Below are 57,671 nucleotides of genomic sequence, written 5' to 3' on the forward strand. Positions count from 1 at the left end.
TATTCTTTCACACGCTTGATAGTCGCCTGACTAAACCCCTTTGTTTCTCCTTGCCCCGACAAGATCCAAGAAACTGTAGCTTTAGAAAGATTCAAAGCCAATGCGATATCTTTTATAGATGCTTTCATGAATATACGATTTATTTAACCGGTTCAAATATATATTATTTCCTAATAGATAAGAAAAGAGTGTCCTCTTTTATAACTCTAATTAACAAAAGAACGATCTGACAGCAGGTCATAATACTCATTTATTAAATACAGCAAATTCAGACAAACCGCTATTCGTTGAATTACCGACACCGAGCACGACAAACTCAATCCATTCCACCTCTTTAGGTTCAAATGTAATTTCCAACCCCTCACCTTCGACATTCGACAAAGCTCCCAATTCGATTATCGTACCGTCGCTCATTTTCAGACCGCAAGACAATATCTGCTCGTATTGGTAAGGCCTGTCAAACAACCATATTTTCCCTACTGTTACTTTTTTATCCCACGTTAAACGTACCCAGGAATTTACAGTTTGGTTAGAAGCCCATTCGTTTTCCGGATGTCCGGGGAATCCGTCTACAATCCCGTCGTTCACACCTTTTTCACTATAACCTTCCGCTAAAGAAGAAACCGATACCTTAGCCTGAAGTGCTAAATTTTCTTTCGAAGTCAATGGGTTTCGTTTATCCCATTCTGCTTTTTCAATGTCCAGTTTCTTTTTATTCTCTGCAAAAGGATAAGCAGCCAACTGTTTCTTATCCAGGAAACGCATCTCTTGCAAAACCATCGCATAGCGACCGCCGGGAGGATTTATCTTTAATTCCTGAAATGCTGCAAAATTACCTGAATAACAAAGCCAGAAAGAGTTTTTGTCCTTGTCGATAAATTTGGACGGGATATTGACAAAATAAGCCTGTTCACCAAAATTCTTCATATAAGTAACCATCTTCCAGGGTCCCTCAACATGGTCTGACTCCAAAAAATAAGTATTCATATACTTTATGGTAGGCCAGCCGTCTGTTATGCACATGATATATTTTTTCAAATGAGGGAAATAAGTCATTGTAACGCATCCGCAATGATTATTCCATTCAAAAACAGGTTTAATCTTTTTAAAGTCCTTGCTCCAGACAGCTTTACCATTACGGTTATACCCCGCAAAATACTCATATTTAGACCGATCATTTATATTCTCGATTGTAGGAGTTACCCGAAGCAGATAAATCTGATCACCGCTAATCCAACTATTATTTGCAGGACGAGGCTGCGGATCTTCGGCAACCGACCCGTGTGCCACCAAATAAGCTTTACCATCCGGCGAATGTTCCATATTCTTTCCAAAATCGACAAAATGAGGAGCGCCTATTTTCACACAACCACTGTCTTTAGCCGTTTCACCGAATAAAGGAGATAGAGGGGTATGAGGAGTATCTTCCCATGTCAGTCCGTAATCTTTAGAGATCCGGAAACCGACAAACGGGCCTAAAGTACCCCAGTTATATCCGCTAGGGTATCCATCCAGGCAATAAGTTCCATAATACCAAACGCCATTGTGTACCAAACTGCCACACGGATAGCGTCCGCCATAAGGAGCCGCCGAACCGGTCGTGGCTCCCAATGGGATCACTTTCAAATTTAACGGGTCATTCCCTACGATTTTAGCCTGACCGGTCATAGCCTTCGGCCCTGTCGCAGAAAAGACCAGCTTCCATATTCCCCACGTACCATCTGTAAAAGGCGAATACAACGTATCGTTCGAAGCCCATGAAGGATACCAGGTATCCGCTGCCGTATAACTTACGGACCGCCCCATAAATTCTGCTGCCGCCAAATCAGAGGATTGACTGACAGGAGGAGTCTCTGGCGTTTCATGAGGCCACAGATAAGGGCCCCACGGACGTGGCTCCGGTTTAATGACTCTTTGCTGATAGGGTATCTGTGCCACTAACAAAGTATGACAAAGTAAACTTCCTAAAAAAAAGACTAGCCTTCTCATGATAATTCATATAAGATTTATTATTCCTCTATTAAAAACCAGGAGGTACCCTGTGCCTTAATAGAAACCGGAAGAATTAACTCTCCATTTTGATCCAATGAAAAACGTTGTTTATTACCATCGGACGTTATGACCGTAGCTTTTCCTTTCAATCCGGTATAATACAACGGAAGACGCATTTCTTTCGTTATATCGCGGTCGGTCGGATTAAAGACGATAACCATCCCTTTGTGTTTGATAAACGGATTTACATGCATCATGCAATCCAAGTCGCGTCCGGTCGGTCGGCTGACATGGATAATATCCGACGTAAGAATATCACGGTACTCTTTGAACCAGTTAATCCATTTAGATACCAACTGTTTTGTCTCCGGGGTATCGTATAAACGATTTCCACGGATAGTCAGATGGCAACCACTTCCCAGAAACTGAATCAATTGTTGCTCATAACGGTCCAGATTTTCGCATAACGGTTCCAGACCGACGCGCGGATCATTCGTATAGAAACCGACTAACTGCAAGGTCATCCACCCCATAGGCGGTATCTTATGCCAGGTTCCGTCATAGATATACTGACGTCCTAATAATAACTGCTGTTGCGGAGTCAGGTTAGCACTCGCTTCACGATATCCCATTCCTGTCGAACATTGTCCGTTCAGGAAATACCAGTCGGGAATAGGTATATACATGCCTCTGCGCTGTAATTCATGGATCACTTCCACCTGCGTTTTCCACTGTTGCCACTGTGAATCCTCCAGGCCGGTATGATGCGGGTGGACGGTTGAAGCACAAGGATCGCCATGATACGGGCCATCCATATTGTAAGTCATAAAACCCGTCTTATCGAAGAACTCCCACATCTTCGGATAATAGGTATCTTTCCACTGGCTGGCAATACAAACACTTTGTCCGAAAAGACTACCCGGTTTTCCCGTCTCCGGATGGATGCAATCCACCTCTTTTCCTCGTCCGCGGGAAGCGACCTGCAACTCATAACCACCCATGACAATACCCCGTTCTTTGGCATAAGAAGCGACTCTACGCCATAATTGCACATAAGCAGAATCCAGATTATCATGGCTGACACCCGGCCACGCCTGAATATCCAGCTGTTCAAGTCCCAATTCCGACATCTGGTCGATGAAAGACTTCAGTTTCTCCTCATCGTGAGAGGTAATACCTCCCGCAATCAACGATTCGGTTGTCTGGGGAGCCAGTTTCTTATACATCCGGCGATGTCCCAACGATTGCCTTTCACGATCGTCGCTATCCTGCAACAACTCGAAAGTGATATAAGATTTGAACGGGCTATCCTTGCCTATCCGGGTATTGGGGCCCATCGGCAGTGTACTTATCAACAGATTATGATGAGGAAATCCTAAAAACTTATCCTCTGCCTGATTGTGGCTGGCCCAGGTATTATACTCCTTATCCACCGTCCATCTGGTCGTAGAACTGCCGACATGGTAGATTTTGGGAGTTCCGGCATAATGCATCAGTGCACTGCCTTCTATATCGGCATTCACCAGTGCAAAAGAGAAATCGCTTTCGACATGGATGCGTTTTACCTGGTCCTGATTAACAGCCAATACCTCGCATTCCATATCATTCAGCACTATATTCGTATCATTTTCATTGAAAACTTCAATCCATTTTGCCATAACCGGCAAACCCTGATAAATCTCATAAATGACTTTCACTTTTACATCCTTTACGGCGGGCATGTTCCCTGTCGGGACAAATGTCATTTCCATACGCAACCCTTTGGCGGGCCAATCGGTAGAAACAGCATTAAACTTCCGGATCCATGGGTAACGTTCCAGCGGCATTCCTGTTTCCACCTTTTCCAATGTAAATGCCAGGTCGGATGCTTCCAGTTGCGGATACCAGCTATCCAGTAAATAGGATAACTCCGGCTGTTCTTTCAGCCCTCCGACTTCATACCATACACTGTCGATACATACACGGGCTTCGGGTTTTACGGCCCGAAGATACTCCGCTTCGTTGGAATGATTTTTATACCCCACACAAGCCAGATTCTCGCTGACATAAAAAGTACGGGAAATCAGTCCGTTGTTCAGTTGAAACATCGAAGTCACTCCATCGTCCGACTTCTGCACGTACATACGGCATTGGCTTTCTACGGGTTCAATCAACCAATCTTTTTGTTGGCGGAGATTCGGCAATTCCGATACGATTTCCTTACCCGCCCCCTCTTGTTCCAGTTGGCGAACCAGGGATTGTCGCTCAGCCAGACGCTGTTTGCTTTGTTCCTTTATCTTCTTGTAATCCAATAAAAAATCAGAATCAGGATCAAACTTCCCTGCGGTAAACGTACTATATCTGACCTCATATATTTCACCATAGAATGCCTCCTTTCCTTCTTCAGATACAGCAATCGAGAAGTTGGAAGCAATCGCCTTGGTAGGATTAAAGATACCGGTCTTCTTTCCGTTCAGCCATACGGAACCTTTCTCGCCGTCCACTACCATTGCCAGATGGGTCCATACATCTTCGGCAACCTCGCCGATAGTCACAATACCGGAACTTCCGGAGATTAATTGCCATTTATCTCCTTTTCGGACAATTACATATCCTTCTTTTCCGTTACCATTAGCTACTACAACCTGAGACGAATGCATCTTCTGCTCTCTTTGCCTATTATGACGCGGCTTCACCCACACTTCCAGCATTTGATTCTCCGCCGGTGTTCCAAATGGATTCGCCAATCTGTAACCATCCCCGTCACCATTGAATAAAAGACCTCCTTCTCCCTTCATTTTTTTGTTACCGGGAGCATCGGCATAGAAAACAGGACGGCCCATAGCCGCTAGTTCTCCCGTTCCGGCTATGGGTTTTAATTTATCGGGAGCCACCGCATAGGTCACATTTCCCGATTTACCGAAATTATAATGTACGACAGGTTTGACCTTCGCTTCTGCGAAAAAACATAGGACGGCTAATGCTACTGTTAATGTTGTTCTCTTTATTTTCATTGGTATATACTTTATGTACAGATTTAACAACGCAAATATAAAAGTTGCTATCTCTATTAAAAAATAGCAAATAACTGCTAAATCAGTGGATTATTATTGCTTACTGATGTCACACTTGAAAATATCCCATTTCTCCCGATACGGTAGTTTAATTAATAGATCAAATAACTGGCAGGTTCAAACTTGCCCAATTCTATTTTAAATACACCATTTTGTATCTTGACTGGATTTCCATTGGGAACGCCTCTCAAATTCACAGGTTGTGCCACTCCATCTCTCTTTACCGGCAAAGAGATTTCACAGAGACCACTTTCACCGCTTTGTTCCCATACACGCAATAATTTGCCGCCACCGTCAGGATTATTGCCATAAGCCGTTAACAGTACTCCTTTACGGGATATTTTCACGCCTTCGTTCATTACCGGCAATTTACCGGCAGGACAGGTGGCGATTCCGACCTGCAAAGGCAGACGGGTTTCCCATGCGGGAGTTATTAAACCGGACTCATCATCTGCATTCTTCGGGTTCACCCATAAACGGACTTCCGAAGTCAGGTTGCCATTCCAAAAAGAAGCAAAGTTTGTATTCCAACGATTATTAAACAAGTTGAAGTACACATGCGACCGGGGATTTTCATAAGTATCGGCATAATGCATAAAATCCAAATCGCCCAAAACAAATGCAGGTGCATCTATCGGGCAAACACCAACGGAATACTCCTTATCTTTTATCATTATTCCCGAATTGGACCAGATATAATTAAACTGGCTGCCTTCTATCAAATCTTTGGCCGGATCGATAACCGAACCGATACGTCCAACCCGATATTCCGGAGATTTTGTTTTAAACGGCAATGCAATCCATCCAGCTTCAGGTTCTTCCGTTGCCGGCTTATTGATTACGGAAAGTTTCACATCTATACAAGGCATATTCTCGTAAAGCGTCACGGTCAGGCCAGCCGTATGTTTTTCTTCTCCGACTGATGCAGAAGGAGTTAACACACCACGGATGGATGACTTATGGTTCTCCACATGAAATTCCATATTCCAGGGAGATTCATGTATGCCTTTTGTCCGTTCATCCAAATAGGTACTTTTACCTGTTATCTGATAATGAGAATTTTTGTATTTGTCATATATATATTCTTTCAGATAGCGGTATGATTGCTCTTTGTCGTATCTTTCATACACATAAGAGCCAAAACCATTTTCAGACTGGTCATCCACTAATTCCCGCTTGTTTGTTTTATCCCAGATACTCCTGATGCATCCTTTCTTTTTGTCAAATGAGACTTTGTACCATTTGTTCTCTATATAATTAGCCTGTTCTTCACCTTTTAATGAGTTTTCGACTTGGGCAGGTGACTCATCTGTCAGGATATATGTCTTATAGCCATTTGCCGGTATACCTTCGGCGAAGAAAGTACCCAGGCGTTTTGAATCGGCACCATACACTTTCAGGTCATAGATACGACCGGTCCCCACTTCTTTCACATAAGCCTCTTTGATAGAACCTTGTGACGGTAATACAAAATTCACCATCCCTCCACGTTCCCATGGAAGCGGATTGTATACAACGAAACGGAAACCTTCCCTGGCAACATTTTCAGCCAACGTAGCAAGTTCATTCTCCAGTTCCGGCCGCAAAGCCTGCTCAGCATCTTCAATATACCCGATATGTTCTTTCCATGACTCTTTCATCCGGGCATACGCAGGGTCCAAACCGGTAACATACATCTTATACCAGTCTTTGCCGGTTAAGCCGGGAACAAAATGCTGGTTGGCAAGTCCCCAGGTATGTTCGCCGTACATCAGGCTTTTATCATATATATAAGCCAAGTCTTCATCAATTTCGTAAGGCATGATTCCCCATTCCTTTTCCTGTGTATGCAAAGTTTCCAGCAAAGGCATCAGGGGACGTACTCTTCTTGCAGTCCGGGTTGCCTGCGGATTAGACATTACGCCATGTACCCAACTATCGGACATATCTCCACGTACCACCGGCAACTCGGGATTCTCAGCAAAAACAGCCTCTGCAAAATCAGACATTTTACCGATGCGTATTTTAGCATTGGGATATTTCTCTTTTATATGGGTAATTACCTTTTCCACCTCTTCTGCCGTTGGAGGTCCGGCATTATCGCCGGCATGCACGAATGTAAGCCATGATTTCAGCTTCCATCCTTCAGGAGGGAACATTCCTCCGCCATATCCTTCCGAAAACATGGTCAACACCCTTGAACCGTCTGGACCTTCCCACCAAAACAAAGTCGGAACCTTCACCACACGGTTGGTCGGATTGGAACCGAAATGAAAGAACTTGATTCCGGCATGGTGTAAAATGGTCGGTAAAACCCAGGTATGCCCCGGAACATCCGTCATTTTCCCGTCGGTCGGAAGTGGTAAACCGTATGTACGAGCCAACGAAGAAGAATAGCCCAGACCACGCACAAGATCTTCGAGTTCAAGCGTTCCCGTATGTGTTGTATAAGGAAGTGCATGCGTCACCAGGTTTCCGTTTTTTAAAGCACGTTCTATCCGCAACCTACGCTCCGGAGTCTGCCGATCCCAAAGCATTTGTTCCAAAGGCCATCCGGGAACGGTCCACGCAAACTGCATATCTTTCATTTTATCCGCATTTTTATCCATCACATCCATGGCTTTATCGATCATGGAAGTACGGTATTCATGCACAACATCACGTGCCAATGCCGAATAACCGATATCAAAATGACTTTTGAATACCAGATAAAACGTCATCTCTCGATTCGAGATTTGAGAGACATCGTCGTTCTTATGTTTTTCGTAATTGTCGGCTTGTGCATACAGCTGACCGGAAGGTAGAAAAAGCAGGCTTAAGAAAGCCACAGACAATTTTAATATTTTCATTGTATTAGTCGTTAATATTTAAACTTTGAAAAAGCATCAGTATGAGGTAACCGTTTCCTGTCGATCGGACAAAAGTAAAGACAACAAAAACTTCATCCAATAGCCAAAAGATGCTTATTCAGTGGATTATTATTGCTTTTATGCTATAAGAATGTATAAAAAGGAACTGTGTCAAAATCCTGTTTTGTCATGGCAGACTTGATCCGCCACCTCATCCTAAACATTGATTATCAGCCCAGGATGCGATCCCGGATCAAGTCCGGGATGACAGGATAGTGAATTTTGACACAGCCTTAAGATAAAAAGGTCAATCCCAACAAATTATTTTAACGGATCAAAAGGTCCTCCCCATTCATTGTTCTGTTCAATGTTTACATTACGGTCAATTGTTTCCTTGGCAACCGAATGGAACCAATGGGATAAATCCATGTTGAACGCATATTGTTTATCCTGATCCACACATTCGACATATTCAAAGCGGAACATTTTACGAACTTCCGGATCAAACATATCTTTCGTCCAGTCAAAATCTGCAATTTGGTTCTTATCTTTGATGACAGCATATAAGCTTGAACGATATTTCATCTTATTCAAAATATCATAACGTTTCCAACGACGCAAATCTGCATCACGTTTACCTTCATAGGCAAATTCAATCAAACGTTCCGTGATATATGCTTCACGAATATCACTTTGTGAAGTAGCTGTAATACCATATTTGCCATCTTTATTCTCAATGCCGGCACGTTTACGAATGTCATACAATACCTGCAAAGCTTCACCACTTTTACCTAATTCGTTAGCACATTCACCATAATTCATCAAGACTTCAGCAAAACGGATTTCGATCCAGTCGACATCCGCATCATATACTGTTCCGGAAGTCAAATCTTTATCCAACCCCTTCCTCTGGAAATAACCAGAAGAATTACCACCAATAGTTACACCCATTTCATCTTCTGCAGTCGAAGCATATCTTTCACCGGTAGGAGAAGACGGATCTTCCACTTTTTTCCAAGTATTCCAATATTTCATCTCGCCAGGCAACTTGTCACTACAAGGATATTCTGTTCCCGGACAAAATATAGTGGCATGAAAACGCGGATCACGATTAGTATAAAAGTCTGTCATAAATTGCTCGTTATAAGCATCATCCGTAGCCAATCTATTCACATCCAGTTCTAACTTTGTACCATCAGCTTTCGGAAATGCCAACAAAAGTGACAGAATTGCTTGATTATCATTGGCACCATCTTTGGTCAGCGGCTGAGGACGAATGCCCTTTTGATCAAATTTATTATCCGGATAGATAAATTGGGTTACCATTACCACTTCACTATTATTCTTACCTTCATCATACCAGATATCTTCAAACTTACCTTGGTATAATCCCTTGCCTACACTCTGGAGAAAATCAACCGCATCCTTATTGGCTTTGTAAGCAGCTTCCCAGCGGGACTGGTCATTATCCGGGTTAAACAAAGGGCTGGCATATTGTAACAGAATACGTCCCTTAAGTGCCATAGCAGCACCTTTATCGATACGTCCGTAATCAGCACCTTCCCATTTATCAGGCAAAGATTCAATCGCTTCATCCAAGTCTTTTAGAATTTGTTCCACACACTCGGTTGTCGTATTACGTGATACAAACAAAGAAGGAAGATCCGTCACATTTTGGAATTTTAAAATCAAAGGAACACCGCCTGTAGCAAAGACTTTTCCCCAGTAATCACGCGCTCTCCAGAAGAGAGCCTGCCCTTTCATCTGCTTCCTTTCTGCTTCTGTCAAGACTGTTACAATCTCCATCTGATCCAGGAAAAAGTTGATACGGTCAATATTGCCATAATCCCATTTCGTTGCGTAATTATCAATGGTTATGATTCCCCTCGCAACCTCACCCATAGAAGCAGGGCCATTCATACCTTCATCCGTATTGTTGGCAGAAACCGGCCAACCAGGCATTGTTCTGCCATAAATATCCGACAAGAAAGAATTGATCATTGCTTTATCTTGCCAAACATTGTCTGGATTTATCACACCTGTATTTTCATAATCCAAGCTACAACTGCATAAAGCAGCAAGGAATAAACTGTAAATAATATTTCTAGTTTTCATGCTTTACATTGCTTAAATAGTTAAAATTTCACATCAACACCAAAGTTCCATGAACGCGAAACCGGAAAAGCATTACCATTTCCAATTTCCGGATCATAATAATTCTTATTAAAGTTGCTCAATACAAATAAATTTGTTCCTGTCACAAAGAAGCGCACGTTATCAAATACTTTATTATAGAATTGTCCCTTCGGCAGATCATAACTTACCGTTAAATATTTCAGACGCATAAAACTGGCATCTTTCAACCAAAACTCACAATCTGTTTCATACGTTTTCGAATTGTTAGCACTTACTCGTTTAGGCAAAGTCGCATTCGGCGTTTCCGGTGTCCAACTATCATAATACCATTGGTTCCACATACGGTTCCATTCTACACCTCCTGCCAAATCTTTCATCCACTTCTTTTCTCCCAGTTTACCGGAAAACATCATATCCAAACTCAAACCTTTCCAACTGCCGCCCAAATTCAGACCGTACACAACCGGGAAGTTTTTAGAACGGAGCATAACTCTGTCCCAATCATTGATAATACCGTCAGGCTCACCGTCCGGACCGTTCAGATCTTTAAAGACCATCATACCCAGAGCCGGAGACAAACCATTGTGTTTATAATTCGGATGTTCTCTATTAAATGCATCCAATTCTTCCTGAGTACGAATGATTTTGTCGAACTCCCATCCTTTTATATAACTGGAAGATTTGCCTTGGGCTACATCAATCCATTGCGCATTCTCTGCAAAGTCTTTTTTCGTGATCTCATTCCAACCATACGACATAGTCAAATTTCCGAAATAAGAAAAATCACCGCTTTGACCATTATAGCCTAATTGGAGATCAAAACCTTGTGCTTTCATTTCTCCGTAATTTTCAGCCGGCATACTCAAACTGAATGTATTAGGCAAAGATACCACACGAGTATCCAAAATATCATACGTGTTACGATACCAATAGTCTGCAGACAATCTCCAATGATTCAAAAAGTTCATATCTACACCTATATTGTAGTTCATTGATTTTTCCCAAGTGATATTCGGGTTCACTACACTACCGTAAGTAATACCTACGGAACGAGCAACCGTTTCTCCGAAATAGGCATTTTTACCATCCGCTTTATAAGATTCCTGCCATTGCCACCCACCGACAGAGTCATCACCGGTCAAACCGACAGAAGCACGCAGTTTCAAAAATTGAACAGCCGATTTGTTGAAGAAGTTTTCCTCAGAAATAACCCATCCTAATGAACCTGCCGGGAAGAGCCCCCATCGCTGGTTCGGAGCAAAGTTCATAGAACCATCTTCACGGAAAGAAAAACTTGCCAAGTATTTATCTGCATACGAATAACTAAACTGACCAATATAAGACATACGACCACTAACCCAGTCGGTTGCCCCATTACCCCACGTATCGGCACGGGCACTACTAGCTGCCCAGAACTGGTCTGTTAAGTAAACAGGAAAAGTTTCACGTCCACCGGTTACATCAGAACCTTTTCCTTCATACCACTCCGTCACAAATGTACCGGCAACACGATGAACATTATTGAACACATTCTCATAACTCAATTGAAAATTCAATTGTTTATCATCGCTCCAGCCAGATTTGCGTTCAATATAATCTTTGCCAACCCAGTTTACACGCCTTAAACTGATAATGTCTTCATCTTTTGTAGAAAAGATACGATTATTCGTACCACTCTTCTTCATCTGAGCAACATCATAGTTCGTATAAAATTTCTTATTAACTTCATTGTTCCAACTTCTGCTATAAGAAAGTTTTGCACTCAGCCCTTTCAGGAACGGAGCTTTATAAGTAGCACTGAATATAGCTTGCGGTTTCAACATTGTTGTTTTATTATAACCACCTTTACCATCTACAGCCGCCCCCATATTAGCAATCCAACCATAATCTATGTATTGTCCGCCATCCGTATAAACCGGCTGATCCGGCTGCCAGACTCTTAGTTTACCGAAATTGGCACCAGCATCTTCAAAAACGGCATTTCCTGTAAAGTTGTTATAAAGAGCGATACCGGCAAAAACTTCCAGATCTTTAGTTATGTCGGCCGTCACATTTATACGGATATTATACTTATCATAAGTCAACGGTTGCAAAAAACCTTCCTGTTTCACATAAGAAGCTGCACCAAAATAACGAACTTTATCACTACCACCGTTCACACTCAAATTATGTGTCTGTGTAGTTGGATTTCGCCATACGGTTTCCAATTGGTCATACCCCCAGCCTCCATTAATATTATTCCGGAAATAATCAAGTTCATCTTGTCCCCAAGCCCAACCGGCGGGGTCGGCAGAACCATTGATACGACTATATAATTCACCGGCTTCTACCGCACTTGTCAAATCAGAATTCTTTGTACGAGTATCCACACTGAATCCATACGAATAATTAAATGTAGGTTTTCCCCTGTTTCCCTTTTTGGTCGTAACAATTATAACACCACCTGCGGAACGGGAACCATAAATAGCTGCAGATGCAGCATCCTTTAATACTGAAATATCCTCAATTTCATTCGGACTCAAATTATTAAAATCCCCTGAACCACGAACAACTCCATCAATAACATAAGTTACAGGCTGTGGATTTTTATTCGAATCTCTGTACCAAGAAGAACCGGTACGGATACTGATACTTGGAGCTGCACCGGGAAGAGCACTTGGCGTACTCACATTCACTCCAGCCAATTTACCTACCAAAATATTACCAGCAGAAGTTGTAGGCAATGCTTTCACTGTTTCATCTACCTTCATACTTGATACGGCACCTGTCACCAAACCTTTCTTCTGTGTCATATAGCCGACTACCACCACTTCATCCAGCAATTCCGAATCATTTGCCAACCGGATATCGATTTTATCCTTTCCTTTCACTGCTATCTCCTGGTTTTTAAAACCGACAAAAGAGACAACTAAGGTTGCATTATCAGAAACATTCAAGGAGAATTTGCCATTTACATCAGTGATAGTACCATTAGATTTTTCTCCTTTTTCAAATACATTAGCTCCGACAACAGGTTCTCCGTCTAAATCCAAGACAACTCCTGTTACGAGACGTTTTTGAGAGACCATAGTATTTTGTCCCATATTTTCCGGCTGATAACCAGAGCTTTCATTATTCGTATCGGCAAAGATTAACGAAGGGAACATCAGGTTAAACAAAAAACATATACTAAAAACTTTAAATGTGGTAAAAAAACTTCTCAAACAGTAAATGAACATATCTACTGTTCTTCTTTTCTCTTTATTTTTCATACTTTTGTAAAGAATTTATTAGTTAATAACTAATTGATTTTAATTCAAATACGAATCGGAGAAAATTAGGCCTTTCTCCGGTTCTTTTTTTAGTAGGTCAATTCTCCATACGCATTCTGTTTTTATAAGGTTATACATAATTCTATTTCACACTATATTTATATTTCTAATGTATTCTTGCGATATATGGATTATGCATGCTTTTATAACCATAATCCACATTAAGCATTATCAAAAAACCTTAGTCCTGTAAGAACTATGGTAAAAACGCATAGAATACCAACTGTCTGACAAGACATTAGCAACACAAGCTTAGAATAAAATTTTTAGAGAAAAAACTGGAGAGTATAATTATTAATGCTTTGGTTTAATTAAAAATACTTAGTTCTTACAGAACTTAAAATAAAATCAACAAAACTCTATTTTCAAACACAAGTAAAACACTAATAGATTATTATAAAGACAATAAAATCCACAATATGTATCACTTGTGCTTTCAAATATTAATACATCAAAAGACTATTTATATAAAATCTACATAATATTAATACAAAGATATTGTATTAAGTACCATTTAAACTTGGCATATCTACCGAAATAGATGCACTATCTTACGATTTTCTAAAAAAGCTTCTAATTTTTCATCTATTCTCAAAAACAAACCATTCCAGATTCATCAAATCCAATCCCTTAGTAGCCGGATCAACAGCCTTAAACACAAATACCAATGCATGTTTTCCCGTAACTGATTTAATATTTGTTTCGTGAATAGCATAAGCAGTTTCACCTTCCATTGGGGTTATATCACACGTCCCGATCAATTCCCCTTCAGGGCTATCCAGCCGTATTTCTATCTGAGCAGCCTTGTTCCTATCCCATGTTTTACAAACAAAATGATTTACTTTTGTATCTGTAAAGTCATAATATTTCCAATAGGCATAATCACCATCGCGAATGTCCGCTAAGTATTCTACCGGAATATCATTATCCGGACGACGCACTGCAACCATAACATTTCCTGACATCAGACAAGCTCTTGCCGCATCCATCCGATAAAGAGGCGAAATAGGGCCACCGATTCCCTGCGTGGTCATTTCCACCTGCGGAATAGTACCGTCCGGATTAAATGTTATTGGTTCCAAACATGCTTTCCGCATGGTCGCACTCGCATGCGTCGGACGATGATAAGCGATATACCATTGTCCGTTAATTTCGACAAGACAACCATGATTATTCACCAAGTTCCTTCCGCTTCCCCAATTATCAATAATAACCCCTCTGTAAGTGTAGGGGCCCAGTGGAGATGTCGCAGTCGCATAATCTAATGTTGCGCAGTTAGATTCTCCATGTTGAGAATGGCTTCCATATACAAAATAATAGATGCCGTTCCTTTTCCGGACGGAACTGCCTTCATTGAAGAAATGCGTTTCATAGGTTAGTAAACTATCATGAACTGATCCTTCTATCGAGAGCATATCCTTACTTAGCTTTGCTCCCTTAGCATACCCCTGCCCCCAGAACAAATAAGCCTGCCCATCGTCATCAATAAATACAGACGGGTCAATGCCTTTTACCCCTTCTATAACCTTCCCATCCCTAAACGGACCATAAGGAGAAGAGGAAACTGCCACACCTTCATCGTCTCCACCTCCGGCAAGACAATAATAAAGGTAATATTTCCCGTTATGATGGATACAGTCCGGAGCATATAAAATCCTATCCGTGTAATCTACTTGTTTACCCGGACCATCAGTAGCAAAAGAAAATTGCTCCACACTCCAATTTACAAGATCGGACGAAGATAATACGTTATAAGAGCGAGAACACCAGGCATTACCAGGTTCGTCGCGCGATCCGTAGACATAAACACGTCCGTCAGGCATCTGCCTTACCTCAGGATCTGCAATATACAATCCCGGAGGAGCGATAGGATTTAGCATTCGATTCTTTGATACCGGGATAGCACGATCCTCCGGTGTTTGCATAGAAACATTCGCATTAAAATGGCAACCGGCAAGCAGCCCTGCCATAAGCAGCCCGCCCGCCAGAATGAGATGATTTGTATATGACATTGATGTTTTTTTATTTTAAGTTAGGCCATACTTTGATACGGTTGGTAGACGATACGTTCTCCAACGGCCCCACCAGCGGGGATGCAGAACGCCCATTGCCAAAATAATCTTTATCCACCTCATAAGGAGTACCGTCCTGGAGTTCGAACGGGAGTCCGGTCAATTGCGTGAACCCGAGGGTTTCGGTACCGATTTTCTTTCCTTTGAAAGAGGACAGCTCCTGCAAATTGATGTCGCTGACTAGATAAACCTCGCCCTCGGGAGTCTCTTCCACCTTCAGATTTGGGTTGACCGACTTCTCCACCCAACCTTGTTCACGGTCGGTCATCGGAAGCGCACCGTTCAGGAAGAGGTTATCGCCCGCATAAATAGGGCGTTTGGAGACATCAAACACGACCATGCCATATTTCAGCTTTTCGTTATAGCCTCCAATAAAGATATTGTTGAAGAAACGGTGGTCGCCTTCAGTAATAGTACGGATTCCTTTCACCTCGGTCGAGTGTCCCAAGTGGTACGGCGTGTAACGCCCATCGTCCAGTCGATTGATATGCCCGGAGATAATATTGTGCAGGTAAGCTCCTCCATCCGTATTCTCCTGTATGCTATGCGGGGAGAGCAAAATATTATTGTCAACCTTGTAAGGTCCGTGGGAAACTTCAAAGAACAAGTCTTGTGCCAAATTATCATATATCAAGTTCGACGACACATGTGCTCCTTGTGCCATCCAGTCCAACCAGATACCATAATTACCCGATTTGTGAATGCGGTTGTGATGGATATAGGTATCTATCGCACCATGCAACTTGATTCCCGCCATTTCAGCACCACCAAATTGTTGCTTCACTAAGATGTTATAAATATGATTGCCGTAAATCTCACTAAATGCAGCTCCCATGCTACCACAGATGCCGGTTTGCTCGCAATCAGAAATGATATTGTTGCGCACGATATGCGAACCGACATTATCCTTGCTCCATCCACGACGCAAGGTATTGAAGATTACTTCTATGTAATGAGCCGTACCGTCCAAGCGCGGATCGTTACACTCCAAGTTATGTCCACTAGCTCGTTCTTTACCCAACGTAATCCCGTTGGCACGAGAATTTTTAATGACATTATTTTCAATAATCCAACCTTTACACCAATGAGTAGCCACCATACCCACCTGTTCGGCTGTCGGAGCAGCCCACTGCGTGGCGGCTTGACTGATATGGAAGCCACGAATCGTGATATAATTCAATCCCTCGCGTGTCGGATAGAAACAAGTAGGACGAACTGATACCTCTACTGTTTCCTTATTCGGATCAACAGTACCGAAATTTGCATAAATCGTCGTATTATCCGCATCTACTTCTGCGAACCATACATTCGTACATCCTTGAGGATCACGTATTGTACGGAGTGTATCCGGTGCAAACACCTTATCCAGGCTAAATTCTTCATAAAACGAAACATCATTCAAATAAACATCACCTGTATGATGAATCCGCTCAGACCAAAGCCAGTCACCATATAGGCGGTCATTGAACGGATTGTAGTTTCCAAAGAATGAATTAGGCAGTACCACCTTCCATACCCCCTTTGCTTTCTTCTCCTTTTTCCAACCAGTCACCAACTCTGAACCTTTTATTTCAGCTTTTTCACCTTCGGCCACTCGATACAGGATACGTTTTCCTTCCCGTTCCCCACCACTCAACGGATTCACCCATTCACGATAAACACCGTTATGTACCGTAACCGTATCTCCCGGCAACGCTTTCTGAGCAGCCCAATTTATAGTTTTAAAAGGAGATGAAATATCTCCGTTATTAGCATCACTCCCATTTACCGACACATGATATTCTTTGGCTGATAACACATTCCCACACAAACAGAACATCGAAATCAAGCATAGTATTTTTTTCATGGTTTAAAAATTATAATATTACAATTAATTAGATAATGCAAATATAAAGGCAGCTATTCCTATTTAAAATAGCAAATAGCTGCCTATTTTGTGGATTATTATTGCTTCATTCCAAGCTAACCCTATTTCTTATAAATGGATTTTCATTTCATATCCTTTATAAGTCACAACCTTGTTGACTTTTTCGGAAAGCTTACAGTCAATGCCATGCCCCTCATCCACCAATACGATCCTAAACTTTCTTGCATTCAGCATGCCCGGATATTTACCGTCACGGTCACTGATAACAAGTGTCCGCTCTTTGTCGTTCCAAGAAAAAGAGATGGTGGAATAAGCACCTTTCTCATAATTATAATTATCATTCTCATCTTCATACAACAAGAACTCGCCGTCTGCCCCCGGATAAACACGTATCTCCAGATTGTTCCATTTCTTTTCCGTAGCATACTGTACGTCAGGTCCTATCGGAAGAATACTACCCGCCTTTACATACAACGGTATGATGTCAATAGGAGTCTCTTTGGTAACCGACTGTCCGCCCTGGTATCGCTTGCCGGTCCAAAAGTCAAACCAGCTGTTGCCGATAGGCAAATATACATTTGTCGAGTGTGTATCCTGTATGTTTACAAGCTTGTTCTCATCTACATACATCGGTTGTGTTACCGGAGCAACTAACAATGACCGACCAAACATATATTGATTGTCCATATCAAGAACTTTACTATCCAGAGGGTAATCCATAAACAAAGCACGCATAAACATATCGCTATTCTTACTCACCTGCCAAGCGGTTGAATACAAATAAGGTAACAAACTATATCTGAAACGTACATATTTTTCCAAAGCATCAAATTCCCACGAACCTTTTTCCCCGAATTGATAAATTTCCCGTGGAGTATTCGTCCCGTGCGACCGCATCATCGGAGTAAAAGTCGCAAATTGTGTCCATCTTACGTACAACTCTCTATATGCAGGATCTTTTACCCCTTCCCGATAAGAATTCCAGGTAACAAAACCACCAATATCCGTATTCCAATAAGGAATGCCGCAAACAGAGAAATTCAGTCCGGCAGAGATTTGTTTACGCAACACGTCCCAAGTCGCTTGTATATCACCCGACCAGGAGTTTGCCCCGTAACGCTGTTGTCCGGCAAAAGCCGAACGTGTAAGAATAAAGACACGTTTATCGGAAGATGTCATACGTTGATTGTCATAAACACTCCCCACAGAGACAATCGGGAAAGCGTTATACAATCCTCTATATTGCCCGGCATACGTAGGTTGATTTAATTTCTCGTCTTTATCTCCAAATTCAGGTTCAGTTGCATCCAACCACCAACCGTCCATACCCAACGAAAATATATTTTTATTCATATACTCCCAATAAATCTCACGCGCTTTCGGATTAAAAACATCATATACATTCGCCTGCTCAGGATAGGTTTTGAAATCAAGTAACATATTCTCCTGCTTCAATCGCTTATGTATAGCTGTATTCTTTCCGAAAGAAGGCCATACGGAAATGGCAATATGCGCATTCAAATCATGTACATCATCAATCATTTTCTGAGGATCCGGGAACTGAGGATTTCCAAATTCTACTGCATTCCAAGTTGCCGGATCTATTCCCCAATACTGCCAGTCCTGTACAATACCATCCAAAGGCACTTGCAACTCCCTGTACTTTTTAACCACTCCGACTAACTCTTCCTGGCTTTGATAGCGTTCGCGTGATTGCCAAAATCCATACGTCCACAACGCATTCATTTGCACTTGCCCGGTCAGTTCACGCATGCCTCTGACCACATTGTCTGCATTCCCTCCATAGATAAAATAATAATCCGCACATTGTCCCGACTGGGAGTCGAATGCAGTTTCCATGGAGTTGTCGGTAAATGTTGTTGGCGAATAGTTGTCCCAGAACACACCATATCCTTTTATGGACTGTATATAAGGTATGGCTATATCCGTATTAACCTGGCGCAAATGAACCATTTGATTTCGCTGATTCATCTTCCCTTTTTGATGCTGGCCCAGGCCATAAATCGCTTCGTCTTTATCCAATCGGAAAGCCTGCCGGACCAAATAGGTCTCATTGTCTCCATATTCTACGGGAGTAAATTGAATCCCCCAGCTTTTTTCAGCCAACAAACATCTCTCACGTACGTCATAATAAGATATCTGTCCTGTTTGAAGATCTAACTTAACCTTCAGACTATCACTTTTCAATAGAACAGCTCCTCTATCTTCTTCTACCGAAAATGGAATATTTTCAGGTGTCTTAATCACAGAAAAACTCTTTTTGTCCACCACCTCTCCTTGGGGATATTTGAGTATTCTTACTATTCCCTGCGAATAAAATTGAATCTCTACCTGAATGTCATCAATATCTGCCTTGAGCCCATTTCTCGTTTTTTGGTATTCCTTACCATAAGCTATTCCTGTCAGCATAAACACAAATAACCACAAAACTTGTCTTAAGTTTTTCAATTTCATCTTACAATTTTATATTACTTTTTAGCATATAAATCAAACGAACGTCCTTTTTGCCCGTTCTCCATCTGATACAAAGTCCAACCACTGTTATCCGCCTTTTTCTCCAATCGCCAACTCAATGCCGGGTTTTGTAACATCTTACGGATATGTGTCGGGAAAGCATCTGCCCTGCGAGCTTCTTCCCAGGTACGTACCACATTGAATATCTCATATTTTTGCGGACAACTTTCTACATCTTTCTGACCGATCCTGAACGCATACGTACAACCATAACCGATAGCTGTAGCTTCAATATGCTCATAATCTTCCACCGTCGACTCAGCCGTAATCGGGAAATTACCACCAAATGAAGACGGGAAAAAGTTGGCGTAAGTAACATCACGAAGGTCTTTACCCTGACTGGTCGTACTTCCCCATACACGCTTCTTCACATCATAAATATTCAAACCGCCTCCCACATTCCAAGTGCTTTGATAATGCCAGGATCCTTCCGACAAAGTCGCCCCCGTAAAACGAATATCAGGTAAACCATGCTTCTTCGCTTGCTCAAACATATTGCGGAAGAAACGTTTCACGCCATAACCGCCAAAACCAGTATGGAAATAAAACTCCTGTCCGTCATAATCGAACATGCCCAATCCGCTGTTCTTGCAAATATCGGCATAATGGCGTGCCAGTTCATCTTGTAATTCCAGGTTAGGAATCAATCCGGCATATGCTCCACCTACCGCAGGTTGAAGTTTATCCACAGCATCCCCCTTTATATGAGCAGCAGGTTGAGTACCCCAATAACCACGTGTCACTTTCATGAGTCGATATGGTTTTTCCTTTGTAACACCCAAATAGTGAATCAATTCCTTACCGATCTTAACCATATTCAATTCCGGACTATGTCCTTCCCAACAAGCTATTTCTTCCAAATGAGTAGGATCATCGATATAAATCATCGTATCCGTCTCGCTCAAATTTTCCATAAGGAAACGACGATGCAAAATACAGATACTGTCCGAAGGTACCGGGCTACAATCCTTCGTTCCGGGTGCCATTGAATTAGATATGGATGTTCGTCCCAAAATCAAATCCTCTTTAGCCAACAGGTCGGCATACTCGCGAGTAGACAAATCCTTATCTGTGAAATGATAGCGTTTCTTTTCATGTCGCGGACCGTCAATGAAACCGCCATTTCCCCTATCGGCATGCAAGAAAGGTTGGTCGTACGTATGAATCACTTTCAATCCCATCTGTTTAGCATACGATGCCACACTGTCCATAAGTCCTCCGTATGTACATAGATCCGGCATGAAAGTTGTAGGATCTTTTACCCACTTACCCTGGAAAGTAGGATAAGGCAAGCCCTCATTCAAAACGATATCCTGAATAACTTCCATCAAAGCCGTACTATCCGGGCTACCCCACAAAGCGATAGACGAACCGATGAAATCCACTCCCGGAACATCCTGACGCATCATGTGGTTAGGTTCATTATTTTGGAAGATAGGATTACCTTCCGGAGAATAGATCATCTTACCTTTCCGGCGATCACGCGAATGATAGCGTATATTAATTCGTCCGTTACAATCAACAAAAGCCGTATTGCCATATAGAATACGGAAATACGATTCTTTCCGATTATAAAAAGCCACATCGTTGATTCCGTCGCCTCCCATCGTAAACTGTTGCCCTTCATGCAATGTTAACGGTAATGGATGATTCACCGGATCAGGTGTATGGGCAATATAACCCGAAGGACCTGTTTCGGATGTAAAACGTGATTCTCCGCCAATCGTATTATCGTCCAACGCCAAAGCTCCGATAGCATAACCTACCGCAGCCGAAGTATCACGGGCCACCCCGATCATTTCCCCTAATAAATTGGTAATATTCGTATAATAATTACCCCACTGTATGCCATCGATTCCATTGCGAGGTTCCAAACTTTCCAACTTCAACTTGAAATATTTTATCTTCTCATCCAAAGCAACTGTTGCCACAGAGCCGTTCTCGTATTCCAACCGATACTTGCCTCCGCTGTAATGAGCCTTCTGCGGATAATAATACCGTTTCAGGTCTTCGTCATAAAGAGACAACAAGGGCGATGGCTGGTCTGCCGGGCTGAAATTGCGACTTTCGCGCGTAAGGTTCCACATACCGGTGATATATCCCCGGTTATCTATATCAATACCGAACCGATCTGTTTTAAACGATTGATGTGTACCCGACTCGCAACTACATAATAACAGAGTTACAGCTACAAAAGATAATGTTTTCTTCATGATATAATTTATATGTTTTATTTACTCTCTATATAAGAATACACTTCTTGTACCAAAAACATTTAGATAACAGCCTTATTTTTCTTATTTATTTTGAGATTCGTAACCATTTTGAGCTGCAAACCCATACACGTTGCCCCCAAAATCTACTACAAAAATACCATTACCCGATACAGCAACCGTTGCAAAGACCGGAGTACCCAGATGATGCCGCCATTGCAAGCGTCCGGTCTTGGCATGGATGGCATAGAGTGTTCCATCGGAAGCCCCTATATAGATCTGATCCCCGCAAATGACCGGGCTGGCTTCCACCGTTGCCGGATGGTTTCCTTGGTAAGGGGCGGAGAGAATCATAGCTTCGCGGGTCTTGAAACGCCATTTTTCTTCCAAAGTCTCTTTGTCCAATGCTACCATCCCATTGGTAGAGGTACCGAAGATGATCGCATCGTCCGTCACCAAAGGAGTAGAAGCCACTTCGACCCCTTCACCCAATTTCTTACGCATGAGGATACGCCCGGTCTTATTCTCTACCACCAACAACGAGTTGGCGGAGGTAACATACATGACATCTCCCCATACGGCTGGAGTAGCCGCACGGAAACGTAAATCAGGATCTATGTCTTCCCAAAGCTTCTCGCCGGTCTTTGCATCGTTGCCGAACAAACCTCCCCAATGCCTGCTCCCGATCACAACATCATTCCGGCTCAACGCCAACGTGGCCACGCAACCTTCACCCCGTATCCAGCCTTTGTTTTGCCAAATGATTTCACCCGTAGAAGCCTTAAAGGCTGTCAATTGAAGCCCCGTACCGGCATAAACAATGCCCTCTTTCGCAACCAGTCCATCGTTCAACCCCGGAGTCACGCCAATCTTCAAATCCTTTTGCCAGGCAATAGAGCCATCGGATGTTTTCACGGCATACACGATCCCTTGCACATCCTGGGCAAACACAAGCCCCGACTCAACCGCAATGCTATTGCGGACAGACGATTTCAACGGACATTTCCAGACACACTTGCCGGTAGCCGCGTCTATCTTGGTCAAAGAAGCCTTGCCGGTTTCGTTATCGTCGAGGGAAGCAACATAAATAAAGCCTTCGCTGACCACTGGGGAAGACATATAGATGTTAGAACCCACGTTTGTTGTCCAAGCCAAACGGGGAGCACGAAGCGTATCTTTCACAATGCCGACATGCTCCGGATTCCCCAATAGGTTTGCCCAATCCCCATCGGCTACAATCCGGGGCGTATTCTTTTTGTCATACAAGAATGAGGCCGTCTTTTTACCGATCTCCCCGTTTGCATAATGAGCCTCGGCAATAACGGTCACATAATGTCCTTCGGCTATTTGTGGCAAAGTCATCTCGGCTGTCCAGGCAAAATCGCTTTGTTGTTTCATCGGCTTACCTGCCACGATGGTCTTCCCGTCGAAAGTACAGGAATAGCGTACTTGTGTTACCGGGCTGGCGGTCGAATAGGCATTCACAACCAAGGGGATAGTCCCTTCCGGGGTAATGGCCGCCTGGTGGTTCTGAATGGAAGCGATGACCATGTGCTTGTCCATATAGGAATAATGGAAATCAGAAGTAAAGTCGCCTTTGCCATCAATGTTCATGACACGGAAAGCGGATGAAGCATGGTCAATGCCGCCATAAACCGGCGTGGAAGAACAGATCACGCCAATCCCATTATCCGGATGGGTATAAATATGGTTGACATGCCAATGCCCGTAAAGCCATGCCTTCAGGTTATGAGCCAACAAATCAACCGTTTCTTTATTCTTCAACGTATATTTAAAGTCAGGACACCCGCATTCGCCGGGGATGGTGTGGTTGAACACATAAACCGCTTTATCCTTGCCGACATGCTTCAAATCGTTCGCCATCCAAGTGAACACGTCATCCAACCGGTAACTTGGCGCATGGTCGCCTCCCGGCATCGGGGTGACAATGTAATGCACGTTACCTACCTCAAACGAATAAAATGTAGGTCCATAAATCTTTTCGAATAATTCCTCCCCGTATTTTCCAGCAACCAGGTCATGGTTACCTACCGAATAGAACACCTGCGTTTCGGGCATATTCGATGAATTCATCACCTTGATATGGTTATTTAAACCGCCTACATAACAAATATCGCCCGTGTGGATAATAAAAGCCACCTTTTCATTGGCGGCATATTCGCGCATTCCTTCCGTCCATTCGTCTTGCCCTTGTTCCTCGCCGATCTCGGTATCCGATATATGGATAAACTTATGGCTTCCATCACTTTTCACCGCATCATAGCGCAACAACCCGAAGTCATAGCTGGTCTGCCCTTCTTCAATACGGTGATAATACGCATTCTCGGTCTTATACCCCGAAGGAGTCGTGATAAAAATAAAACGCTCCTTCTCGTGCCCCGGCAAACAAAAACATCCTTTTTCATCGGTTAAAACTACGTTTAATCCATCGGAAACCGATATTCCTTTCATCAAGGTTTCACCTTTGTCCCAACGCCCATTGTGGTTCGCGTCTACAAAAACTTTGCCGGTATGTTGCGCCGACACGATGGCAGGGAATGCCAACAACATTCCCAATATTATTTTTTTCATGCTTTAAATATTAACAAATTAGTCCATGCAAATATAAAAACAGCTACCGTTATTTAAAATAACAAATAGCTGCCTTTTCCGTGGATTATTATTGCAATTTGGTGTCACCTTAGCTATTTATTCGTAAACCGGAACCAGTTAAAATCAACATATCCATCCACGCCTTCCGCTTTCGTGGTGAAGTTGAGCAAGGCGAAACGATTGCCGGTCCAAGGCAATCCCAGCTCCATCTTGTGTTCTTTACCGATCGGGGAATAATTCATCCCATCCAGACTGTAATAAAAACGTGCCGTAAAATTCTTGTCCATGACACGTGCCCTGAACCAGATCTTGTCGCCAGTAAAGTTATCCACCGATTCGATCTCCTTGTCACCGTCATACATGACAATCTTACGGCTGCTGCCTTCCTGTTTCACTGCCACGTAAGCATAAGGAAGCTGAAAAATTCCCAGCCCTGCCACATTGCCGTCTTTCATTCCCGACACGATCATCTCCACCGAACCTTCCGAAGACGGGCCTTGCACACGCTGGGTCAATGTATTACGGGCTTCATACAATTTCGGGGCTTGCGATGCTTTCAAACGCATATATCCACGACGTTCCGTCAACGACCATTTCGTATTGTCCGGATTGTGATTCCATTGCCATTGTAATCCCAACTGTTTACCGTCAAATTCATCAGTCGTGGCCGGAGCTGTCAAACGTTGTTGTTTTTTACCTACTTCCGGTTTCCGGTAAGTAATCACATCTTTGCCATCGACTCCCAACATGGGCCATCCGTCTACCCACCTCACCGGCAACAAATGAGGTACACGGCCGATAGGACCACGGTCTTGCATGATGATGAACCACCAATCTCCATTCTCCAGCTGTACCATTCCCCCTTGGTGCAATCCGTTCGGCGGATAAGATGTCGCATCTTCCACAATCACCTTATGTTCATAAGGGCCGTAAATATTTTTCGAACGAAGACAGACCTGCCAACCTTCCGTACCTCCTGCCGGACAGGTGATATAGTACATACCATTTATTTTATACATATGGGCTCCTTCCATGCCGAAATTCGGTCCCCAGGTCCGGCTGTCTTTAAAACCCTTATTCCATATCTCCACAGGCTTTCCTTTAACTGACTTCACATCCGCATTCAGTTCCGTAATGAATAACCGGCCCTGTCCGTGGACTACATATACTTTGCCGTCATCATCAAAGAACAACCCCGGATCATACAAATATTCCGGGAATATCGTCCGCTCCCACGGTCCTTCCGGCTTGTCGGCTATGCAGATCGAGAAATGGCCTTGCTCGTTTCCCCATCCGTTAGGCGTACAAAAACCGACATAAAACTTACCGTTATGATGGCGTATCGTGGCTGCCCACGACCCATTCATATACATTGTACCTCCTTGCATGTCAAAACGCGGGTCTTCATCGTAACGGTCGACAGCATAGCCCGCCATCTCCCAATTGACCAAATCCTTCGACACGGCAATCGGACATCCGGGCACATAATTCATACTTGTAGACACGAAATAGAACTTATCGTCCACCCGAATAACATCCGGGTCCGGCCAGTCACCCCACATGATCGGGTTCGTAAAAGTCCCATTACCGTTATCCGGTGTCCAAACCTGTTGCGCATCTGCAACATAACTTGCCATCAATGACAAAACGATAACTAAACTTGATTTCAACCCCATATATGTTCTTATTTTATTATTCATGATCTATCTCAATATCAACCGTCGCCTTTTCCAATCCCTCCGAACTGATAATCAAGCGAAGCGGCTTTTTCCCTTCTCGTTTAGCTTTGACTATTGCCAGAAACAAACCGTTAAACGCCGGACGGGACGGTTCCGAAAAGGTGATCAAACAAGTCGGGTCACCATTATCGGTCGCGACAATTACCCCGTCACCTTCCAAGCTACAGAAGATACGGTTCTCGGCTGTCGGCACATCGTATCCATCTTTATCCACCAACGAAACTTTAACAAAGACTAAGTCTTCGCCATCTGCCTTAATAGATGTCTTATCCGCCACAGCCTTCAGGCGGACGGGATCACCGGTGGTCTGCACACGGGTTTCCGCCCACTTTTTATGCTGCTTATAAGCAACAGCCTTTAATTCTCCCGGTTCATACATCACACTGTCCCAACGGAAACGGTATTCATACGGTTGTTTCTTTTTCTTACCCAACGACTTGCCGTTCAGATAAAGTTCTACCTCGTCCCCCGAACTATATACAAAAACAGGTGTCACTTTACCTACCCGATCGGGAAAATTCCAGTGTGGAAGGATATGTACCATTGGCGTATCTGGCATCCAACGCGCCTTATATAGGTAATAGCGGTCTTTCGGGAAACCTGCCAGATCAACAATACCGAAATAACTGCTCCGCGATGTAGGGCGATTACGCTCTATCTTGTTCAATTCTTCACGCTGCTTGGCTAGTTCTTCCTCTGTCATGGCCGCCGAATGATTCAACAAGACACTGGCATCACTATTAAATGGAGTCGGTTCACCCAAATAATCAAAGCCCGTCCATACAAATTCACCACAAATGGCCGGATATTTATCCAATGCAGCAAATTCCCAATCGGGTAATCCTCCCCATCCGGGTTGCGTTAAATCATAAGATGAAACATGGAGTTGGCGTGGAAAATATTCGCCTCTGGAACTCATCGTCGAACTCGATTCACTGGAATATCCCGACAAATGCTCATGCCCTTTCTTATTCAAAAATTCCCCATAGAAATCAGGCCCTCCATATACGCCGGCAGCATAATTCATACCATGAACATCCACCTGCAATTCTGTTCCATTCACAGCTGACTTACTTGGATAAGAGGCCCCGAACGTAGCCGGACGAGTTGTATCGAAACGATGAACCACTTCTGTCAGATGTTTAACGATTCCAAGTTCCGGATTATATTGTTCCGGCAACTCATTCCCGGTACTCCATAAGATGACGGACGGGTGGTTCCGGTCCCGGCAAACAAGCATTTCTATATCTTTTTCATGCCACTTTTCATATAAAGAACTGTAATCACCCTCTTTTTTACCTATTGTCCAACTATCGAACAACTCATCCATAACCAGAAACCCCATTTTATCCGCCAACTCCAACAATTCCGGTGCCGGAGGATTATGAGAGGTACGTATTGCATTACAACCAAAACTTTTCAGTATGCGCAATTGGCGCTCCATAGCAACCTTATTTACGGCTGCTCCCAAAGCCCCCAAGTCGTGATGGTTACATGTCCCGTTTATCTGCACGCGTTTACCGTTTAACAGAAAGCCGTTATCATGTGTGAACTGAATGGTCCGGAAACCAAATGACGTATCATACACATCCACCAGTTTGTTTTTATTATAAACCGACACACGAGCCAAATAGCGGTTAGTATTCTCCAGACTCCATCGTTTCGGAGAGTTCACAAGCAAAGAGACCGTATCGCCAGTCAATTGATTTGGTTTCAACAGTAATTGTTTCTTTAAACCGACTGCAACTTTCTCGCCCGGTACATCATCCTTATCCAGTTCATAAATATCGACCACGTACTGTCCGTCTACAGTTTCCGACAAATTATTCTGTATTTCGACATTGACCAAAGCACTAGCCCGTTCGTCCGTGATTTCAGGAGTTGTCACAAAAACACCCCAATGTGCCACATGTACAGGATTCGTTTTTACCAACCGTACATGCCGATAAATTCCGGCACCGGGATACCAGCGGGAACCAAACTTTTCGGTATTCAACCGGACAGCCACCACATTCTTCTTATCATACAAAAGATAAGGGGTCAAATCAACCCGGAAAGAGCTGTATCCGTAAGGCCATTCCCCCACTTTTTTCCCATTGAGCCAAACTTCGGCATTCGCCATCGCCCCATCGAAATCCAGATAAAACCGTTTCTTTTTATCTTTCGACGATACTTCAAAATATTTACGGTACCAGCCGATGCCCTGCCAAGGCAATTTTCCGGTATACCCATCCAGGTCGATCCGGAAAGGTCCCTCGATCGCCCAATCGTGGGGAACATCCAGCCTCCTCCAATCCCAATCGTTAAACGAATAAGCCTGCAAAGAATCCGGTTCCTCCACACGCGAACCATCCGCCTGCAAACCAAACCGGGCAAACCGCCAATCTCTATCAAAATTCAATTCGGACCGTTGCCCCCAGGCAAACAATCCGAACATGTTTATACATGCTATGATTAAATAAGACTTTCTCATATTGATTCTAATAACATTATTTTTCAAACATGATATCTTTTGAATAACATACATTCTTTTTCTTCATATTTTCAATTCGAAGGTTACGCCCCAATACTTCACCTTCAAAACTTGTACCTTCAATAACAACCCGGTCGCAACCATTTAACAGAAAGGTATTTTTATTACCTGACGATGGTTGTAACTCGGTAGTACGAATAATCCGGTTACCTTTAAATAAAAGATCGGATGTACTTTTCGCATAAAGAACCGGATAATCGAAGGTTTTAAATGTATTATTCTCGATCCGGACATTCCGGTGTACCGGACGATTCGGTTCGATCACCGTATTTGAAGGGTTCAGGGCAATCACCGCATTACCCGGTCCACCCTGATAAGCACAATCGATAAACGTATTATTACGAATCAACACGTCCGACACTGGACCAGACTCAAACCACCCTTCTGCATCCCCTTCAATTAAGATTGCACTCATTCCGGTTTTATTGAAAATATTATTTTCAACAACAGCTTTACGAGGTGTGGTGAGTAATAAACCACGAGTACATGTCCGTGTAAAATAATTATTCTTTATTTCCACTTCCGGTGTACAGGTCATATTCTCAATACAATCCAAATTCAACTCCACCTCCGACGGTACTGGTTTATCCAACCGAAGTTCTACTTCTCTTTCAGAAAGCCTTTTAACAGACAAGACCTTAGATGCCGCGTATCGTTCCATACGTTTCGCCCTGACAAATGCAACTTCATCTCCTTCATGAAAAGCTGTAAAGCCATAACTCTGACCATGCATAAAACGGAGCTTCAAGGTCTGTTTATCCAGTTTCTCCAGGATTCTCAGATTAGTCCCGTGTATATTGATCGGATCGTCATGAGCCCCTTCGAAACGGCAGTCCGTAATATTTATCTTACCACTACACCCCGAAAAATGCATCATATCAGCAGAAGCAGCTAATATTCTTCCACTTCCTTCCGGAGGCATACAGTTGACATGATCCATCGTAATATTTTTTACAAATTGATTTACAATCCCCAAGCCATGCATATAATGCATATTGACCTGACGAAGAGTCATATCGCTACTCTCTACGATAAACATGCCCACTTGATCGCGGATTACATCACGAATAGTCAGAATATTCCCTATTTTCGGACGGAAACCTGCAGGAGTGGCAAAATGGACGACCCCAGGAGATAATTCTTTAGCCTCCGACTCCGACAATGTTTTCCAACCCGAACTATAGCGTGAAGTTCCATTCTCGGGATCAAATTCATTACAATGTATCAGGTTCGATTTCCATCCTTCCCCAAAGATATTTATTCTGCCATTCCGAACCTCATACCAGGAATCAGGATGGAGCGTGACAACTACCCCCTCATTCTCAATCCGGGTATAACAGATTTCCGATGCGGTAGGGCGCTGAAAGTCCGTACTGATATTTTGAAGTTGGATATTCTTACAATGGTCAAACACCATTGTGATCATTTTACCATGATACATCAATAAGGAACCGTTACCTTCTATAGTCAGATTCTCAATCCCTTTAAATAGCAAACCTATTGTTTTTATTTTGGACGGACATTCCGACTCGGTCGATGTATTGGATATGAAATACTCTGCCCGGGTTGCACCTTCAGGCCAGATATCATAGCGACCTTTCGGAAAAGACAATACTTTCGCCCCCGTTTGCTTACAGGCATCAATAGCAGCTTGCAAACCTGTTACTACATTTTTATAAGTATCCGGATACACCCCAAAAGAAGAAACACAAATAGTATCTCCCTTATCAGCCCTCACCGTATGAACCGATAATAATAAAAATAAGACTAGCACATGTTTACTAAACGACATAGGTTTGAATATTAACAAATTTAAGGAGACAAATATAAAAACAGCTATCGCTATTTAAAATAGCAAATAGCGGCCTATTCCGTGGATTATTATTGCTTTCTGTGTCTATGCAATTCCTTATTTTATAAAATCACATTCTATCCGATTATTTTTTGGGGGTGATTTTTGCCTCCCAACCATAATCGATATATTCCCAAGTAAAGCTATCATCCTTGCCGACATGTACCAGCAAATAGCCTTCTTCTGTTTCTTGCATAGGTCCTTGCCACCAACAAGCACTCACACCACCCCCTGTCACAAACCAACGATTACGCTCCATTATTTCTTCATGGATATGTTGATGTCCCTGCAAAACCACCTTTAGATTGTATTGATTCAACAAATCCACGACCTGTTTGGTGTTGCCGACATTTTCAAACCCAAATGTTCCATCCACTACCGGATAATAAAGAGACAACAAAGGGACATGCAGTGACACGACTATCGGCATTTCTTTTCCCACAGCCTCCAAGTCCTTTCGTAACCAATCCATTTGTTCCGGACCGATATGGCAATATTTATCTCCATCACGATCCATACTGTTTAAGACTATAAAATGTACTCCTTTATGGTCAAAAGAATGATAAACCGGTCCGTAATGCCTTTCAAACAATTTAAACCCAAACCGATCTTCCTCTCCATCGCAATAAAAATAACGGTCGTGATTGCCTATCGTAAAATAAGAAGGCAATGAAAATTCCGATACAATACTTTTAAAATGCTCATGTAATGAATCCGCAACTTGTTGTTCTTCTTTTTTATAATGAGCCGTACCTATATTGTCTCCACCGAACAACACAAAGTCCACATTGCGTTTCTTTGCATCGGCAAGTGCCTGCCTCAGACCATTATCTCCATCGCCATAATTATCCGGGCCTAGATGTACATCGGTTAAAAAGGCAAAAGAAAATTTCTCTATTGAACGAGAGTTATCACCAGCTACCTCCTGTCCTGTTTTCGAAACGCAACCCAGAAAGGGAATAGGCAACAACACGCCTGATAATTGTAAGAATCTTTTTCTGTTCATTGTATTATGCTATTTTTAATGATTTCAATAGTTTATTATCGCATTTACTCTACCGTAAACTCATGTAATGAAAACGAATAATATCCGCCCATTTTAACAGTTCCAAACGGTCACAAAAACCAAAACGTGACTCTTGCACGTCCAACAGATTAAAAGGGAGCAAAATCCCCAATGACAACAAACAAATAATTTTTCTTTTCATTATTATATATGTTTTTATGGAACAAAATCCTCTATTACTTACTACTTACAACCATTTCCACCGTATCCCCCGCTTTTACCGACACTTTTTTCCAATTGGGGAAATTACAATACCCCAAAGGCTTCTTTGCTTGCGTTGAATGTTCTGTAAATATTGTCGTAACGGCATCAAAGCGCGTAGGATTACTTATTCGCAATGTGACTTCTTTTCCGTTTCGATGAACGACTTCTGCTTTCAAATGGTCAAATACATATAAAACATTCTTATCCGTTTGTACATATATGCCCGGAACCTCCAACGACATCAACAAACCACAATCTTCCGTCCAGCCATTAGAAGTTTTAAGGATCATGCCCATTGCACCCTTTCCATCCGCATCAGTCGTTTGAATACGTTCCATGGACGTACCCGGTCCCATACCGGTTGTTTGTCTTCCCGGCGTTTCCATCACTTCCGAATGCGCATGAATAATATCACACAATAGGTCAGCATATCGTTTTTGATTAGTCGCACGGAACAGTTTGAACAAATAATCACCCGAACCGGTACAAATACCCGGAGCGGCATGTTTGTTTTGTACACTGGCCCATATAGCTCCCGCGGTATTTGCTCCTAAATTCGCTAACGTTGAACCTGCCGGATATTCATAATCATACGACAATGTCCAAGTTGCAGCCAAATTAGCTGCCGTCTGGGCTTTTATCAACCACTTCTTATCTTTCGTTGCATAATACAACGCCATAAAAGATTCAACAAGACCGTAAGCGGAATCGGCATCAGCATCTTGCATGATATCTCCTGAATGAGCACAACTCAGCCCTAGACGAACGATATAATCCGAATAAAAATGGTCGGCTATTTCCTTGGCTGCCTGCAAGAAAGATTTCTCCTTAAAATATTGGGACGCCAATACGAGTCCTGCCGGTGCAATTGCGCCGGATGTCGAATGATAAATGATTATTTCGCCGGTAGCAGCATTCACGTAATTCCCTAAATCCTTATTTTCATTCCAAGTCTTGACAAACGCTTGTGCAAGGGCTTTGGCAGCCTCTTTCCATTCTTGCTTGATTAAATCACCATACCCCTGTTGTTCGAAGAGCATAAAATGTTTAATCATAAAAAACAAGACATCCGAATTTTTCCTCACCAATGCAGCCTCCGGTATATTATCCCTATCACTCAACACCATCCCATTCTTATAGGTACCATAAAGATACCCACTCTTTCCACGCATATTCGAGAGGACATAATCAAATGTCTTAACTACCCGTTCACGGGACAAAGCGTCATCCAATGCCAACATCGCATACGTTCCCATCAGGCCGCCAACCCATCCTATTTGATAACCGTCCGAATTTTCCATACGGTAAAAACTTCCCCCTTCAGGATTTTCCAGCCAACGGACATTATTCTTATAATCTGCCGTCAAGGATGTAACCATGCTGAACGGGCAAAGATTCCTTGAGTGATTTTCTCCCGTTACTACCTTGCGGACATCCATGAATTTATCCAAAAGGTCCGGGATTCCACCCGCTTTAAAACTATAAACCCGAAGTTTCATTCGTAATTCATCTCCGGCTTCCCATTTACAGGGCAGATCGCCACTATTCCTAAAATTACCAAACCCAGCCGCCTGCTCACGAACCCCAGGAGCACTAATAACAAAGGTTGCCATATCCTGAGATTCATTTTCCTCTATAAACATTCCATAGTTGCCCAAACGACTTTTTTGTTCCACAAGGATAATACATCCTCTTTGATCCTTCGGTGAAAAGAGACAAAAGGCAGGTGTTGCTAAATTACCGGTAAGCCCTTCTATTTTAGCCGCCTCCCGTTTTTCCGACAACCGAGGGCTGTTTGAAAACAAAAGAGGTACTTTTTTATTGTAATAATAGTAGGAAGGATAAGGTGCACAATATCCGTTGGTCTCCACATGGAACCTATTCCCATTGTAAACATAAGCAGGCATCAATACATAGTTTTCACAGCTCCAGCCCGTAAAATCAAAAGCCAAAGCCACTCCTGCAGAATCCAATTTTCCACGGGTAACCGAAAAGTCCACCTCCAAATCCAAGGCATCCGGTTGATCTGCTACTGCCGTTTCAACTATCCGACAATTCCAAGCATGATCCCATTGTTCCATTTTCCCTGCATCAAAAACCGTTGCCGATTTCAACACATTCCCGTTATAGCAGCAAACAAGCGGACGCACACTGCCACGCAGCGGTTCCAAAAAGTCTGATACCATCTGCCCATTGTTCGATTGGATTCCTGTAGCATTGGCTGGCAACCATGAACCTTTTCTATTGTCTTGAGCGTTGGCTATTTGCACCAACAACAGACATAACAGAACATTAAATATCCGCACTCGCTGCATAACTTATTGCTCCTAAAACGATAGTTATTAAAAATAATAGTTTTCTCATTATTATTTATTCGATACTATTACGTTACTTTTCATCTCCAACAAATCCATACACATTACCTGCAAAATCGGCCACGAATAGCATATTACCACTTACAGCTACTGTCCCCAACACGGCAGAGCCGAACTCATGTTTCCATTGCAGTTTACCGGTTTTACGGTTTAGAGCATATAAAACACCATCCGAAGCACCTATGTAGATTATCTCTCCGCTCCATACCGGGCTACTCTCTAAAGAAGATGCTGGGTCATCCAAAGATGGAGCTGTATAGATGAGTGATTTGCCCGGTTTAAAACGCCATTTAACCTCTAGCGTCTCCCTATCTACAGCAATAACGCCATCGGCGGAGGTGGCCAAGATAATTTCACTGTCCGTTACCAACGGGGCAGAGAGATTATTGATAAGGAAATCGAACTTTTTCTGAATAATCCGCTTTCCTGTTCGTGCATTGGCTACACACAATGAGGAATTGGAAGTAAAATAAACCAAGTCGTCTATCATTGTTGCCGAACCACCATAACCATACGCACCTCTTCCCCACAACATCTTGCCCGTTTGAGTATCATTGGCGTATGCAGCTTCCCAAAAAGTCTGAGCCACCAATACGCCATTATGAACAGAAAGGGTAGAGGCTGTCCCGTGTGAAGTATCCCAGTCTTTGTTACGCCAAACCTGTTCGCCGCTCTTTGCCCGCAAAGCACACAATGAATGTCCTGTCCCGGCATAAACAATCCCATCGGAGGTGACTAACCCATTGTCCAAAGGAACTTGTTTGTTCATTTCCAAATTCTTCTCCCAAACCAATTGGCCGGTTGATGCCTCTAGCGCATACAACCATCCGTTTACATCTTGGGCGAAGATGCATCCATCCTCGGCTGCGATACAACTACGTATGGAGTGGCGTACCGAATACCGCCATTTGACCTCCCCGCTTGCCATATCCATGCATACTACCGCAGCCTTCCCTTTGCCGTTGTCATCTATCGAAGCGGCATAGACAGCTCCCTGATAAACGATGGGGGAAGAGAAGAGGATATTGGAACCGATGTTTTGTATCCATGCTAATTGTAAGTGGGAAGGAAGCGTATCTTGTAAGACCGGTACATGTGCCGCATTTTGTAGCAGGTTAGCCCAGTCGCCGCCCGGTTTTACCGGTATATTCTTTTCGGGCAGGTAGCGAAACGTGCTACTTTCTTGCGACACCTCTCCATTTTGGAAAGTAGCCGTCACCGTCACTGTCACCAACTGTCCTTCGAGGGAAGCGGGCAATGTGAGGTCGGTACACCAACAGAAGTCCGTCTGCTGTCTTAACGGTTGGCCGGTCAAGTAACTCTTGTCCTGGCAGGAATAACTGCATGTTACCTTCCCAACCGGAGACACCGAAGAGTATGCGTTGACATACAAAGGAACTTTGCCCGCTGTCGTTATAGCTGAACATCCATTGTCGATAAAGGCTATTGTCAGCTTTTTATCGAAATAGGGATACCGTATTTCCGAAGAGAGTTCGCCCGCCTTGTCGACCGTCAGCACTCGGAAAGAGGCTGGCGTATGATTAAACGTGCCATGTGCCTGTCCTGGAGAACAAAGCATCAAGACCTCTGAGTCATCATACCGATACATGCGATGCTGATGCCAATGGCCATACAACCATGCTTTCAGGTTATAATCGGCTAAATCTATCCATCCGACATTTTGACTGCCAAACTTAAAATGGCCGTTGGCAGTCATCACACTATGGTTGAAAACAATGATAGGTTTGCCTTCCGAGACATACTTCAAATCATTTTGCAGCCATTGACCGATACGTTCCGACGTGAAGTCAGGTTTCCCATCACCTCTCTCCATAGGGGTGACGATATAATGAACATTACCCACTTCAAAGGAGTAATACGCCGGTCCGAAGAAGTTCTCAAAGCCTTCCTCTCCATACGCCCCACTACCTAAATCATGGTTGCCAATGCAATTAAACATTTGTGAAGAGGGCATATTCTCATTGTTTAGGAAAGACTTGTAGGCTGCAAAGTTCTCACGGCACACATCGCCGGTATGAATCACAAAGGCTATATCTTCATTCTTCACATAATCGCGCAAATCCTTTGAACTGGCGGCATGACCATCTACTGCTGTTTGGGCAGAATAATCCCCAATATGCGTGTCCGATATATGGATAAACCGGTGACTCCCGTCTACCTTCAAGCTTTTGGGATTGGCTGTCTGCAAAGCAAAGTCATAGGCCGATTGTTGCCCATCTATCCGCTGATAGAAAGAATTACTTCGATAACCGCTCGGAAGGGTTATGAAAACAAAACGTGCCTTCTCATGGCCGGGCAGGTCGAACAGTCCATCCTTGTCTGTCTGCACGACATTCAGTCCATCCGACACGGAGACACCGGAGAGTAGCATCTCTCCCCTGTCATATTGATTATTTCCATTTTTATCTACAAAGACGCGGCCGGAATACGCAGCCGAAGCTAATCCTGACACACTGGATGCCAATACGATACTTATAATTCGTTTAAACATAATTTTTTATCGTCTTATAAAATCACTTACGGTACAAAACAAATACTCTTCTCATCCTCCTTTAGCTCGAACGAACGCCCTTTCCGGCCATTCTCCATCTGGTACAATGTCCATTCGTTGTCCGCCTTCTTTTCCAAACGCCAGTTCAATGCCGGATTTTGCAACATCTTACGGATATAGGTTGGGAAAGCATTCGCCCGACGGGCATCTTCCCACGTGCGAATGGTGGCAAATATAGCTTCTTTTTGCGGGCAACTTTCCACCTCTTTTTGACTGAGAGGCAGGAAATAGGTCACGCCATATCCTACCGACATAGCCTGCACATGCTCATATTGTTCTACATAAGAAGTATCTTTTATGGCAAAGTTTCCTCCGAATGAAACCGGGAAATAATTAGAATAGGTCACATCACGCATGTCTTTTCCTTGACTAGTAACAGCGCACCAGTCGCGTTTCTCGACATCATACCGACCCACATTCCATACACTTTGGTAATGCCAAGAGCCTTCCGACAAGGTGGCTCCGGCAAAACGGATATAAGGGACACCCAGCTCTTTGGCCTTAGCAAACAGTTTACGGAAGAAACGTTTAGCGGAATAGTACCCGTGACCGTTGTTGAACAAGAATTCCTGCCCGTCGAAATCATAAAAAGTCACACCGCTACGGGCTGCTGTTTCTGCATAATATTCAGCTATTTTGTCCTGAAGAGCCAAGTTCGGGATCAATCCGTCATAACCATAGTTGATGGTCACCTGTAATTTATAGACAGGTTCATTGGCCTCATGACCGGTAGCCTGCGTACCCCAATATCCACGTGTCACATTTTGCAACGTATAAGGAGCCGTTTCGGAAACTCCCAGATAATGGATCAGTTCCTTTCCTATTTTTATAATATTCAAACTTTTACAATGACCTTCCCAACTGCCGATCTCTTCCAGGTATTTCGGATCGTCTACCACAATCAACGTATCTTGAGCCGTAATACTTTTCATCAACGTACGTTTTTGCTGGTAACACAAGCTATCACTCGGCACCGGACTGGCATCCATCGTTCCGGGAGCCAGCGAGTTAGTGATGCAGTCACGTCCCAACATCACCCCTTTGGTAGCCGACAAGTTTGCAAATTCACGATGCGACATATTGCCCGAACTTAAATGGAACGTCTTCCTTGCTTGGTCTTTCCCGTCCAGATACCCTTCGTTACCACGGTCAGGATGCAAAAATCCCTGATCACCTGCATAAATAGCAGGGAAACTTAACCGGCTTGCATAATCAGCAATACTATCATACTGGTTCCCATAAGCATACACATCCGGAGAATATGCAGCAGGGTCCTTGATCCATTTGCCGTTCACAGTCGGGTAAGGCAATCCTTCGGACAGGACAATATCCTGTATCACGTCCATCAAAGCCGTACTATCCGGACTTCCCCACAAAGCAATGGAAGAACCGATGAAATCGACACCCGGTATAGGTTCCACATCAATATGGTTCGGGATATTCGCCTTCATGTTCGGAATCAGGGAATAAAAGACCTGGCGCGGTTTGCTACGGTCGCGCGACTGATAATTCAAGTAAATACGTCCCAAGCTATCCACCATAGCGGCATTCCCATACATGATCCGGAAATAAGGTTCCTTGTGGGAATAGAAAGCCACATCACTGATACCGTCTCCTCCAAGCGTAAACACCTGTCCTTCATACAAACTGTCCGGCAACGGATAACGTTCTTTATCAGGCGTGTGGATGATGTATTGGAACGGAGCCGCATCCCCTTCTATATCAGCAGTACCACCTATGGTATTGTCATTGAGCGCCAACACGCCGATACTATAATTGACCACCTCACTGGTATCGCGAGCTACTCCGATAATTTCACCCAACAGGTTGGTGATGTTTGTATAATAACTGCCCCATTGAATTACATCGACACCGTTTCTCGGCTCCAAACTATTCAATGTCAATTTGAAATATTTATCGCAGGGCTTCAATGCAACTTCAGCCACAGAGCCATTCGGATATTCCAGCGTAAAACAGTGTTTTGCATCATCGAAAACGGCACTTTGCGGTGTATAATACACCTTTTTTTCTGAATCATATAACGACATCAACGGAGAGGATTTATCCGTTGGGCTGAACTCGCGTGCCGGTGACACCGTCGTATTCTTCATACTGGTTATATATCCCTTGTCATTTATACCGATACTGAAATAGTCGGTATTGAAGTTCCAAGTCTTTTCGGACATACAACTAAAAAGAAACAAAGAAGTGGCACACAATGAAAGGACTTTCTTATACTCTATCATACAGCTTGCTATTTATCTTAATTTGTTTTTACTATCCTATTATTCGTTATTCATTTCTTCACCCGATACTCCATTGTCTTACCAGCTTTCACCTTTATCTTTTTCCAATTAACAAAGGCAACGGCAGGCAACGGTTTAGCGGCTTCTGCCTCACTCTCGCTCAAGACAGAGATTTCCGCATCAAAAGGAGTGGTATTCGTGATAGACAAAACCATCTCGCGCTTATTTCCTTTTACCAATTTAACATCTACATGATCGAAGGCATAAAACATATTCTTATCCGGACGGATATAAAGACCTGGTAGTTCCATCGCCATCATGCAGCCGTTCAACTCATTCCAGCCATTACCTCCTTCACCGCCTAAGCCACGGGTACCTCTCAATTCGGCATCACAATAAGTCAAACGTTCGCTGATAAAACCATTCGGACGAATACCTTCCACATAAGCATGCCAAACATCATGTAACAATTCTGCATAACTAAAATCTCTGGTTTCCCTGAATATACGGAACAAAGCATCCGCCGAAGAGGTACAAAATCCCGGAGCACCATGTTTATTCTGCGTACTAGCCCATACAGCACCGGTAATCGGCGTTTTCAGCTTCCCCAACTCAGTATCTTCCGGCAATACATAATCAAAAGAGACGGTCCACGTAGAGCATAAATGAGCTGCCGCACGTGCCCTTGCCAGCCAAACCGGTTTACGGGTCAACTCATAAAGCGTATTGTAAGAAGTTAAAAAAGCAACTGCCGTTTCCGAGTCTGCATTTTGAAGGATATCCGCACAACCGCCGGAAGTAAAACCAAGCAAAGAAAAATGGTTATAATGAGCCTCCCCTATCTGTTCGGCAACCTCCAAATACTCCGGATTTCCATAATACTGCGAAGCCAAAGCAAGTCCGGCTACTGCCATGGCACCGCTGGTCGAATTATACACTTCGATCTCTCCGGTTTCCACATTTACATAATTACCCAGTTCACCGTATTTGTTCCAAGTATTCACAAAAGCATCTGCCAAACGCTTGATACTCGTTTCCCAATCCGGCCGGATAGCTTCTTGCCGGTTTTGGGCTTTCAACAACATAAACTGTTTCACCATCCAATACAACACATCGGCACTCTTACGAGTCAGGTTTATCTCCGGATGTTCCACACATCCGTCCCGTCCGAACACTTTCCCGTCCGAACCTAACGTTCCATAAAAATAACCGCTCTTCCCTTGTGCACGGGGCAAAGCGAAATCGAACGTGTTGGCCACCCTACGCAAATGTTCCGGATCATCTAACGCCAGCATCGGATAGGTATTCATCAAACCGCCTATCCATCCGAAAGAAATCCAATCGGCATTCTCCGGACAATAATATTCCCAATTATCGCATTTCAAATAACGGCGGTCGATATTAAACGTCATCAAACGCATCACTTCACTGGCGGGTTTCAAATTACGAGGATGGTTTTCTCCCGTCTGCAACTTGCGTACCTGATGGAAACGCTCCAAAACAACCGGAACGGCAGGCGCATCAAAAGCGAACAAACGCACACGCACCTTCACCTCTTCCCCTTTCCGAAAAGAAAGTCCCCGATCCGGGCTTTCGCTAAAACCGATAAACTGCGGCTTCTTCTCACGCACACCGGGTGCACTGACTATCATCGATGATACGGAACGATCCGGACTTTCTTCTACGATTAAAGCATGGTCGTAAATCGTTCCATTCTGTTCTATCCCTTGGTCAGTCAGCAAAACATACCCTTTCTGCCGGGCACGTTCCAACCAAGCGATAGCCGGAGTAGCCGCATTGTTCACCAACACCTCCAACTTGGATGGCGCACCAAACTCAGGAGACAATTGGGGTATCGGATTTGAGGTTAATGCCAGATCAGGCCTCCTGTAATCCGTTAAATCCAAACCTGTCGCATACGGACGGTTAACAATCCGTTGCCGGTTGCCGTTATAAACCACAGACGGTATCATGACATAATTATCACTACTCCAGTTATAACGGTCGAAAGCAACAGCCACACCTGCCGATTGCAGGGTACGTTTCGCCTTGAAAGTGTACTCATATACATATTGCGTGCCGTAAGGGGTTGCATGTCCTTCTGGCTCTCCGGCAAGGCTTACATCCCAATCTGAAGAGGCGGAAGTAATCTCCTCTGCCTTTACTAATTGAGCTTTATCGTAAGAACACTCCAACAGACGGATAGTACTTTTCGCCGTCCCCTCCTTAGGTAACCAAGAAACACTATCCGCATATATCAAATTACTGATTGTACCTAAACCTATGGCTAATAAAAACAGTTGTTTCCTCATTTTACTTTTATTATTCTTTACTATTACCATAATATTTCTTACATCATTCTCTTACGGAACAAAACAAAAACCGTTTTCATCCGCCTTCAAATCGAAAGAACGCCCTTTTTGGCCATTCTCCATCTGGAACAACGTCCATTCATTATCCACCTTCTTTTCCAACCGCCAACTCAATGCCGGATTTTGCAACATCTTACGGATATAGGTCGGGAAGGCATTCGCCCGGCGGGCTTCCTCCCATGTACGGATCACGTTGAAGATGGCATATTTCTGGGGACAACTTTCCACATCCTCTTGACCTATTTTCAAGAAATAAGTAGTTCCATGTCCTACTGCAATAGCCTCTATATGTTCATATTGCTCTACAGTCGACGCTGCCGTAATAGGGAAATTAACACCAAAGCTGGACGGGAAATAGTTCGCATACGTCACATCGCGCAAATCCTTTCCCTGGCTGGTCGTGCTTCCCCAGACACGTAAATCTGCATCATAAATATTCTTACCGCCACCTACATTCCATACGCTTTGATAATGCCAGGAGCCTTCGCTCAAACCGGCACCGGTAAACCGGATGTCAGCTGGCAAGTTCAACTTCTTTGCTTGGTCGAACATCGTCCGGTAAAACCTTTTAACCGAATAACCACCCATCCCGTTAAAGAACAAGAACTCCTGACCGTCGAAATCATAAAGCCCCAATCCTGACCGTCCGGCAACATCCGCATAATAACGTGCAAATTCATCCTGTAACTCCAAATTCGGGATAAGTCCCTGGTATCCCCAGCAAGTAGTCGCCTGCAACTTGTCGACCGCATCCCCCTTGCCATGGACTGCCGGTATCGTTCCCCAATAACCTCGTGCCACGTTCAACAACCGATAAGGCTTTTCTGCCGACACACCGATAAAATGAATCAACTCCTTCCCTATCTTTACGAAGTTAAGCGGACAAAACTGGTCCGAAGCGATCAACTCGTTCAGGTAATCCGGAGCATCCACATAAATCAAAGTATCACTCTCCGATATATCTTCACTCAAATAATGACGATTCAAGATACACACGCTATCTGACGGGAACGGGCTGCAATCTTTCGTGCCGGGAGCCAAAGAGGTCGTGATATTGGTACGCCCCAAAATCAAACCATCCTTAGCCAGAAGGTCGGCATACTCACGATGCGACAAGCTGGTACCATCCGAAAAACGATACGTCTTACGTGGCTGGTCCTTTCCATCCAGATAACCCTCATTTGCCCGGTCAGGAACCAAGAAACCCTGGTCATAAGCATTGATCACCTTCAATCCCATTTGCTTGGCATACGAAGCGATACTATCGTAGCGGTTCCCGTATGTCTGCAAGTCGGGCATGAAAGAGGTCGGGTCTTTCACCCATTTCCCGTTGAAAATGGGATGAGGTAACCCTTCTTCCAAGACAATCGTCTGGATGACATCCATCAACGCCGTACTATCAGGACTTCCCCACAAGGCGATGGAAGAACCGATATAATCGACACCAGGCACCGCTTGCCGCTGTTGGTGATAACGGAATTTTTCACTCACAAGCGCAACTCCTTCCGGTGTGTAAATCATATTTTCCCCGCGGCGGTCACGCGAATGGTAACGGATATTGATGCGTCCGTTGCAATCCACTCCCGCCGTGCTACCATACAACGAACGATAAAACAGCTCTTTCCGGTTATAAAAAGCCACATCGCTGAACCCGTCGCCCCCTACGGAAAAACTCTCTCCCTCATGAAGAGTCAATGGCAACGGATACTTCTCCGGATCAGGCGTATGGACAATGTAGCCCCCTGCGCCTGTCTCTGACGTATAACGCGACTCCCCGCCGATCGTATTGTCGTCCAATGCCAACGCCCCGATCGCGTAGCAGACCGCAGCCGATGTATCACGCGCCACTCCGATCATTTCGCCTAATACATTATTAATATTGGTATAATAATTTCCCCACTGCACACCATCGATACCCTCGCGCGGCGTTAAATCCTCCAAGGTCAATTTGAAATATTTGTCCTTTTCGTCCAACCGCACGGTCGCCACCGAACCGTTTTCATATTCCAGTTTGTATCTGCCTCCCACATAACGGGCTTTCTGCGGATAATAATAACGTTTCAAACCGCTATCGTAAAGTGCCAACAAAGGCGACGGCTGATCGGCCGGACTGAAATTGCGACTCTCGCGCGTCAGGTTATACATGCCCGTGATATAACCGTGCGAATCGACATCGATACCGAAATAATCGGTTTGAAAGGATTGAGACGTATTTAAATTACAGCCGGATAACAGAACAGTTACCGCTGCCAATGATAATAATTTCTTTTCCATCGTATAATTGTAGATTATTAAACAAAAATACAGGTTGGCTATTTGCCTAAACATAGCAAAAAACTGCCTTTTCAGTGGATTATTAGTGCTTTTAACCACCTTAACATCCTCCTAAAAACAAAGTAAGCCCCGATACCGGGGCTTATCACATCCAAGCCTATTCTATCTCAGGCCTGTCACTCTCCCCGTTGTCCGGACGCGCACCGACATACAACGTCACCGGATAGTCAATCAGGCGCGCCTGTTTCAAACGTGTGAGAGAGTATATAAATTTAAAGATTAAAAGTATTTTGCTTATAAGGTATGAAAAAGCATGCAGACAAATCTTTACAGATAAAATCTGCATGCTTTAGTCAATCAATTCAAATCAAACACTTATTTCAACGGGTCGAAAGTGCCGCCCCATTCGTTGTTTTGTTCCAGTTTGGAATTGCGATCCAAGTCATTCTTCTTGAGCGGATAGAACCAATGGTTGTTATCCAGGTTAAAACGATACAGAGTCTTGTCACCATCCACGCATTCGATATAATCGAAACGGAAAAGCTTATTGACTTCCGGATCGAACATGTCTTTTGCCCAATCGAAATTACCATTTTTCACTACACTGTAATCGTTGATAACCAACCAAAGAGACGAACGGTATTTGATTTCGTTCAGGATGTCGAAACGTTTCCAGCGACGCAAGTCGTTCCAGCGTTTACCCTCGTAAGCGAATTCGATGTAACGTTCGGTCATATATGCTTCGCGAATATCACCCTGTGAAGTAGCTGTAATACCATAGTTACCTGTTGTGTTTTCTATACCGGCACGTTTCCGGACATCATATAACACCTGCAATGCTTCACTGCTCTTACCTACTTCATTTGCACACTCACCATAGTTCATCAACACCTCTGTGAAACGAATTTCAACCCAATCAACCTGAGCTTCATATACTTTACTGGCATTAATGTTATAGTCAAGACCTTTGCGTTGATAGAAGTTCGAACTGGCTCCGGCAGCTTTTCCGAACTCATCCATGGTAAGGTGAGCATAAGCTCCATCGCTCAGGATATGCCAACCATTCCAATACTTATTGTCACCGATAAGTACATCGTTGCAGGGATACTCCGTACCCGGACAAAATATCGTGGCATGGAAACGTGGATCACGGTTATTGTAGAACTCATTTACGAATTCATGGTTATAATCCATATCATTGGCTAAACGGTTTACATCCAGCTCCAGCGGTGTTCCATCCGCTTTCGGAAAAGCCAACAGCAATGGCAAGATAGCCTCGTTTTGATCAGCCATATCCTTTGTCAAAGGAAGCGGTCGGATATTCTTCTGATCCAGATAATGGTCCGGACCGAAAAATTGGTTCACCATGATAACCTCGCAGTTTTGTTCGTCATACCAAATATCTGCATATTTACCTTGATACAGTCCTTTACCTACGCCCTGCAAGAAATCGACTGCGGCTTTGTTAGCCTCATAGGCCTGCTGCCAACGAGTCTGATCGTGGTTCGGATTAAATAGTGGACTGGCGTATGCCAACAGAACACGTCCTTTGAAAGCCATAGCACATCCCTTATCAATCCGGGCATAGTCGCTATCTCCCCATACATCCGGAAGCAAAGAAATAGCCTCATCCAAGTCTTTCACGATCTGTGCCATGCATTCACTTGTTGAATTACGGGATACCAACAATGAATTGATATCAGATACATCCTGCCCCTCCAAGATCAAAGGGACACCACCCAATGTGAACACCTTTCCCCAATAATCCCACGCACGCCAAAACAAGGCTTGTCCGCGCATTCGGTCTTTCTCTACCTGAGTCAAAACAGAAAGTTCAACCGTTTCCAGATTCGTTAAAAAGAAATTAATCCTTTCTATAAATCGATAATCCAAACCTTGCCCACTAATATCTACGGAATATTCTCCACGTACATACTGGTTCATTTCTGTCGGTCCATTCATACCCTCATCCGTATTGTTGGCAGCAATAGGCCAACCGGGCATCATGTTTCCATAGATGTTAGACAGGAACGCATTGATCATTTCAGAATTTTTCCATACTCCGTCCGGTGTGATGGAATTTGTATTTTCGTAATCCAGACTGCATCCATACATAAGAAAAGCACAAAGCAGACCTGCTAATAATTTGAATCGTTTCATTGTTTACTTCAGATTTAAAATTTCACATCAATACCAAAATTGAATGACCGCATAATCGGATAGGCATTGCCATGTTCCAGTTCAGGATCATAATATTTGAAGCTACTTAATACAAAAAGGTTAGACCCAGTCACGAAAAGCCGTACATTGTCAAATAGTTTATTGTATAACTGTCCCTTCGGCAGGTCATAGCTCAATGTGAGATATTTCAAACGCATGAAATTAGTCTTCTTCAACCAAAACTGACAGTCATCGTCCTTATATGTTCTCGGAGCATTTGCGCTCACCTGTTTCGGAAGCATGGCATTCGGGTTTTCAGGAGTCCAACTGTTGTCATACCATTCAGCCCATACACGGTTCCATTCCACATTGCCCGCCAAATCACGGAAAGAACGGTCTCTGCCCAACTCACCGGAGAACATCATGTCCAAACTGAGTCCTTTCCAACTACCACCCAAATTCAAGCCATATTGTACCGGGAAGTTCTTATCACGCAACACTACACGGTCCCAGCTATCGACAACGCCATCGGGTGTGCCATCCGGACCTGAATGGTCTTTATAAACAAGCATACCTAATTCCGGCTTCATACCTTTAAATGAATAATTCGGATGTTCCGCATTGAAAGCGTCCAACTCTTCTTGTGTACGGATAATGCGATCAAAATCATACGCAACCCAACGACTTGTAGATGTGCCGATAGGAATATCGATCCATTGAGCGTTTTCGGCGTAGTCTTTATATTTGATTTCGTTCCATCCATAAGACAGAGTCAAATTACCATAGTAGTTGAAATCGTGGCTTGCTCCCTTATACCCCAATTGCAAGTCGATACCTTGCGCGTTCATCTTACCGTAGTTTTCGGCAGGCATGTCACGGCTAAAAGTAGTAGGCAATGTTGCCTGACGATTATCCAAGATATCGTATGATTTACGGAACCAATAATCTGCACTCAAATTCCAATGATCCAGGAAGGTCATATCCAAACCGACGTTATAGTTCAATGCCTTTTCCCATGTCAGGTTCGGATTGACTACATTACCGTAATTCAAACCGACATGTTTAGAAGGATTCTTGCCGAAATAAGCCGGTAAGACATTATTGTTATCATTGAGCTTGACAGCCGTATAAGATTCTTGCCATTGCCATCCACCGACAGAGTCGTCACCGGTCAGACCGATAGAACCACGAAGCTTCATAAACTGGATCCATTTCTTGTTGAAGAAGTTTTCTTCAGACAGTACCCAGCCGGCAGAACCTGCCGGGAAGAACCCCCAACGCTGAGAAGGAGCAAAGTTCATGGAACCGTCTTCACGGAAAGAGAAACCTAACAAATATTTATTTGCATATGAGTAACTGAACTGTCCTACATAAGACATACGTCCGTTTTTATAAGAGGGATCTCCCCCACCGGAGGTGAACTCTCGCGAGCTACCTGCCGCCCAAAACTGGTCAGTCATATAAGTCGGGAAAGTTTCTCTGAGACCATAAACACTGTCATTGAACCCTTCGGACCACTCTGTCAATAATACCGCAGCCACATTATGCACATCGTTGAACGTATTGGCATAATTTAAATAGAAGTTCAACTGTTGAGTATCTCCCCATTTGGAATCCTTGCGCAAATAATCCCTGCCATATTGGCTGGACCGCTTAACCCCGACAATATCTTCATCTCGTGTAGACATGATACGTCCGTTGGCACCACTATGTTTGGTGATATACATATCATAGTTGGTATAATACCCGTTCACCGTATTGTGCGTCCAAGTCCTGTTGTATTGAACACTGGCACTCAATCCCTTCAGGAAAGGCATTTTATATGTTCCCTTTACGGTAAATGTCGGATTCAGACGCTTATCATAACGATATCCGTCATAACCCAATACACGGGCACCCACATTGCCGATCCAACCGTAATCAACCAATTTTCCACTATCGGTAAATACTGGCTGCTCCGGTTGCCAAATACGCAATTTACCATACGTATCGTATGCCCAATCCGTACCGTCACTGGCAATACGACCGATCTTGTCATTGGTTAATGAAAATCCGGTATACAATTCAAAATCGTCAGTCACTTTAGCCGTCACATTCATACGGATATTATATTTATCGTATGTAAGCGGAGACAAGAACCCTTGTTGTTTCATGTAGGAAGCTGCTCCAAAATAATGAATCCGGTCATTACCACCCGAGATATTCAAATTATGTGTTTGCGTAGTCGGGTTCTGATATACTTCATCCAACTGGTTATATCCGTATCCGCCATTAATAGAAGCGATATGGTCGATCTCTTCCTGTGTCCATTTACTGGTAGATTCAGGATTGACACGGTTATATATCTCGGCCGTTTGCACACCATCCGTCAGATCATAACCTTTCGTACGTGTATCGACAGAGAAACCATACGAATAATTGATAGTCGGCTTGCCAATCTTACCTTTCTTGGTCGTTACGATAACAACACCACCGGACGAACGTGATCCATAAATAGCAGCCGAAGCCGCATCTTTCAATACAGAAATATCTTCAATTTCATTTGCGCTCATCGCATTGAAAGACGTAGCATCCCTAACGACACCATCAATGACATAAGTTACCGGCTGCGGATTGTATTTTTCCTCTTTCCAGGAAGAGATGGTACGGATTTGTAATTTCGGATTTGTACCCGGAAGCCCGTTTTTAGAAGAGATATTGACACCCGCCATTTTTCCTGCCAATAAATTTGCAGCCGAGGCTGTCGGAATAGTCGTCAGGTTTTCTTCCATCTTCATGTTTGACACAGCTCCTGTTAATGACGTTTTTTTCTGTGTCAGATAACCGACCACAACAACCTCATCCAGCAATTCCGTATCATCCATCAGGACAATATTCAGGTTCATTTTGCCCTTCGTTGGTATCTCCTGAGACTTATACCCAATAAAGGAGATCTCCAATGCTGCATTATCTGCGACATTCAAAGTAAATTTACCATCTATATCCGTAATGGTACCATTCGTCTTGTCACCTTTATCTATGACATTGGCCCCGATTACCGGTTCATTGTTTTTATCGACAACGACACCTTTTACGATACGTTTCTGCTGGTTAACAGACTGGACTACGGTTACATCAGGTTTGTAAATGGAGATTGTCTTTCCTTCAACATCATATCGCACGTCCATCCCTTTAAAAACAGAGGCTAATACCTGTTCGATCGTTTTATTGTCTGCATTTACCGAAACCTTCTTCTTCACATTTATGTCGTTATTACGCACCAAAATGGAATAACCGGTCTGTTCTTCTATATCGTCAAGTACTCTGCTTATGGGAGCATTTTGACGATTTATAGTAATTTTTACATCTTGCATTATAGTATTGGCATACACAGATGAGGTTATTGCGCTCAATACTATAAATGAACTTAATTGTTTTATCAAAGAATAATTTCTTTTCATATCTTTGTAAGAAATTTGTTAGTTAACAACTAATTGAATTAAAATCTTTTGTGAATCGGAGAGAAGTGCCAACCATCTCCGATTCCTTTTTATCCACTCTCTATCATAATAATACTTTTTAGGTTAAACATAAAAACTAATCATTCTCTTTATCTATCTTTCACTGAAATAACACCACCGCTTACTTCGAACCGATATTTCTTATCCACATCAATAAAATTAAACACTTCCTGAAGCGACATTTCCAGATTGATACTTCCTGAAAAGTATTCCTTTTCGACCTTATCACTTTCTACATGAATCTTTACATTATATTTCCGTTCTATGTCTTTCAATATTTCGGCAAACGAAGTATTCACAAAACTCAGCCTTCCGGTTGTCCACAACGCTGACTTATAGGATTCAGTGCTTTCGCTGTACAATTGTCCTGTTCCACGATTATAAATAGCTTTTTCATCAGGTTTTAAGCGAACATATTTATTATTGACAGAAACATCTACCCCTCCGTTAATCAGAGAAACTTCGGCTGAAAGGTCTTCGGGATATGACCGGACATTGAAAACAGTACCCGTCACTTTGACCTTCATATCTCCGGCATGTACCTGGAATACTTTTTCTTTGTTCTTGGCCACCTCAAAATACCCCTCTCCTACCAGATAAACATTACGCTCTTTCTTTCCATAAGATAATGGATATTTCAGAATAGAACCGGAATTAAGGACTGCTGTCGAACCATCCGGCAAAAGAATCTTTGTCTGTGAACCCAGTGGCACCGTCGTCTCGTTATACAGCATATCTCCGGAATTATCCAGTTCTTCATATGTAAATATAGAACCTAAAGAAACTGTTACCATTAATAAGATAACCGCAGCTACATTCCGGGCATAGATTACCCATTTACGTCCGACAGTCATACCGGATGATACATGTAACCTCTCTTTCAAATTTGTATATTTAGAATCTTTCTGAGCCTCAAAAGCAGGGACATGAAGAAGGGCATACAGCTTGACCATCTCATCGTATTGCTTCCTATACAATTCAGACTTCTCCACCAACGAAAACAAAATACCTTTATTTTCATCGGTTATTGAACCCGCAATGTATTCGTTCATTAAATTCTCAAATAATATATCTTTATCTTGCATATGACTTTTTTCTAACCGTTCTTATATTAATACACATCCCGGCCGGAAATAATTTAGATGAAATCAAATTATTTTCAAAAAAAGTCCCAAAAGATCCGTTTAAGTGGTTCAATTCATTAGAAGCTTTACTGAAAGCGTATCTAATCATTTATTCGTTTGATATATATGTTTTATTCGTTCAATATTAATAATACAAATATTTGTACGGCTTGTCCTATCTTGAACTCAGGTTTCAAATATGTTATTCTATATATTCTATTTTTTCTTTTAGCAGGATATCTTCCGCAGAACGGCCTACCATCAGTTCAAATTCGCCAGGTTCGGTCACATATTGCATATTTTCATTCCATAGTCCCAGTTCATCGGGAGAAACCTGAAAGGTCACCCGCTTTGTTTCTCCGGGAACCAACTCTTCTTTCGTGAAGCCTATCAATTGTTTTACAGGGATGGATACGGAACTTATCAAGTCCCGAACATATAACTGGACAACTTCTTTGCCGGCTCTCTTTCCGGTATTAGTTACGTCCAAAGAAACCTGTATCTTATCATCCGGGCCAAATCTCTTTTTAGAAACTTGTAAACCCGAATATTCAAATGTAGTATAAGACAAACCGTAACCAAACGGGAACAACGGATCCGGAGAAGAAAAGACATAGTCGCGTCCAGGCTTTTCTTTTGTACCCGGTGAATGGTAAAAACCTCTGCCGGATGGCTTATGGTTGTAAAAGACCGGAACGTGACCTACGCTCTGAGGGATGCTGACAGACAAGCGTCCGGACGGGTTTACTTCTCCAAATAATATCCGGGCAATCGCTGTTCCGCCTTTTTCTCCCGGATACCAGGCTTCAAGTATTGCCGGGATATGAGTTTTCTCCCAGGTTATCGACCAGGGACGTCCATGTACCAGAACCAGAACGACCGGTTTGCCGGTTTTATATATTTCCTGCAATAACTCTCGTTGTACTCCATACGGATTTAAATCTGTTACATCGAAGCCTTCCCCACAAGTATTCGGATCGTCTGCTTTATTAGTCGATTCGTCTCCCCAACCGATGCCGGACAAGGTAGAACTGGTTTCGCCCATTACAAAAACGATGAGATCAGACTTATTTGCAGCATCCAGTGCTTCTCCAAAACCATCCTTACCTTCACCGGAGATAGAACATCCTTTTGCATATCGTACCGTCGTACCTTTTCCCACAAACTCTTTAATTCCCTGTAATACAGTCACACCGGACAGATTTCCTTTGGTATAACTGTAATCGCCATACTGAACCTGATCGGCATTCGGGCCTATTACGGCTACAGATTTTAATGACGAACGGTTTAACGGAAGAAGAGACGATTCATTTTTCAGCAGAATAACAAATTCTTCGGCTATTCGTTGAGCCAACTGTTTATGGCTTGCCTTTCCTACGACCTGCCGGGATATTTCCGGGGAAGCATAAGGTTTTTCGAATAATCCTGCTTTAAATTTAACACGTAATATGCGTTTTACACAGGTATCAATCATCGAAACAGGGATTGTACCATCCTCAACCAATTCCGCCAGAGAAGCATAACATTCCAGAGAGGGTGCTTCTAAATCAACGCCGGCCGTGATTGCTTTCCGGGCAACCTCTTTTCTGTCCGCCGATGTCCGATGAAAATAACGGAGCATATCCATCGCTCCATAATCGGAAAAGACATATCCCTGAAAATTCCACTCATCTCTCAAAACCTGTTGTAACAAGAACTTACTTTCATGAGCCGCTATACCGTCCACTTCATTATAAGAAGGCATAACCGAATAAATATTCGCTTCCGTTATAGCTTTACGGAAAGCCGGCAAGTGGGAAGAACGTAACTCCCGCTCACCGATAGAGGTCGGTCCCAGATTTATACCCGCCACCGGAGCAGAGTACCCGGCAAAATGTTTGGCTGTACAGATCAACTTGCCTGTACCTATTCTCTTGCTGGTCTGTTCCGGTTCACCTTGCATTCCACGAACGAAAGCGGAACCAATCTCACCGACCAAATAATAATCCTCTCCGTAACACTCTTCTACCCGCCCATAACGAGGGTCACGTATAATATCAAACAAAGGGGATAAAGCCTGATCAACACCTGCACTACTGGCTTCCAGAGCTATAACCGAAGCCATTTCCTTTATCAGTTCCGGATTCCAGGTACTTCCCTGGGCTATAGCCTGGGGAAAAACGGTCGAACCATGAGACAGAAAACCATGCAAACATTCTGCGATCTGTATCGGTGGTATTCCCAAACGGGTGCTGTCACGGAAAAAACGTTTCGAAACAGCCGATATTCCGGCAATGTCGGCTGCTTTAATGAAAGGGCTTTCACAAGCTCCAATCCCGTTTAATCCCTTCTTTCCAGCTTCATCCAGACGAATCATTCCCATCTGGGCAATTTTCTCATCCAGCGTCATCCGTGATAACAGATCTTCTACCCGCTCTTCCACTGGTACTGCCGGATCTTTATATTTCTGAGCCTGACAAATAACAGAACCACACAGCAACACAACAAATACCCATACAAACCGTATCATAATCCCCCTTTGTTTTTAATAATTGATCGACATCAAAAATACTTTATTTAAATTAAACTCTCCATTCTTATCGACTAAAATTATTATTTTCATCAGAAAGTCAAGTCAATAGGATATTTTCCATACTTATTGATTGTATCTATCAGACATCGCACGTTTTCCGTAGGGATCAGATCGTGAATACTATGATCTGTCGCAATCATATATCCTCCATTGACAGCAGCTTCCCTGATACACTCCAGTACTTCTTTACGAACAGCATCCGGATCGGAGGAAGCCATCGTCACTTTGTTATTGACATTACCGATAGGGGTCAACTTTCCTTTATATCTTTCTTTTACTTTTTTCAGATCCATACCGGCTGCCCGTTCTACAGGGTGAAGTCCATCGATACCGCAATCTACCAGATCGTCGAGGACATCCCAGATTCTTCCATCGTTGTGCATAATAACCGGCACTCCTAATTCTTTGATACCGGCAACCAAACGCCTGAAATAAGGGATGAAGAAAGTACGGAAGTCATCCGGAGAAATCAACAAAGCATTCGTACCACCCCAGTCATCAGATATTTGTACACAATCGACTCCCCCATCCTTTACAGCCAGGCGGATAGCCCCCAATGTCCATTCCAACACTGCTTCATTTATTTCATGTACCATTTCCGGATCCGTATACATGGTAATAGCCAATGTCTCGAAATCCATGATATACCAGGATAACATGGTGAACGGTCCCAAAGTACCCAACACGACTGCCAGGTCTTCCGTATTAGCCGCCTTCACATCTTTGAAAATTTTGAGGCGATAAGGCGTATCGACCGGAGGTAAAGTATACGCTTCCCAATCTTCACGGCATTTTACAGGCGTATCGATTTGTGCGATGATCGGCCAGCCGTTTTTCTGATAGGTAACGCCCCATTCATCTTTGTATATCTCATTCGGTTCATGAGGAGTCTCTTCGATACCACAGAAACCGTTAATCGGCGTCCAGATACCATCGATACCCAGCTTGGTAGCCAGCTTTGCCTGTGTTTTACCATCATACAAAACCGTTGTATATCCCAACAGCTCCTGCATAAGTTTCAAACTGAAAAGATGTTCCATAATAGGAATTCTGTCGGGTACACCACCCGATAATGCTGTCAAAAAACGTTCTCTTGATGTCATATCAATTAGATGTTAACTGGTTTAAAATCTCTACTAACCGCTGAGGCTCTTCTGTATAATAGTCTGCACCGATCTTCTTGGCAAACTCACTGCTCACCGGTGCTCCGCCTATAAATGTTTTCACTTGAGGAAACTCTGTCTTTATAGCTGTATTGATCGACTCCATATTGACCATTGTGGTTGTCAACAAAGCAGACATTCCAACAAAAGCATCCGGATTTTCTCTGACAGCGTCCACAAACTTTTCTTCCGTAACATCTACCCCCAAGTCGATAATCTCATAGCCATTTCCTTCCACCATCATACATACCAGATTCTTACCAATATCATGTAAATCTCCTTTTACCGTACCGATAATCAATTTACCTTTACGTTTGACCGAACCGTCATTAAAATATCTTTTCAGATGTTGCATGCCACCGCTCATAGCTTTTGCACTCATCAGAACCTGAGGCACAAACACTTTATTTTCTTTGAACTTCACACCGATATTGTTCATACCAACGATCAATCCCTTTGTTAAAATGTCATTGGGGGAATACCCCTGCTCCAAAGCCTTCAATGTCAATTCATCAGCTCCGTCTTCCCCTTTCATTGCCGGAGGATAAGGAGTTTTTGCATTGATCTTACCCACTTCGACACAAAGTGCTATTCTTTCTAATGTGTTTTCCATACTATTCTATTTATTTAGTTAATTGTTCCCTTCTTCTTATCTCTTTTACGGCATCTACCATTGCATAAAATCCCTCTATCTGCATGTAATCAGGTATTGAATTTCCGGAGCCCAGACCGTATCCGTTCGCTTTTTTACGGAACCGTGTACCTTCCTCCAGAACTTTGTTAAAGACCTGGTCATACGGATTCAGGATCAGATAGTTCATATCGAATCCTCCGAACAGGCCGATTTTATCCGAATAGTTGTCAATCCATTCATCAAAAAGGCATATCTGGTCTTCATTCGAATGTTTGGCATCTATCCCGTTCTGAAGAATATCAGGCATGATCTCTTTGATATTCCCACAACAATGCAGTAAGAACTTCTTATTCTTATTATGTACGATATCGATCACTTTCTTATGCAGCGGTAAAATAAACTGACGGATCGTATCCGGTTCGAGCATTGTTGCCATACGATGCCCCAAATCATCTCCCATGCGATAGAAGACAAAAAGATCGTCGTACTCCTCCAACATCTTAGTCCACAATGTTTCGTAGAGTTCACCGATTTTCCGGAAAATGTCGGCAAAAAGTTCCGGGTCGAGATACTGCATGACACACAGGCTTTCATACCCCACCAGATCCTGAGCTGTTTCAAAAATACCGTATCCACAACCTCCATAGGCTTTCATCCCGGCGGGCATTACTCTCCGGATAGACTCCAACCGAGGTCTGTATGTTTCCCAGAAAATACGGGGAATATCGTCAAACGGATATCTGTCAAAATCATCGCGGGTCTGAATAGGACCAAGCATCCCCCCTAATATAGCCCCATGACCGGGAAGGATTTCGCAAATCGCAGCTTCATAACTGAATGCATCATAGGTATTTTCTTTCCAGAAAGAAATATATTTACTAAAATACTCATCCAGATCAGAGCGACTTTTACGGCCATTTAACGACAATTCTTCCCCTATACATTTAGAAACAAAAGGGGCATCGATATTATGCTCATATAAAGGCAAATAATCAGGTTTCTGATTATACAATACCTTTAGAATATTTCTGTAGTCAGGCTCAAACGTATTCATATTTTTTTTATTTAATTACATTCCTTATTACCTTTTTAATATGATCGATACAGGCTGATAGGCATGCATCTCGACGGACAGTTCATTATTCTTTATTGGAAACGAATCTCCCAACGGTTCACCGCGCAGATTACAGAATTGAGCAGACCGATATGATTTTCCGGATAATGTAACAGTACATTTGCCTTTTTTACCAGCTTGTTCCCAAAGTCTCAACAGGTCTCCCTCACCATCTGTATTCGGTCCGAAAGCAGTAACTAAAATTCCTTTTTCCGACAATGTAATCCCCTCGGAAAAGAACGGAAGTTCACCTCCATCATCCTCTGTATATGTTGCCATCAGAGGAACACGCGTTTCTTCTGTCGGTGTAATAAGAGAAGTCTCATTACTGTATTTATCGATCGACCATAGATATACTTTGGCAGAAAAACCTCCTTCTATCCATTCTGTAAAATTAGTTCCCCACTGATTATTAAACAGATTGACAAAAACATTAGGTCGTTGGGGAATAAACTCTCCGGAGAAACGGAACAGACCGGGACGGTCCAGACTGACAGCCGGGGCATTCGGTGTATTTAGACCAAATCCTTTCCCTTGATTATCAATAATAGCCATACCGGTATTCAGGAAGAAATAATCATGATTGGTGTTCTTTACAAAATCAGTGACCGGATTAACAACACCGCCGGTTCTCCCTAACCGGAATGAAGGATTCGACAAATTAAACGGAAAAGCAAGCCAACCACCTTCGGGTTGGGATTCAGCCGGTTTATTCCGTATCCCCCAACAAATTTCCAGATAAGGGGAGTTATCTTCTAATGTATAGGTTAATGTATAGTCATCGCCAGCACCTGTCTGACAGAATGCGGTAGCACTAACTGAATGGGAGGTCTGCAAATATTTGATTTTATTTAATCTGCCCTTTATCATTTCATATTTCAGGTCAGGATTTTCCGGCCGCCCCATCTCCTGATCAGCCCAGCCATGATGTCCGGGCTTCACATAATTCGCATTATAACGGTTGATTTCCTCTTGACCAAATTTCTCGTGGATATACTCTCCGAATCCATATTCATTCTTCCCATCGACCATTTCTTTCTGTTGTTGTTTATCCCAAACAGAAAGTAATGCACCGTTTTCCTTATTTATTTCTATTTTGAAATAGTTGTTTTCCAACACAGCTTCTACTTCATCAATACGGGAACTTCGGGAATCTTCAGATATAGGAGATGTTACCAACGTATAAGTCTTATACCCCAGGGATGGAATATCTTCTGCATGAAAAGACAGGTGATTGTAGTCGTTATATACCGGCAAAATCTTACCTGTCAATTCATCCTTCAAACCATAAACCTGGAAATTTTTTTTATAAACTCCCATATGGAAACTGACCAAACCCGAACGTTTCCAGGGAAGCGGGTTATAGACAACAACTTTACGCCCTTTAACGGCTACATTCTGAGCTAGTTTCTTCAAATCCTTTCGTAAAGAAGGAATAATATATTGTTCAGCGCGGTACACCCTACTTCCTTTTTCATTCCAGGATGTTTCTATAAAATCATACAGCCCTTGCGCCCTGCTGACTGTAAAATCGTCCCCATATTTCCAAAA

28 protein-coding genes (2 of these 28 cut by a window edge) are annotated in these 57,671 nt (G+C 43.2%); all 28 read right to left on the bottom strand.

What is annotated here, in order from left to right; translation table 11 throughout:
- On the bottom strand, positions 1–128 hold the 5' portion of the coding sequence (locus tag NBH15_RS09990) for a LacI family DNA-binding transcriptional regulator (protein ID WP_244050782.1). The gene continues 868 nt to the left of window position 1, outside the view; the window shows 128 of its 996 coding nt (coding positions 1–128); it begins with the start codon at positions 126–128; the stop codon falls past the left edge of the window.
- A 118-nt stretch (positions 129–246) separates the two neighbouring features.
- The gene (locus NBH15_RS09995) at positions 247–1,989 is read right to left on the bottom strand and encodes a DUF7402 domain-containing protein (protein ID WP_147349090.1); all 1,743 of its coding nucleotides are present in this window, start codon (positions 1,987–1,989) and stop codon (positions 247–249) included.
- A 20-nt stretch (positions 1,990–2,009) separates the two neighbouring features.
- Entirely contained in the window at positions 2,010–4,985 is a 2,976-nt protein-coding gene (locus NBH15_RS10000) for a LamG-like jellyroll fold domain-containing protein (RefSeq protein WP_128133087.1), read from the bottom strand.
- Positions 4,986–5,137: 152 nt separating this feature from the next.
- Positions 5,138–7,873 carry a glycoside hydrolase family 38 N-terminal domain-containing protein gene (locus tag NBH15_RS10005; protein ID WP_128133088.1) on the bottom strand — a complete coding sequence of 912 codons (2,736 nt, stop codon included), beginning with the start codon at positions 7,871–7,873 and terminating at the stop codon, positions 5,138–5,140.
- 321 nt (positions 7,874–8,194) lie between these two features.
- Positions 8,195–9,988: a RagB/SusD family nutrient uptake outer membrane protein gene (locus tag NBH15_RS10010; RefSeq protein ID WP_128133089.1), complete on the bottom strand. Its 1,794-nt coding sequence runs from the start codon at positions 9,986–9,988 to the stop codon at positions 8,195–8,197.
- A gap of 20 nt (positions 9,989–10,008) precedes the next feature.
- Entirely contained in the window at positions 10,009–13,092 is a 3,084-nt protein-coding gene (locus NBH15_RS10015; RefSeq protein ID WP_244050781.1) for a SusC/RagA family TonB-linked outer membrane protein, read from the bottom strand.
- An 809-nt stretch (positions 13,093–13,901) separates the two neighbouring features.
- Positions 13,902–15,332 (bottom strand): family 43 glycosylhydrolase, encoded by a 1,431-nt coding sequence (locus NBH15_RS10020; protein WP_128134604.1) that lies wholly within the window; start codon positions 15,330–15,332, stop codon positions 13,902–13,904.
- Positions 15,333–15,342: 10 nt separating this feature from the next.
- Positions 15,343–17,238 carry a right-handed parallel beta-helix repeat-containing protein gene (locus NBH15_RS10025; RefSeq protein WP_128134605.1) on the bottom strand — a complete coding sequence of 632 codons (1,896 nt, stop codon included), beginning with the start codon at positions 17,236–17,238 and terminating at the stop codon, positions 15,343–15,345.
- A 129-nt stretch (positions 17,239–17,367) separates the two neighbouring features.
- Complete coding sequence (locus NBH15_RS10030; protein ID WP_128134606.1) at positions 17,368–19,734, bottom strand: glycoside hydrolase family 31 protein; 2,367 nt, start codon at positions 19,732–19,734, stop codon at positions 17,368–17,370.
- 14 nt (positions 19,735–19,748) lie between these two features.
- Complete coding sequence (locus tag NBH15_RS10035) at positions 19,749–22,007, bottom strand: hypothetical protein (RefSeq protein ID WP_244050780.1); 2,259 nt, start codon at positions 22,005–22,007, stop codon at positions 19,749–19,751.
- An 84-nt stretch (positions 22,008–22,091) separates the two neighbouring features.
- Positions 22,092–24,599: an outer membrane protein assembly factor BamB family protein gene (locus NBH15_RS10040; protein WP_244050779.1), complete on the bottom strand. Its 2,508-nt coding sequence runs from the start codon at positions 24,597–24,599 to the stop codon at positions 22,092–22,094.
- A gap of 113 nt (positions 24,600–24,712) precedes the next feature.
- Positions 24,713–26,296, bottom strand: coding sequence for a glycoside hydrolase family 43 protein (locus NBH15_RS10045; RefSeq protein ID WP_128134607.1), 1,584 nt, complete (start codon positions 26,294–26,296; stop codon positions 24,713–24,715).
- A gap of 16 nt (positions 26,297–26,312) precedes the next feature.
- Positions 26,313–28,832, bottom strand: coding sequence for a beta-galactosidase GalB (gene galB, locus NBH15_RS10050; RefSeq protein WP_128134608.1), 2,520 nt, complete (start codon positions 28,830–28,832; stop codon positions 26,313–26,315).
- 16 nt (positions 28,833–28,848) lie between these two features.
- Entirely contained in the window at positions 28,849–30,684 is a 1,836-nt protein-coding gene (locus tag NBH15_RS10055) for a right-handed parallel beta-helix repeat-containing protein (protein ID WP_128134609.1), read from the bottom strand.
- Between the two features lie 145 nt (positions 30,685–30,829).
- A complete protein-coding gene (locus NBH15_RS10060; protein WP_250822586.1) occupies positions 30,830–31,750 on the bottom strand; it encodes a metallophosphoesterase family protein in 921 nt (306 codons plus the stop codon).
- A gap of 236 nt (positions 31,751–31,986) precedes the next feature.
- A complete protein-coding gene (locus NBH15_RS10065; RefSeq protein ID WP_250822587.1) occupies positions 31,987–34,329 on the bottom strand; it encodes a glycoside hydrolase family protein in 2,343 nt (780 codons plus the stop codon).
- Positions 34,330–34,402: 73 nt separating this feature from the next.
- A complete protein-coding gene (locus NBH15_RS10070) occupies positions 34,403–36,901 on the bottom strand; it encodes an outer membrane protein assembly factor BamB family protein (RefSeq protein WP_250822588.1) in 2,499 nt (832 codons plus the stop codon).
- Positions 36,902–36,927: 26 nt separating this feature from the next.
- A complete protein-coding gene (locus NBH15_RS10075; RefSeq protein ID WP_128134612.1) occupies positions 36,928–39,207 on the bottom strand; it encodes a hypothetical protein in 2,280 nt (759 codons plus the stop codon).
- A 50-nt stretch (positions 39,208–39,257) separates the two neighbouring features.
- On the bottom strand, positions 39,258–41,519 hold the full coding sequence (locus NBH15_RS10080) for a hypothetical protein (RefSeq protein WP_250822589.1): 2,262 nt from the start codon (positions 41,517–41,519) through the stop codon (positions 39,258–39,260).
- A 51-nt stretch (positions 41,520–41,570) separates the two neighbouring features.
- Complete coding sequence (locus tag NBH15_RS10085; RefSeq protein ID WP_250822590.1) at positions 41,571–43,853, bottom strand: hypothetical protein; 2,283 nt, start codon at positions 43,851–43,853, stop codon at positions 41,571–41,573.
- A 375-nt stretch (positions 43,854–44,228) separates the two neighbouring features.
- The gene (locus NBH15_RS10090) at positions 44,229–46,013 is read right to left on the bottom strand and encodes a RagB/SusD family nutrient uptake outer membrane protein (RefSeq protein WP_128134614.1); all 1,785 of its coding nucleotides are present in this window, start codon (positions 46,011–46,013) and stop codon (positions 44,229–44,231) included.
- Positions 46,014–46,027: 14 nt separating this feature from the next.
- On the bottom strand, positions 46,028–49,453 hold the full coding sequence (locus NBH15_RS10095) for a TonB-dependent receptor (RefSeq protein WP_128134615.1): 3,426 nt from the start codon (positions 49,451–49,453) through the stop codon (positions 46,028–46,030).
- 149 nt (positions 49,454–49,602) lie between these two features.
- Complete coding sequence (locus NBH15_RS10100) at positions 49,603–50,565, bottom strand: FecR family protein (protein WP_250822591.1); 963 nt, start codon at positions 50,563–50,565, stop codon at positions 49,603–49,605.
- Positions 50,566–50,839: 274 nt separating this feature from the next.
- The gene (locus tag NBH15_RS10105; protein ID WP_250822592.1) at positions 50,840–53,146 is read right to left on the bottom strand and encodes a glycoside hydrolase family 3 N-terminal domain-containing protein; all 2,307 of its coding nucleotides are present in this window, start codon (positions 53,144–53,146) and stop codon (positions 50,840–50,842) included.
- Positions 53,147–53,238: 92 nt separating this feature from the next.
- On the bottom strand, positions 53,239–54,312 hold the full coding sequence (locus tag NBH15_RS10110; protein WP_250822593.1) for a uroporphyrinogen decarboxylase family protein: 1,074 nt from the start codon (positions 54,310–54,312) through the stop codon (positions 53,239–53,241).
- A 1-nt stretch (position 54,313) separates the two neighbouring features.
- The gene (locus NBH15_RS10115; RefSeq protein ID WP_244050775.1) at positions 54,314–54,985 is read right to left on the bottom strand and encodes a cobalamin B12-binding domain-containing protein; all 672 of its coding nucleotides are present in this window, start codon (positions 54,983–54,985) and stop codon (positions 54,314–54,316) included.
- A gap of 10 nt (positions 54,986–54,995) precedes the next feature.
- A complete protein-coding gene (locus NBH15_RS10120) occupies positions 54,996–56,060 on the bottom strand; it encodes a uroporphyrinogen decarboxylase family protein (protein WP_046145329.1) in 1,065 nt (354 codons plus the stop codon).
- Positions 56,061–56,087: 27 nt separating this feature from the next.
- Positions 56,088–57,671, bottom strand: the 3' portion of a protein-coding gene (locus NBH15_RS10125) for a glycoside hydrolase family 38 N-terminal domain-containing protein (protein WP_250822594.1). The gene runs 1,110 nt beyond the window's last position; the window shows 1,584 of its 2,694 coding nt (coding positions 1,111–2,694); its start codon lies beyond the right edge, outside the window — the gene reads right to left on this strand; the stop codon is at positions 56,088–56,090.

Source organism: Parabacteroides caeci, assembly GCF_023656795.1.
GTDB classification, from domain to species: domain Bacteria; phylum Bacteroidota; class Bacteroidia; order Bacteroidales; family Tannerellaceae; genus Parabacteroides; species Parabacteroides segnis.

Bases quoted from the DNA above. Each gene is read 5' to 3' on its own strand.
- NBH15_RS09995 (WP_147349090.1), bottom strand. From the start codon at position 1,989: ATGAGAAGGCTAGTCTTTTTTTTAGGAAGTTTACTTTGTCATACTTTG.
- NBH15_RS10000 (WP_128133087.1), bottom strand. From the start codon at position 4,985: ATGAAAATAAAGAGAACAACATTAACAGTAGCATTAGCCGTCCTATGT.
- NBH15_RS10005 (WP_128133088.1), bottom strand. From the start codon at position 7,873: ATGAAAATATTAAAATTGTCTGTGGCTTTCTTAAGCCTGCTTTTTCTA.
- NBH15_RS10010 (WP_128133089.1), bottom strand. From the start codon at position 9,988: ATGAAAACTAGAAATATTATTTACAGTTTATTCCTTGCTGCTTTATGC.
- NBH15_RS10015 (WP_244050781.1), bottom strand. From the start codon at position 13,092: ATGGGACAAAATACTATGGTCTCTCAAAAACGTCTCGTAACAGGAGTT.
- NBH15_RS10020 (WP_128134604.1), bottom strand. From the start codon at position 15,332: ATGTCATATACAAATCATCTCATTCTGGCGGGCGGGCTGCTTATGGCA.
- NBH15_RS10025 (WP_128134605.1), bottom strand. From the start codon at position 17,238: ATGAAAAAAATACTATGCTTGATTTCGATGTTCTGTTTGTGTGGGAAT.
- NBH15_RS10030 (WP_128134606.1), bottom strand. From the start codon at position 19,734: ATGAAATTGAAAAACTTAAGACAAGTTTTGTGGTTATTTGTGTTTATG.
- NBH15_RS10035 (WP_244050780.1), bottom strand. From the start codon at position 22,007: ATGAAGAAAACATTATCTTTTGTAGCTGTAACTCTGTTATTATGTAGT.
- NBH15_RS10040 (WP_244050779.1), bottom strand. From the start codon at position 24,599: ATGAAAAAAATAATATTGGGAATGTTGTTGGCATTCCCTGCCATCGTG.
- NBH15_RS10045 (WP_128134607.1), bottom strand. From the start codon at position 26,296: ATGGGGTTGAAATCAAGTTTAGTTATCGTTTTGTCATTGATGGCAAGT.
- galB (WP_128134608.1), bottom strand. From the start codon at position 28,832: ATGAGAAAGTCTTATTTAATCATAGCATGTATAAACATGTTCGGATTG.
- NBH15_RS10055 (WP_128134609.1), bottom strand. From the start codon at position 30,684: ATGTCGTTTAGTAAACATGTGCTAGTCTTATTTTTATTATTATCGGTT.
- NBH15_RS10060 (WP_250822586.1), bottom strand. From the start codon at position 31,750: ATGAACAGAAAAAGATTCTTACAATTATCAGGCGTGTTGTTGCCTATT.
- NBH15_RS10065 (WP_250822587.1), bottom strand. From the start codon at position 34,329: ATGCAGCGAGTGCGGATATTTAATGTTCTGTTATGTCTGTTGTTGGTG.
- NBH15_RS10070 (WP_250822588.1), bottom strand. From the start codon at position 36,901: ATGTTTAAACGAATTATAAGTATCGTATTGGCATCCAGTGTGTCAGGA.
- NBH15_RS10075 (WP_128134612.1), bottom strand. From the start codon at position 39,207: ATGATAGAGTATAAGAAAGTCCTTTCATTGTGTGCCACTTCTTTGTTT.
- NBH15_RS10080 (WP_250822589.1), bottom strand. From the start codon at position 41,519: ATGAGGAAACAACTGTTTTTATTAGCCATAGGTTTAGGTACAATCAGT.
- NBH15_RS10085 (WP_250822590.1), bottom strand. From the start codon at position 43,853: ATGGAAAAGAAATTATTATCATTGGCAGCGGTAACTGTTCTGTTATCC.
- NBH15_RS10090 (WP_128134614.1), bottom strand. From the start codon at position 46,013: ATGAAACGATTCAAATTATTAGCAGGTCTGCTTTGTGCTTTTCTTATG.
- NBH15_RS10095 (WP_128134615.1), bottom strand. From the start codon at position 49,453: ATGAAAAGAAATTATTCTTTGATAAAACAATTAAGTTCATTTATAGTA.
- NBH15_RS10100 (WP_250822591.1), bottom strand. From the start codon at position 50,565: ATGAACGAATACATTGCGGGTTCAATAACCGATGAAAATAAAGGTATT.
- NBH15_RS10105 (WP_250822592.1), bottom strand. From the start codon at position 53,146: ATGATACGGTTTGTATGGGTATTTGTTGTGTTGCTGTGTGGTTCTGTT.
- NBH15_RS10110 (WP_250822593.1), bottom strand. From the start codon at position 54,312: ATGACATCAAGAGAACGTTTTTTGACAGCATTATCGGGTGGTGTACCC.
- NBH15_RS10115 (WP_244050775.1), bottom strand. From the start codon at position 54,985: ATGGAAAACACATTAGAAAGAATAGCACTTTGTGTCGAAGTGGGTAAG.
- NBH15_RS10120 (WP_046145329.1), bottom strand. From the start codon at position 56,060: ATGAATACGTTTGAGCCTGACTACAGAAATATTCTAAAGGTATTGTAT.